Consider the following 41,024-nt stretch of genomic DNA (forward strand, 5'->3'; position numbering starts at 1 on the left):
AACAGGCAATATTATCGCGGGTCTGCCGGGTGCAGAAGAAGGCTATACACTGGATCAATTCCGTGCGCGCTTAGCTGAATATGATGGTATCGATAAAGCGCAACTACGTGAAAATATGGCGTATTTCCTGCGAGCGATTATACCGGTTGCTGAACAGGTCGGCCTGCGTATGGCGGTACATCCGGATGATCCGCCGCGACCAATTCTTGGCCTGCCGCGCATCGTTTCCACCATTGAAGATATGCAATGGCTGAAAGAGACCGTTGACAGTATTCATAATGGTTTCACTATGTGTACCGGCTCTTATGGTGTCCGAGCAGATAATGATTTGGTGAAAATGATCGAAACCTTTGGCGATCGTATTCACTTCACTCATTTGCGTTCGACTTGCCGTGAAGGGAACCCAAAAACCTTCCACGAAGGCGGTCACTTGCAAGGTGATGTCGATATGTACTCGGTGGTTAAAGCGATTTTAACTGAAGAGCAACGTCGTCAGGCGGCTGGCGATATGCGTCCGATCCCGATGCGACCAGACCACGGCCACCAAATGTTGGATGATTTACATAAGAAAACCAATCCGGGCTATTCCGCGATTGGTCGTTTGAAAGGGTTGGCAGAGGTTCGCGGAGTGGAGTTGGCCCTAAAACGCACATTCTTCCCAGAACTTAAATAGCCCTTCATCTTTCAAACTGCAGGTGTGTTGGCTGCTCTCAATAACCCGAATCACTTACTTATGTAAGCTCATCGGGATTATCTCGCTTGCCGCCTTCCTGCATCTTGAAATCTATAGGGCATAGTTTGGGTATAAAATAGTTAAGGGCCGGTTTTCCGGCCCTTAATAACTTGAAAGATGAAGAGTATTAGTCTGCACGCCCCATATAGCGGCGTTCCGCAATATGAATACGGATTTTCTCACCAGGGCTGATATATTCTGGTACTTGAATCGATAAGCCGGTACTCATTACTGCCGGTTTGTTGCGGGCACTGGCTGACGCACCTTTAATGCTCGGCGCGGTTTCAACAATTTCCATATCAACAGTTTGTGGCAATTCTAACGCCAGCAATTGACCGTCCATTGTCAGAACTTGCATCCCCGGCATTCCACCTTCAGGAATAAACAACAGTTCTTCTTCAATCTGCTCTTTTTTGAAGTTGTATGGGGTGAAATCTTCGTCATCCATAAAGACGTATTCGTCGCCATCGATATAAGAGAAATTCACACTGCGGCGCGTCAAAGTGATGGTGTCGAGGATCTCATCACCTTTAAAACGCTCTTCAACTTTTAAACCGGTACGCACATCAGAAAAACGCATTTTATATAAAGTGCTGGCACCACGGGCACTTGGGCTTTGTACGTCGATATCTTTCACCAGCAGTAATTTGCCGTTGAGGTTGACCGCCATACCGCGTTTTATTTCGTTAGCTCTTGCCATTTATTAACCGCCAATCAGGATTGAAGATAAGTTGCGACAAGTTACTCGCGCCGCTACTTTCAGGCAAGCGTATAGCGCAAAAAAGAGTAAGATTTTCGCGACAAAATTGCTCTTATGCATACACCGGTAACAGACCCAATAACGCTGCAATATGAGCCACAGCATTGACCAGGCCAAACAGAATAATAAAGCCAATCATAAAGCGCCCGCCCGGTGCGCGATAACTTGCTTGTGGGAAGCGTTTACGGCTGGCGCGCGCCATCAATGCAGGGACAATAACTGCCCAAATGGTGGCGGCTAAACCAGCAAAGCCAATGGCGTAGAGAAAGCCATTCGGGAACAACAGCGCCCCGACAGTGGGTGGAACAAAAGTGACGAGTGCTGATTTGGTGCGCCCGCCGCGGTCATCGGTGAATTTAAAGAAATCAGCAATAAAGTCGAACAAACCAAGGGATACCCCAAGGAATGAGCTGGCTAATGCCATATAAGAGAAGGCATTTAGCAGTTGGCTGGTGGCTTGACTGGCAGAGACGGTATCCATCTGTTTCAGCAGGCTACCAATGTTACCGCCATCAGCAATAACTTGTTTGAATGCATCCCGGGCAATATTGCCCTGAATGGCGTACTGCCACAGGATATAAATGACCAATGCTATCAATGTGCCAAATAGCAAGCTGCGTACCACTGCTTTACCGTCTTTATGGTAATACTTCACCAACCCCGGCACATTACCGTGGTAGCCAAAGGAGGTCAGTAAATAGGGCAGTGCAGCTAATGCATAAGGTAAATAACTGGCATTGCTATCAGTTTGATTGAACAGAACCGCGCTTTCCACATGGCTAAACATATCACCGACAGACATGACGAATGTAATTACCATTCCGCCGATCAATATGGTACTTAAGCGGTCAACGGCGCGGGTGGATAACCAGACAATAAATGCCACCAAAACGGCAAAGATAAAGCCCGCACTGGTCTGACCGATACCTGCGATGTTTTCCAGCGTATGAGTAATAATTGACCCGCCAGCCGAGATATAGGCGTAGGTCAGAATATAAAGAACAAAAGTGATAGATACGCCATTAATGGAGCTCCACACCTTACCCAGCAGGTCTTGCACCATGGTGTGGAAACTGGCCCCGCTCGGATAGTTCAGATTGGCTTCCAGAATCATCAAGCCGGAAATCAGCATGCACGCCCAAGTATAAATCAGCAGCATGACTGAGCCGCTGAACCAGACTCCCGCCGTCACGATGGGAATTGAGAACATCCCCGCACCTACAGCGGTACCGGCGACTATCATTGCGCCGCCGAGGACGGAGGGGCGCGAAAGGGGGTGGGATACTTCCATCGACATTTAATTCGGCTCCAAATATCCTTCATCCTTGACGCTACAGCAGCGTTAGCTGCACTTACTAACCCGAATCACTTACTTGTTGTAAGCTCATCGGGATTCGTTCGTTTGCCGCCTTGCTGTAACGCCAATGACTTTGGATATATATAATATGGTAATAGTTCTTTTGTACTAGCTTAATGGTACATGGTGGCGATGAAGCTGTAAACAGATGAATATGCTTATGTGGATAGTTTGGTCAGTGATTAGTCTTGGTTCGGTGTTCGGTTGCAATTGAATATCGCCCGAATAAGCATTTTTTAGGTTAAAAAGTGAGCTAAAAATGATGAGGTTAGAGGGGGAAGCTGTGTGCTGGATCGGCTATTGAGCTGTTGAGCAAGGATAGTGCTGGTAGTTAACGAGGGGGGTTGCTATTGTTCGCTGTTATTCCACCAGCCTACAGGAGCCTGCTGATGGACTGTCGCTCAGATTGCGGTGCCTGCTGTATTGCTCCTTCGATTTCCAGCCCGATCCCCGGTATGCCATTCGGCAAGCCTGCCAATACCCGTTGCCTGCATTTGGATAACAATATGCGCTGCGGTATTTTCCATTCGCCATCCCGCCCGGCGGTGTGTGCCAGCCTGCAAGCATTGCCGGAAATGTGTTTTGATACGCGCGAACAGGCGCTGGTGTATTTGATTAAATTGGAAGCGGATACTGCGCCTTAATCGATGGCTGGCTCGGCGAGAAAGAACGGTGAGCCAAGGGTTTACCGCACCTAGGGGCGCTCCGACGGCTTACGCCGTTACGACCCCAACGGCACGATTCCCCTTGGTTCAATTTGTCAGCAATATGAGGGCGATAATAATATTGCCCTCAGTTATTCAACCTAAAGACTAAGCCCCAGCCGGAACTGCATGAGCGGTATTTTTCAGCACTGGCCCGGTGTACTTTTCAATTTCAAGCTGTGCCATCTGCCCACAGTTACCTTGCGCTAAACTGGACGAGCCGATATCGAAAGTCAGGCAATTAATATTACCGTTCTTACAAATTGAACCCGGTACCGACGGCTCGGCGGGATCAAACCATGCCCCTTCGCTTATCCGTACCACCCCTGGCCGCACATCTTCCGTTACCACGGCCCCGACCAAAATCTGCCCTCGATCATTAAATGCCCGCACTAAATCGCCGTTCACAATCTGACGCGCGCTGGCATCTTGTGGGCTTATCAGAATGGCTTCGCGATCCGCTACCGCATACTTTTCGCGTAGTGGCGTGTTATCCAATTGCGAATGCAGGCGGTTGATTGGGTGTGCGGTGTTCAGCGACAGCGGATATTTTTTCGCTTCGGCTCCGCGATACCATTCATGAGGTGGCATCCAGGTTGGGATCCCCTGACAATCGGCATACTCCATTTTAGCGATGGTATCGGAGTAGATTTCAATTTTACCCGATGGCGTGCCAAGTGGGTTGAGTAATGGATTCTCACGATAATCGGCAAAACGTACCCACTGCTTGTTGGCCTCGGGAATGGGGAAGCGAATATAGTTATTTGACTCCCAGAACATATCGAAAGGCGGCAGGGCGACACGTGCTGTACGGGCCTGTGACTTCATATCGTCATACATTGATTTCAGCCACTGAGTTTCATCTTTACCTTCGGTAAAGGCATCAATGACCCCCAGTCGAGTCGCCATAGCAGCGAAAATATCAAAATCACTACGGGCTTCATGTTGTGGCGGGACGCACTGATGCATCGGGAAAACATAAAGCTGCGAATAGTCGCCGCCCATTTCCAAATCGTTGCGTTCATAACTGGTGGTGGCCGGTAACACGATATCGGCGTGTTTAGCGGTGGCAGTCCAGTAGGGTTCGTTAACCACGATGGTTTCAGGGTGTTGCCAGGCTTTCACCAAATTATTGGTATCCTGATGCTGATGGAAGGTATTCCCGCCAGCCACATAGACCATTTTGACATCGGGATAGGTCACTTTGCTGCCATTGAAATCAATGGTTTTACCCGGATTGGCCAGACACTCGGCAATGCGCGCTACCGGAATCGGTGATGGCGAGTTCTTCGGCGCATTCCCGGCAGAAATCCCCGGTAAAATACCGCCTTTCGCCGTTGGGCTGCCACCGGAAGAGTAGTGGTAGCTGAAACCAAAGCCGCCACCCGGCAAACCAATTTGGCCGAGCATCGAGGCAACCGTCACCAGCAGCCAGTGTTGTTGCTCACCGTGGTGCTGGCGCTGAATCCCCCAACCGCCCATGATCATGGTGCGCTGCTTCGCCATATCGCGTGCCAGTTGGCGTATCACGTCAGCATCGACGCCACTGATATCGGCCGCCCATTCAGCGGTCTTCGACTGACCGTCAGTTTCCCCGAGCAGATAGGCCTGGAATTTATCGAAGCCAATGGTATAGGTTTTGATAAAGTCCGGATTGTGTAGCTTTTCCGTCAGCAAGGTATGAGCAATCCCAATGAGCATCGCGCTGTCGGTATAAGGGCGCGGGGCAATCCATTGGGCATTAGTGAATTTGGCGCTGTCATTATGAACCGGGTCAATGCTAATGACTTTGGTGCCTTTCTTCTTCAGCGCTTCAAAGCCCGTTTGACCAACGTGATCCGGAACGTTCCAACTGTTTTTCAGCGTGATCATTGGGTTACACCCCCATAGGATCACCAGTTCGCTATTATCCACTACATTAGGCCAGGCAGTTTGTTGTTCGTAAACCTCCATTGACCCCATGACATGAGTCATGATCACCTGTGCTGCACCGGTTGAATAGTCACCGGCATAACCGAGGAACCCACCACTCAGGTTCATTAAGCGTTGCAGCAAAGTGCGGCTGTTGTGCAGCATACCGACACTTTTCCAGCCATAAGAACCGGCATACAGCGCTTGTGGGCCGTGGTCTTTCTGTACCCGCACGATTTCGTTACACACCAGCTCTGTGGCTTTGTCCCAACTGACGCGCACCCATTCATCGCGACCACGGAGTTCGGTATGGCTGCCGGGGCCACCTTCCAACCAGCTTTTGCGTACCATCGGGTATTTGATACGGTTCTCAGCATGCACTTGATAAGGTGCCATAGTGATCAGGTCATTCGGCCACGGATCATCTTTGACCGGTTGCACGCCAACCATACGCCCATTTTCGACGATAGCCTCAAAGGCTCCCCAATGCGCGCCGGTCAGAATGCCTTTCTGCGCCTGACGCAGTGCCAGAAACTGCGGTAATGCCTGACTGATCGCTTGCGCCAACGCTGATTTTGGCCACAGGCCACCTATCAAAGGCAATGCGGCCAGCGCACTGGTGCCCAATAAGAAGCGACGGCGGCTCATTTGCAAGGGTTGTTGTTCGTATTTAGTCATTTTCGCCTCTTATTTACAGCTTGGCCGGCATATCACTGGCATGCTTTTGTACATATTGTGTCATCACGCGTAACTGTTCCTGAGTCAGGGAGGTGCGTGGTGCCATGCCTTTGATTACCCCAATCCATTGGTTCGCATTGAAGCGGTCGAGCGCAGTTAAACCGTGGCAGCCGGTGCAGTTAGCCGACATCATATCAGCGGCATAGCGCCAGATTTTCTGTTGATCATCAACCAGTTGTTTCTTCGGTAACCACACCTGAAGCGCAACCTGATGCCAGACCAAATTAGTTTCCGGATCAGTTTGGGTATTTAATGTTTTCAGCGCTTTTTGCGCATCTTCGCCCAATAACACACTCAAAATGCGTTTCCCTTGAGCGGCATAGAACACTTCTGCCACGCCATCTTGCTGCCAGCCTTTCACATCCACCAACACCTGGTCACCTTGCTGTTTCACCACTTCAACTTCAGTCGATGGCATCAGGTTACCGGCATTATGGCTGTCACCTGCATTCATAAAGAACGGCTCAGTGGCGATGGTATACAAGGTGGTGGCGGTTGCTGGTGTTTGTGCTGCAGCGGTGGCCAATTCGGCGGCACCGGCCTGAGTCACTTCACTCATGTCGGGCAGGATATGGGCCACACCTTTATGGCAATCAATACAGGTTTCACCCTTGTTGATGGCGACAGGGTGCTGAATTCGTGCTTCAGCACTTTGCCCGGTGATATCCATTGCATCAAAGCTGTGGCACGAGCGGCAGGTTGCTGAGTCGTTTTCTTTCAGCGTTTTCCACACCGATTGGGCCATAGCGAGTTTATGGGCTTCATATTTCTCTGGCGTATTGATGGTGCCAACCATTTCACCGTAGATATCTTTCACTGCGCGGATTTTGGTCCACAGATAATCCAGCGGCTCATGAGGCACGTGGCAGTCAGCGCATTCAGCGCGGATACCTTTGGTGTTTTGGAAGTGGACGCTACCTTGATATTCAGCCAGTGGCTGCTGCATGGTATGGCAGGAGACGCAGAACGCGGTATCACTGGTTTTATGGAAGACAGTGGCAGTTCCTGCGAGGAGTGCGGCACCGATAATAATGCCGATCAGCAGAATCCATAACCATCCCCACCGGCGCCTTTTTACGAAGCCAGTTTGTTTGTTGCTCATAATTGCACCCACTGTTATTTATCTAATAATTATTGGTAAAACGGACGGATCAAATGCACGACTGGATAAAATGCCAGATAATCTGCCAACAGAGCCTTATTTATCAGCGATAAGTCTTTCCCATAAAATAAGTGGGTCTATTGTAGGGCGATTTTCTGTTGATGACTAACTCTATAGGGTTATTTAGCAATATTAGTTCAAATTGCTGAATATAAATGTGATGAATGGATAAATTTTTGTGAGATAGCACATATAACCAGCTGATTTTGCTGGTTATGTATTGGGTTATATAGCGCTATTTTTTAGTCGTAGGGGACGTAAAACTGCTGATTCAACCATAAATCGATAGCATGACGGCTGGCTTCAAAATGAGGTTCGGGTAATTCGCGCGGATTGCACCACAGCCATTGCTGACATTTATCCGGTTCTTTCAGCTCAGGTTGCCCGCCGGGGTGCTGTGCCAGCAAACAAACCGAAACCGTATGTTTACCTTCTTCACGCCAGGTCGCCAGGTTATTGCACAAACCAATAACTTTCATCTCATTGATATCTAATCCTGTTTCTTCAAATATCTCCCGTTGTGCCGCTTGTTCAAAAGCTTCGCCGGCCTCCATGTGACCACCAGGAATTGACCAGTAAGGCGCATGCTGACTGCTGCGTTTGCCGAACAGTACCTCACCTTGTTGATTGACAATAATAACGCCAACACCAACAACAACAGACATCGTTTAGCTCCTTTGATATGACTATCAGCAACTGTCAGCAAAGGGGGGGATTTTGCGGCTGACAGAAACCCGTTAAAGACGAAAATGTGCGGAGTGTCAAAAATCCATTAAGAATAAAAGCAGAAAACTTGCATATATTCTGAGTCGGAAACACACTCCTTGAAACGTTTCAGCGTTATCTCGTCACCAGATGATAAAGGGTAACGCTCCTTTTTCGCATTAAAGCTGAAACGATTCAATTTCAGCAAGAGAGGAGACATAATGTTCCAATTATCGACGAAAGATATCCATCTGGCTGCACAAGCAGACAGCAAAAACGAGGCCATCACCCAGGTGGCGGCTGCTCTGACTCAAGCTGGCAATGTGGCTGCTGGCTATCTTGATGGGATGCTAGCCCGCGAGCAGCAAACCTCGACCTATTTGGGGAATGGTATCGCCATTCCACATGGTACCACTGATACCCGCGACCTGGTGCTGAACACTGGCGTTCAGGTTTTCCAATTCCCGCAGGGTATTGCCTGGGGCGAAGATCAAATCGCCTATATTGTTATCGGTATTGCAGCACGTTCCGATGAACATCTGGCATTATTGCGCCAACTGACACACGTATTAAGTGACGATGCGGTTGCCGCGCAGCTAGCTAAAACCACCTCAGCTGAAGAACTGCGCAGCTTGCTGATGGGGGAGAAAAAAACCGCTGAATTCCATTTTGACACTTCACTCATCGCCCTCGATGTGGCGGCTGACAATTTGATCACGCTGCAAGCGCTGAATGCGGGTCGTTTACAGCAAATCGGGGCTGTTGATGCGCACTTTGTTAGTGATGTGATTACTCGTGAGCCGCTGAATCTGGGGCAGGGGATCTGGCTGAGTGACAGCACCGCAGGTAATTTGGTCAGTGCTGCAACCGTCAGCCGCCCGGCAACAGCGTTTGAACATAACGGGGAGAAAGTTGCCCTATTGCTGACATTATCTGTAGCTGATGATCAGCCGCTCTCGGTGCTGAACTACCTTAGTGACTTGCTGCTGGCGAAAAAAGCTGACCTATTGCTGAACGCCGATGCTGCCGCAATGCTGGCTTTGCTGACCAGTGAATATATTGAACAAAATGAAGTATTAAGCGCTGAGTTTGTTGTTCGTAACGAACATGGGTTACATGCGCGCCCAGGGACGATTTTAGTCAATACAATCAAACAGTTTACCAGTGAAATCACCGTAACCAATCTGGACGGTACCGGTAAACCCGCTAATGGACGTAGTTTAATGAAAGTTGTGGCTCTAGGGGTTAAAAAAGGGAATCGTCTGCGCTTTACCGCCAGCGGTGAAGATGCACAAGCTGCGCTGGATGCCATTGGTGAAGCTATCGCCGCCGGTCTGGGCGAGGGGGCAGCATGAGCAGAAGAGTTGCAACCATCACATTGAACCCGGCTTATGATCTGGTGGGTTTTTGCCCGGAGATTGAACGCGGTGAAGTGAATCTGGTAAAAACCGCCGGCCTGCATGCAGCAGGCAAAGGGATCAATGTTGCCAAAGTACTGAAAGATTTGGGCATTGATGTCACGGTCGGTGGTTTCCTCGGCAAAGATAACCAGGACGGCTTCCAGCTGTTATTCAGCGAATTGGGTATCGCTAACCGTTTTCAGGTGGTGCCGGGGCGTACCCGTATTAATGTCAAATTGACCGAAAAAGATGGCGAAGTCACTGACTTTAACTTCTCCGGTTTTGAAGTCACCAAACCGGATTGGGATCGTTTTGTAAACGACTCCTTGAGCTGGTTGGGGCAGTTCGACATGGTTGCGGTCAGTGGCAGCTTGCCTGCGGGGGTGAATCCTGATGACTTTACCGACTGGATGAAACGCCTGCGCTCCCAGTGCCCGTGCATTATTTTCGACAGCAGCCGTGAAGCTTTGGTTGCAGGTCTGAAAGCCTCACCGTGGTTGGTAAAACCCAATCGTCGTGAACTGGAAATCTGGGCTGGTCGCCCGTTACCTGAACTGAGTGATGTGGTGGAAGCCGCACACGCACTGCGTGATCAGGGGATTGCTCATGTGGTGATTTCTCTCGGGGCCGAAGGTGCGCTGTGGGTTAATGCCTCGGGTGCCTGGTTGGCAAAACCGCCTGCCTGTGACGTAGTTAGCACCGTCGGTGCCGGTGATTCAATGGTCGGTGGCCTGATTTATGGATTGTTAATGCGCGAGTCGAGCGAGCATACCTTGCGTCTGGCAACCGCAGTCGCTGCTTTGGCTGTCAGCCAGAGCAATGTGGGTATTACGGATCGCCCACAACTGGCAGCCATGATGGCGAAAGTGGACCTGAAACCCTTTAATTGATCTCCGGAGGCGAAATGAAAACGCTACTAATAATAGACAGTTCGCTCGGGCAGGCCAGAGGCCACCTTGCGTCACTGATGCTGGGTGCTGCGGCGGCAAAAGCAGGACTGAGCTGGGTTGAGAATGCGGCAGATGCAGAACTGGTGATTGTGGCTGGGCAAGCAATTCCGGCTGACAGTGCGTTAAACGGTAAAAACGTATATCGCGGTGATGTGGAAAAAGCGGTGCGTGACCCTGAAGGCTTTCTGGCCCAGGCCATCACACAGGCCAAACCTTATCATGCGGCTACGGTGGCAGCACCGGTTACGACCTCAGCGACTGGCCCGAAACGGATTGTGGCGATTACCGCCTGTCCAACAGGTGTAGCTCACACCTTTATGGCGGCTGAAGCCATTGAAAGCGAAGCGAAAAAACGTGGCTGGTGGGTGAAGGTTGAAACGCGCGGCTCTGTCGGTGCGGGCAATGCTATTACGCCGGAAGAAGTGGCTGCGGCCGATTTGGTGATTGTGGCGGCTGACATTGAAGTGGATTTGGATAAGTTTGCCGGCAAACCTATGTACCGCACCACAACTGGCCTGGCGCTGAAGAAAACCGCGCAGGAGCTGGACAAAGCACTGGTGGAAGCGGAAGTTTATCAGCCAAAAACCGGCAACAGCACTGGGGTGAAGAAAGCAGAGACCGGCGGCCCATATCGCCATCTGCTGACCGGTGTCTCTTACATGCTGCCAATGGTGGTTGCGGGTGGCCTGTGTATCGCGCTCTCATTTGTGTTTGGTATTAAAGCCTTTGAAGTGAAAGGCACACTGGCTGCGGCTTTGATGCAAATCGGTGGCGGTTCTGCCTTCGCCCTGATGGTGCCGGTATTGGCCGGTTTTATCGCCTTCTCCATCGCTGACCGTCCGGGCCTGACGCCGGGTCTGATTGGCGGTATGTTGGCGGTGAGTACCGGTGCGGGCTTCCTTGGCGGTATCATTGCTGGCTTCCTGGCCGGTTATGTTGCCAAAGCTATCAGTACCAAACTGCGCTTGCCACAGAGTATGGAAGCGCTCAAACCGATATTGATCATCCCGCTGGTCGCCAGCTTGATTGTCGGTTTGGTGATGATTTATGTGGTCGGTACGCCGGTGGCTAAAATCATGACGGGCCTGACTAACTGGCTGCAATCTATGGGTACAGCGAACGCGGTACTGCTGGGTGCTATCCTCGGTGCGATGATGTGTACCGATATGGGCGGGCCAGTGAACAAAGCGGCTTACGCCTTTGGGGTGGCGCTGTTGAGTTCTTCAGTTTATGCACCGATGGCAGCCATCATGGCGGCGGGTATGGTTCCACCGCTGGCGATGGGCCTGGCAACACTGCTGGCGCGGCATAAGTTCGACAAAGGTGAGCAGGAAGGGGGCAAAGCAGCGCTGGTTCTGGGCTTGTGCTTTATCTCTGAAGGGGCAATTCCGTTTGCGGCCCGTGACCCAATGCGTGTCTTGCCGTGCTGTATCGCGGGCGGTGCATTGACCGGTGCTCTGTCGATGGCCTTCGGCGCGCAACTGATGGCACCACATGGTGGCTTGTTCGTGCTGTTGATCCCAGGGGCCATCCATCCAGTGCTGTTATATCTGGTGGCTATTATTGCCGGTACTGTCCTGGCCGGTGGCCTGTACGCGATGTTGAAACGCCCTGATGCGGTGGTGGCAAAAGTCGCATAAGTATTATTAACCACAGATAAAGATAATTAATTAGTGCCAGTCAGTTAACGCTGACTGGCATTTTTTATGCTTTCTATCATTATTACAATGGGTTAATAAAGCAGGGTTAGGTGCATATTGCATTATTAATGAATAATAATGATGGCGAAAAATTAAACTTTGTTTAGGTTTTGTTTAAGCTCTCTGCGTAAAATCGCGATTCGCCAATAATCATCTGGTTAGTCATTCAGTAACTGCAAGATTAAAAGTGAAAAGGAGGATGGGGTGGGTAGCCCTGTTGTTTTAGATAAATTAAAAAATGTGCTTATGATTAATAATGAAGCACATGCTTTATCAAAGAATGAAGTGCTGCTGCTGGAGTTTCTCTATTTACGTGCTGGTGCAGTGATTCCTCGCGATGAATTAATCAGTAGCTGCTGGCCTGATCGGGTGGTTTCTGCGGTTTCACTGCCGGTGGCGATAAAACATATCCGTGATGTATTACGTAAAGCTACCTCAAATGAGGTCATAAAAACCCATAAAAGTGTCGGTTACAGTTTTCAGAAAGATAGTCTTGAATTGGTTATATGCAGCCCGGTATATGAGCAACCAGCAAATAACCTGGCATTAAATCACGTTGCCGCTGATGAGAATATTGATGACAAACCTCAGCCACAACTATCGACCAAAGTGCGGCAAAAGTCTTGCCATAATTATGTTGGCTACTTTATGGCTATCGCTGTTGTTATTGCTATGACACTTTTTATGATCGGTGAAGAAGATATTGTTTCTTTTACTGATAGTAATACCAATAACACTATTATCACTAATGCGCCACCGGCATTAGTTCATACTGCCACGGCATTACCTAAGGTTAAAAATAGCCTGATATTTAAAGACGATTTTGGTTCAGTTATTGTTTGTAATAAATCGGAATGTAAATTGCAATGAAAATCAAAACATGGGTTCTCATCACCGTTACCTCGATTATTACCTTATTATTAATCTATAGTTACAAGCACTTATGCTATTACGCCGAAGTCAAATATGGCCCCAACACTGAACATATAGATGTCAGAGTGAGCGGGCTAAAGTTTGAGGTTCTGCACTATATTCTTGATAAAGATTCGCACTTGATTCTGTCAGAAGAGATGTCTGGTGTGAGCCTAAGAAAGCCTTGGGGGGGATTTGTATTCTTCCCCTTGCACTCATATCAATCGGCACCCAGTGGGCAACCGAAAGGATCGCTAAAGTCACTAGGATCACCTTTATCAGTTTGTATTTATGCAGTCGATAACCAGAAAAAGAATATTGTCAGTTTCTTTCATGGGGATCGCGGGTTTATTGAAATCAATGGTGAAACTATTCACTTGTCTTCGCTATTGTTAGGCTTGCAAGGCAAACATATTCATGCGTCTTATCGTAGCCTGAGTGAATAACAGTGTTACTTTAGCCTCTCCTTAATAATCTCCCGAATAAAAGATAAAAAAGCAGGATATCTCGCTAAGGTATCTTGCTTTTTTATGCGCCAGTATTTATTAAAGATTAATAATCCATTAATAATTTAATCTTTCAAAAAAACCTTGCCAGTATATTCCTCGTTGGTGATGACACCGTTTGTATTATAGATTAGGTGCCGTTACCAACATTCATTATCGTTATTCATCTTCACACATCAATGTGAGGATTAATGTGAGAATGTGAGGTTGTTCTATAAAATGAATATGAAAAAATTTGTTAAAAAACCACTGGCAATTGCTGTATTAATGTTGGCTAGTAGTGGTGTGGTGAATATGGTACATGCAGATTCTGTCGTACGCGGCCAAGATCTTTCTACCAGCCTCATACACCAACAAGATGTTTCTGCATCGAAGGAAATTAAAGACGGTGATATCTTTAAAATTGAATTTACTGCTTCTCCTGATGAGATCATTGCAGGTAGGCAGGAAAAAGATGTGACAGCATTCATTTTGAAAGTATCAGACACAGCAGAGCATAATACTTGGAGTTTAGCTGGAACTGGCCAATCTCGCGGGGGATATATGTTTGATGGCAATGGTAATCGCGTTGAGTTGCATAGTTCAGACTGGACATGGGATGGTACAACCAATACGTGGCATAAAGAGGACTCAGGAAGTGCTGAACTGGAAGAGCGCCTTTATGTTGCTAAAGGTGATACGCTTCACCCCGGAAAATATACTTTCACTGGTTACGTTAGTGAACTTCTAATTTAGTGAACTTCTAACGTAATTAATTAAGCAGAGAATATGGCAGTTTATTACCGCCATATTCTCTATTTTATTCCTTTATGAAAATATACTTAATGAGATGTAAATGAAAAATAATATTAACAAGACTGTTTTCCTAATGTTATCATTATTAGCTTTTCTATCTTGTGGTCATGCTAAGGAGCCTAACCTGCATGTCATTCAACATGAATTCTCAGTAAAAGTGGGTGGAACACGAGCTATCTACCCATTATCTTCAGTGAAAGGGATTTCATTGTCTATGGTGAATCCGCAAGATTATCCGATATTAGTGCAAACGCAGATTAAGGGTGAAGATAAACACTCACCAGCCCCTTTTGTGGTGACTCCACCGTTATTCCGTCTGGATGCGGGTATGCAAGGGCGAGTACGCGTAATTCGCACTGGCGGCAACTTCCCCCAAGATCGCGAAAGTTTGCAATGGCTGTGCCTGACCGGTATACCACCGAAAGAGGGAGATATATGGGATAATGGCCATGATGATAAAAAGAAGGAGACACAAGATGTTAATCTGGATGTCAGGTTGTCTATCAGCACCTGCATGAAATTGCTGGTCAGACCGGATCAACTTAAACAAAAACCCGAAGATGTTGCTGGGGAATTAATCTGGCAGCGTAATGGGAAACAGTTACAAGTTAATAATCCAACCCCATTTTATATCAACTTTAAATCTGTAATGTTGGCGGGTAAAAATATCGATTTATCTTCTACTGGAAGTGATAGTTATGTTGCGCCTTTTGCAAAAAGAAGTTTTTCACTGCCGCTTGATATGGCAGGGTCTCCCGCAGAAGTTAATTGGAAAATCATTAATGATTTGGGGGGCGTGAGTCAAGTATTTAAAGCCAATGTTTAAAGCTATTACTGTTATCTGATATTTCCCCTGTATTTATGGGTGAAGTGATGTTTTTCTCTTTAAAAAATTCGGTGGTTAAACTTATCGCGTTTCTGGCGATGTGTTTGGTATTTCCGGTGTGGGCCGGTCATTATACCTTTGACCCTATATTGTTAGCGGATAATAATATTAATGCTAACACTAAAACGGATCTTTCTTTATTTGAACAAGGAGGGCAATTACCGGGCACTTATTTGGTGGATATATTCTTAGGTGATGAAAAGGTGGATTCTACTAATGTGACATTCCATGCAGTAAAATCACCGGCTGGAGAATATTCGTTGCAGTCGTGTTTAACTAAAGAGCAATTATCCCGCTATGGCGTGGATGTGGATAATTACCCTAATTTATTGCCGCCAGCAAAAAATACCCAGCAGGATGGGCAAACAAGCCAATGTGTTAATTTGGCGGCAATTCCACAGGCCAGCGAAGAGTTTGAGTTTTATACTATGCGGCTGGTGCTGAATATTCCACAAGTGGCATTACGGCCTAAGGATGAAATATCCATTGAGCGTTGGGATGACGGAATCACTGCTTTTTTGCTGAATTATATGGCTAATAGCAGTACCACAACCTATCGCCAAACGGGTAAGCAGCATCGCTCGCACTATGTTCAGTTGTATCCCGGCTTCAATATCGGGGCATGGCGTATTCGTAATGCCACCAGTTGGAACCAATCGGGTAATAGCGCTGGCAAATGGCAAAGCAGCTATATTTATGCCACGCGTGGGCTTTATCGCTTAAAAAGCCGCCTCACACTGGGGGAAAGCTATACCCCCGGTGATTTTTTTGACAGCGTACCATTCAGCGGTGTGATGTTGGGCGATGACGTCAATATGTTGCCCTCCAACCAGCGCGATTTTATGCCGGTAGTGCGTGGTATTGCCCGCAGTCAGGCGCGAGTCGAAGTGCGGCAAAATGACTATCTGATATACAGCACTGTGGTATCTCCGGGGCCGTTTGAGTTAACTGATGTCATGCCAAGTCGCTCCAGCAGCGACCTGCATGTGACGGTGCTGGAAAGTAATGGCACAACGCAGGAGTTTACCGTGCCTTATAGCGTTCCGGCGATTGCACTGCGCAAGGGGCGCTGGCGCTACAACCTGATGGCGGGGCGCTATCGCCCGGCTAATGTTGATGTGGAGACCACGCCTATCGCTCAGGCCACGGTGGCTTATGGTTTGCCGTGGAATCTGACTGTCTTTGCCGGTCAGCAGTGGTCGCCGCATTATCAGGCGACCACTGCCGGGCTTGGGGTGATGCTGGGGGATTATGGTGCGTTATCATCCAGTATTACCGACGCGACCAGCGAATATCGCCAGCAGTCGCCAGTGAAAGGGCAGGCGTGGGAAGTGCGCTATAACAAAACCTTGCAAGCCTCGGATACCTCGTTTTCATTGGTCAATAGCCAGTACAGCACCGCTGACTTTAGTAGTTTATCCGACGTGTTGCAGAGTTACCGGCGCAATGATAACAGTAGCAATGGTTGTCATTCGCCGCATTTGCGTAATCAAACTGCGGTGACGATTGGCCAGCCGTTAGGCCAGTTTGGCTATCTGAACGTGAATTGGTCACGACGGGGTTACCGGGATGCCCCGACAAGCAGTTCCTGGGGTGTGCAGTATAGCTTCAATACTGGCAACCTTTATTGGTCGCTGGATTGGACACAAAATCAATATCGCGCTAGCCATGATCGCCTGTTGAGTTTGTCGGTGAGTGTGCCGTTGGGTCGCGATCACAATACTTTTGCGGCTTATCGTATGACCTCATCCGATGAGAGCAAAGATCATGAGGTGAGTCTATACGGGCAGGCTTTCGATAATCGGTTGAACTGGAATGTGCGCCAGACAGAGCATTATGCTCAATCTCACTCCGGCGAGAACAGTGGCTCACTGAACCTGGATTGGCATGGCCGCTCCGGCGATATTGGCGGGGATTATTACTATAATCCGAATCTGCGCCAGATCAGTGCCAATGTCTCAGGTGGGGTAGTTATCCACCGGCATGGGCTGACACTCGGGCCGCAGATCAATGGCACTGCCGCACTGATTGAAGTGCCGGGGGTTAGCGGAGTAGCTACCAGCGAAGACCATCGGCTGAAAACGGATTTTCGTGGTTACAGTATCGTGCCGAGTCTTTTCCCTTATCAGGAGCATGATATCTCGCTGGAAACCACTGATTTACCACCGGATGCCGAGGTGACAAACACCGATGCCAAGGTGTTGCCGACCGAAGGGGCGATAGTGCGTGCCAGCTTTAGCCCACAAATTGGCGGACGGGCGCTGATGACCATCAAACGGGCTAATGGCGAAACCATTCCGTTTGGCGCGATGGCAAGTTTGGTTAATCAGCCCGCGAATGCAGCGATTGTCGACGAAGGCGGGAAAGCCTATCTGACTGGCTTGCCGGAAACCGGGCAGTTGTTGGTGCAGTGGGGTAAAGATGCCAGTCAGCAGTGCCGGGTTGATTACCAGCTTGCGACGGCGAAAAAAGGCGATGCCGGGCTGTATATGCTCAGTGGCGTGTGTCATTAAGCGGGATAAACCATAGTAAAATGCCCGTCAGGTTAGCTGGCGGGCATTTTGTGTTTACACGTCGGCTTGCGACTTCAACCAGGCTATTTCTTCAGCCCAGATATCTGGATTGACGGTTTCCAGAATCAGCGGAATATTATCGAAACGCGGATCGCGCATAATATAGCTGAATACGGTTTTGCCGATGTTTCCTTCACCCAAGCTGTGGTGGCGGTCAACACGGCTGTTAAATTCGCTTTTCGCATCATTAAGATGCATACCGCGCAGATATTCGAAACCGACAATATCCCCCAGTGCGCCGAATGTATGTTGGCAATCAGCTTCAGTTCGCAAATCATAACCGGCGGCGAAAGCATGGCAGGTATCGATACAAACGCCCACGCGACTCTTATCTTCCACCCCATCAATGATGGCGGCCAGATGTTCAAATTTGAAACCGAGATTACTGCCCTGACCCGCAGTGTTTTCAATCACGGCGGTCACGCCCTCAGTTGCATCCAACGCGATATTGATGGATTCTGCGATACGCGCCAGACACTTATCTTCATCGATTTGCAGTAAATGACTGCCGGGGTGGAAGTTCAGTAATGATAGCCCTAGTTGCTGGCAGCGCATCATTTCATCAATAAAGGCTTCACGAGATTTCTCCAGCGCCTCGGTAACCGGATGGCCGAGGTTAATCAGATAGCTATCGTGAGGTAATATCTGGGCTGAGGTGTAGCCGTATTGCTCGCAAGCTTGCTTAAACTTTTCAATCACATCTTCCGCCAGTGGGGCGGCGCGCCATTGACGTTGATTCTTGGTAAACAGAGCAAAGGCAGTGGCCTCAAGTTCGTGCGCCCGAATTACAGCCTGATCGACTCCACCTGCTGCGCTGACATGTGCACCGACAAATTTCATTCCATTCTCCTTTGATAACCGCTGCATTATGGCATTGATAGCGGTGTGATTGAATGGGATAAACTCGTCATACTTCAAGCTGCATGTGCGTTGGCTGCTTTCGTTACTCGGCCCGTCCATGGGCCTCGCCTCTACGAGGCCGCTGCAAGCAGCGTTCAAATCTACTCCTGGCAGATTTGTCACCCGAATCATTGACTGGAGTCAACTCATCGGGGTTAATGAGCCTCGTCCCTGAGGCTCACCCTACGGGCAGCATAAATGCTGTTCAAATCTGTTCCCGACCGATTTGTCACTCACTTGCCGCCCTCCTGTAACTCGAATTATTTAGAGTATAAACGGCGAGAAAAGAAAAGGGCCACCGCGGTAGCCCTTAAATAGTAATCAAATAGCGGGATACTGGCTTTACGCCGCAATATGCTGCACCAATAAGTTGATACCAGTACCGCCGATCAGCAACCAGGCAAATAGCATCAAAGCCAACAACAGCGGTTTGACCCCAGCCTGGCGGATAGAACCCACATGGGTGGTTAACCCCAGAGCTGCCATTGCCATCGCCAGCAAAATGGTGTCCAGTGTAATCAAGTGGCTAACCCAAGCTGCGGGCAGTAAATTCAGTGAGTTAAAACCGGCCATCAGGATAAATATCACCGCAAACCACGGAATAGTGATGGCACTTTTTTCACGTTTTTGACCACTGGTTTTCAGGCTGCTACGGCCCAGATAAGCTGACAGTAACAGCAAGAAGGGCGCGAGCATCATGACGCGGATCATTTTGGTAATGACGGCGGCATTTTCAGCATCTGGCCCAATGGCATGACCGGCTGCGACGACTTGTGCCACTTCATGAATAGTCGAACCGGCAAAGATACCAAAGGTTTCCTGATCAAAGGGCAGCCATTGGTAATGCAGATTCAACTGATATAGCCAAGGGTAAACAAAAATCGCCAGTGTCCCGAAAATCACCACTGTGGCGACGGCCACCGCCACTTTGCTGGCATCGGCTTTCAGCACTGGCTCGGTTGCCATAATGGCTGCTGCCCCACAGATACTGCTACCGGCACCAATTAACATCACGGTTTGCTGATCCAGACCAAATACGCGCTTACCCAGCCAGCAGGCCAATATAAAGGTTGAACTGAGGGTTAGCAGGTCAATAATCATCCCGGTCGCCCCGACATCAGCCACTTGCTGGAAGGTCAGGCGGAAGCCGTACAAAATAATCCCCAGCCGCAGTAAGTGCTGTTTGGCCAGCACCACCCCGTCAGAGCAGACCGGTTGCACCCAAGGGTACACCGTGTTGCCGACGACGATACCGAATAAAATAGCCAGAGTCAGCGCCCCCAGCCCCATGTCGATAAACCACGGCATGTCACCCACTTTGAGCGCTAACCCAGTAATCACACCGGTCAACACCAAGCCCGGAATATAGCGGGTCAGAGTAAACAGCTGTGGACGGGAGAGTTCAGTTGTATGTGAAGTCGCCATGTTTATGTCCTGTGTCCTGTAAAGATTGCGTACAGTTTAACGGGTTTGGGCATAATAGATAAATTCATTATATCTTTATAATCAATCGATATAACTGATAAGCGAGACGAGAAGCCTAAGCTCAGTGTGTTGGGAAAGACCCACGGTTTGTTGGCGTGAAGACATTTAGCGACATACTGATTATCTGATTGATTTTTAACATGGTTATAAATGGAGTCGTAACAATTATTTATTGTCAGTTCTTTCGGAAAAATAAGAATAAATAGCATTCTTCCTGCTGAAATTCATCCCGGATAACCTCCAGATTTTACTCAAAGGTGTTAGTCTTATACGGTAATTGAGGCTATATAATCCTTTCGACAGCAATTGCGTTAGTGACTAATATGCCCTTCTTACTTGAAGTTGCCACATGGGCTGTTCATCTGGGTCATTGACCTGAGCCAGCGTATTGGGCTAGCCGGTCGCAACTCCAATTACTTTGGGTAAATGTTAGCTCTTCTCATCCAACAACTGGCGAACAGAGTGATGATAGCGTCCTCCATTCTTTACTACAGAGACCGTTATGCACATAACCTTACGTCAACTTGAAGTCTTTACTGAGGTGCTAAAAAGCGGCTCGACGACCCAAGCTTCGGTTGTGCTCGCGCTTTCACAATCGGCAGTCAGCGCAGCATTGGCGGATTTGGAAGGGCAATTAGGAGTACAACTTTTTGATAGGGTCGGTAAGCGTTTAGTCACCAATGAACATGGGCGGTTGCTTTACCCAAAAGCACTCGCACTTATCGAGCAAGCAATTGAAATTGAACAGCTTTTCCAACAAGATTTAGGCGCGTTGCGCATTGCTGCCAGCAGCACCATTGGCAATTATATGTTGCCGGGCATGATTGCCAAATATCGGCACGATTTCCCCGGTACCCCACTGGAGCTGAATATTGGCAACAGTCAGGATGTGATTGAAGCCGTGGCTGATTTTCGCGGCGACCTTGGCCTGATTGAAGGGCCGTGCCATATGCCAGAGCTGATGACCCAAGCCTGGCTGCGTGACGAGTTGGTGGTGTTTGCCGCGCCGGATAACCCGTTATGCCATAAAATGCTGACGTTAGAAGAGCTTGCCGATGCCGCGTGGATCTTACGCGAGCGGGGTTCAGGCACGCGTGAAGTGCTCGACCACTTATTACTGGCAAAATTGCCACACTTTAAACTGGTGATGGAGCTTGGGAATTCTGAGGCCATCAAGCGGGCAGTGCGCTACGGCATGGGGATCAGTTGTTTGTCGCGCCGGGTGATTGCCGACCAACTTGCCAGCGGTGAGTTGATTGAACTTAACATTCCTTTGCCGCCACTTATCAGGACGTTATACCTGATTCATCACCGGCAAAAACATATCTCAAATGCTTTGCAGCGCTTCCTCAGTTATTGCCAGGAAGAGCCTTGAATCGGTGGTTTTCGCTAAAGCGCATTCACGCCATGAGGCATAAGATTTTAAGTGTTTTACACTAAGGGAAAGAGTGATCGCGGTAAGAATACCCCGCTGCCAGGGATTTATTCTGACAATTGAGCTTTTGCTAATAATTGAGCCGGGATCATGAAGGTATCTTATATCAGCGCATTGTTACTATCCGAGCCGGTGGGATTTGTTACAATCCCGCCTTATTTTTTAAGGGTGGATTAGGGTAAGAATGACTCAGCAAAATACTAAAATCCCAGTGCAACAGGGTGCACAGCGTTTGCGCCGTGAGCTTAAATCACGGCATTTAGCCATGATTGCTATCGGTGGCTCTATTGGTACCGGTTTGTTTGTCGCCTCAGGCGCGACCGTTTCTCAGGCCGGCCCGGGTGGAGCATTGCTCTCCTATGCATTGATTGGCTTGATGGTTTACTTCTTGATGACCAGTCTGGGTGAATTGGCGGCATTTATGCCGGTATCCGGTTCATTTTCGACTTACGGCTCAAAATATGTTGAGGAAGGCTTCGGCTTCGCCCTTGGCTGGAACTACTGGTACAACTGGGCGGTGACTATCGCTGTTGACCTGGTAGCGGCACAATTGGTCATGAATTACTGGTTCCCGGATGCGCCCGGTTGGATCTGGAGTGCGCTGTTCCTCGCCCTGATGTTTTTACTGAACTACATATCGGTGAAAGGCTTTGGTGAAGCGGAATACTGGTTCTCACTGATTAAAGTGGCCACAGTTATTATCTTCATCATTATTGGTGTGATGATGATTAGCGGCATCATGAAAGGCGGCGAGAGTGCAGGGTGGCACAACTGGACAATCGGTGATGCGCCGTTTGCCGGAGGGTTCTCGGCGATGATTGGTGTGGCGATGATTGTCGGTTTCTCCTTCCAGGGCACTGAGCTGATTGGTATTGCTGCTGGTGAATCAAAAGACCCAGGCAAAAACATCCCCCGTGCGGTGCGTAAGGTATTCTGGCGTATCTTGCTGTTCTATATCTTCGCTATCCTGATTATCAGCCTGATCATTCCGTATACCGACCCAAGTCTGTTACGTAATGATGTTAAAGATATCAGCGTCAGCCCGTTCACCTTGGTGTTCCAAAATGCAGGGCTGCTGTCTGCGGCAGCGGTGATGAATGCGGTTATTCTGACCGCGGTATTGTCAGCCGGTAACTCAGGGATGTACGCCTCTACCCGTATGCTGTTTACCCTGGCTTCAGAAGGTAAGGCGCCGCGTATTTTTGCCAAACTTTCTCGCGGTGGTGTACCCCGTAATGCGCTGTATGCCACGACTGTGGTCGCGGGCTTGTGCTTTCTAAGCTCAATGTTTGGCAATCAAACTGTCTATCTGTGGTTGCTGAATACTTCAGGCATGACCGGCTTTATCGCCTGGTTGGGTATTGCTATCAGTCATTATCGTTTCCGCCGTGGTTATATGATGCAGGGCCGCGATTTGAACGATTTGCCGTATCAGTCTGGTTTCTTCCCGCTGGGGCCAATCTTTGCCTTTGTGTTGTGTTTGATCATTACTTTGGGTCAGAACTATCAGGCATTCCTACAAGATCGCATTGATTGGTATGGCGTGACCGCTACTTATATCGGTATTCCATTATTCCTGGTGATTTGGTTCGGTTATAAACTGAGCCGTGGCACCAAGGTTATCAAATACAAAGATATGGAATTCCCGAAATGGCGTGATGAAAGTCATGACTCTCAGGAAGTTAAAAAAACAGCACTGATTGCTGACTAACAAAATGATGTAATACCTGAAAGGGCGATAATGTGATCGCCCTTTTTTGTTGCCAAAAAATGGTGATCATTTGAACGAAGTTAAGCAAATAATTTCGCTAACTTCGCTTTATCTCCCTCCTGATATCATGGATTAGATTAACCATATTGATTAAATAATATTATAAAATAAACATTTACGATTATTTATATCAAATCAGTTATAGCAATCTTATTGATAAGTATTATCGTTTGTTTTATTGTTAGCGGCATATTGATAGTCGGTAACCGAAATAAATGAGCCTATCCACTGAATCCATAACAGAAACCTCTCACCAGATTGATGCCAATGTTATGGGGCGTTATAAGAACATTGTGCGCCATCGCCTGCTCATTATGGGCGTATTGGTGTTAGCCATCATCGGCTGCTTGCTGCTGGATTTCACCATGGGGCCATCAGGTCTGACGTTGCACTCTCTGTGGCAGACGTTAATTGATCCAGCCAGTGCAGATGCAGGCACGCGGGTTATCGTTTGGGATATCCGTTTACCCTACGCCTTGATGGCGGTGGTGATTGGTTTGTCACTGGGTCTGGCGGGGGCGGAGATGCAAACCATCCTCAATAACCCGCTGGCCAGCCCCTTTACCCTTGGCGTCTCTTCTGCTGCGGCCTTTGGTGCGGCACTGGCGATTGTCTCAGGAATTGGTATTCCAGGGGTGCCCGATCAATGGTTTATTTCCGTTAATGCCTTTATTTTTGCGCTGTTTGCCGCATTAATGCTCGATGGTATTACCCGCTGGACGCGGGTGGCGACCTCCGGTGTGGTGCTATTTGGTATCGCGCTGGTGTTTACCTTTAATGCGCTGGTATCCATGATGCAGTTCATCGCCAGTGAAGATACGCTGCAAGGTTTGGTGTTCTGGACGATGGGCAGCCTGGCACGGGCGTCATGGGCCAAGCTGGGCATCATGCTGGCGGTGTTTGCCCTGATGCTGCCGTTGTCGATGATGAGCTCGTGGAAGCTGACGGCACTGCGCTTAGGTGAAGACCGGGCTATCAGTTTTGGTATTGATGTTCGCCGCTTGCGGTTGGGAACATTGCTGCGTATCAGTATGTTATCGGCGCTGGCGGTGGCTTTTGTCGGCCCGATTGGCTTTATCGGGTTAGTCGCCCCCCATATTGCGCGCATGATGTTTGGTGAAGATCACCGTTTCTATCTGCCAGCCAGCGCCCTGATTGGTGCGTTGGTGTTGTCCATGGCATCGATAGCCTCAAAAAACCTGATTCCTGGTGTCATCATTCCAGTTGGGATTGTTACTTCGCTGGTGGGCGTACCTTTCTTCCTCAGCATTATTTTGCGCCATAGGGGGAATGTATGACTTCTGGCTTACGTATTGAACATTTCAATGCGGGCTACCCGAAACGCCCGGTCATTCAGAATTTGACCGTGCCATTACTGCCGCGCGGTAAAATCACTGTACTGCTTGGGCCGAATGGCAGTGGGAAGTCAACATTGCTACGCTCGATGGCCGGTTTGAACCGCGCCCAAGGGCAGTTATGGCTTGATAATAATGATCTGATGCAGATGCCGTTTGCACAACGAGCTGAGAAAGTGGTGTATTTGCCGCAATCATTACCGGCCGGTGTGCATCTCCATGTATTGGAATCGATTATTGTGGCACAGCGTGCCTCCGGCGGACGCAGTAACGCCAGCAGCGAATCTGAAGTCATGGCTTTGCTGGAACAACTGGGGATAGCCCATCTGGCACTCAGTTATCTGGATCAACTCTCTGGCGGCCAGAAGCAGTTGGTGGGTTTGGCGCAATCACTTATTCGCCAGCCCTCTTTGTTATTACTGGATGAGCCACTCAGTGCGCTGGATCTTAATTATCAATTCCATGTGATGGATTTGGTGCGTAAGGAGACCCGCAAACGCAATATTATTACTGTGGTCGTGGTGCATGACATCAATATAGCCTTACGTCATGGTGACCATGTATTGATGCTGCAAAACGGTACCTTAATTGCCGATGGCTTACCGGAAGAGGTGATTACGCCGCAAAGTTTGGCCAAAGTTTATGGGGTGAAAGGGCGTATTGAGCGCTGTTCACAAGGCACCCCGCAGGTGCTAATTGATGGATTAGTCACGGAACCAACAATTTAATACCCTTAATACACTTGGGTATATTTATGCAGTAATAGGTTTTATAAAACAATAATTATGTATTAAGCAGAAATCGTTGGAAGCGCTATTTCTGCTTTGGTGAGCTATTGCCAATTTTTATAAAAATAATATTTATCACCTGCCCGTCAGGAGGCATTGCTACGCCAAAAGAACCTGATGGAAAAGGAACTGAATAAATTTATACCTCATGGAGAACGTGTAATGGCTAAGGCCTTTAGGAAATCTAATGCTGCGGCATTGGTAATAGCGACAATTATCTCATCTCAGGCATCTGCTGCTGAAACCACGGCAACAGATACGATGGTGGTAACGGCATCTGGCTTCCAACAACGTATTCAAGATTCGGCGGCGTCTATTTCTGTGGTGACCCGCGAACAAATCGAGGATAAAGCCTATACCGATATTACTGATGCGCTGAAAGATGTACCGGGTGTGGTTGTTACCGGCGGCGGGAGTCACAGTGATATCAGTATTCGCGGAATGTCGGCGAAATATACCTTGATTCTGGTCGATGGCAAACGGGTTGATACCCGTGGTACGCGGCCAAATAGCGATGGATCAGGGATCGAACAGGGCTGGTTACCCCCATTGGCGGCCATCGAGCGCATTGAAGTGGTGCGTGGCCCAATGTCATCTTTATATGGTTCGGATGCCATGGGCGGGGTAATTAACGTTATTACCCGTAAAGTGGGCAAAGAGTGGCACGGCACCGTGCGTGCTGATGCGACTTTGCAGGAAGACTCCAACTCTGGTGATATTTATCAAACCAACGCCTATGCCTCTGGCCCATTAATTGATGGCTTATTGGGATTAAAAGTCAGCGGTCTGCTTTCTCATCGTAGCGAAGATAAAATTATCGATGGTTATAATGAGCAGCGCCTCAGAAACGGCGCGGCTACATTTACACTCACACCGGATGATAAAAACGAATTTGATTTTGATATTGGCCATTATGTGCAAGATAGAAATACCACCGCAGGGCGTTCAGTGGCGTTAAACGGTAAAAGCAGTGATGTGCAATATGACCGCAATAATTATGCGATTACCCATCACGGTTATTATGATTTCGGCAATTCCACCAGTTATGTTCAGCGCGATGAAACCCGTAATCCATCGCGTGAAATGAAAAGTGTCGATAATATCTTTAATAGCCAAACTTCTTTCCTGTTTGATAGCCATACGTTAATTCTTGGCGGCCAATATCGTTATGAAGAGTTATATGATGAAGGTAACCAGTTAGCCTCGGCCAGTGATCTGACCAAACTGACGCGTTGGAGTTGGGCATTGTTTGCTGAAGATGAATGGCAAATGACCAATGATTTCGCGTTGACCGGCGGCATCCGTATGGATCAGGATGAAAACTATGGAACTCACTGGACGCCGCGTTTATACGGTGTTTGGCATTTGTCCGAGCAATGGACATTAAAAGGTGGAGTGTCCGGTGGTTATCGCTCACCTGATTTACGTCAGGCGACAGATAATTGGGGCCAAATCACTGGCGGGAAAGGTGATCCGGCAATTATTGTCGGTAATTCCAGTTTGAAACCGGAAAGAAGTATTAGTGAGGAAATCGGCATTCTCTGGGATAACCAGGAAGGTATGAATGCGGGTGTGACGCTATTTAATACTGATTTTAAAGATAAAATTACCGAGGTTCGCCGCTGCACCGATACTACCGGTAATGCATCCGGCCAGTGCATGATTAATGGCAACAGCTATAAGTTTATCAGTGACCGCACCAACGTAGATAAAGCCATGACGCGCGGTGTGGAAGCAACGTTTGGTTGGGATATCAGCAAAGATTGGTCACTGACCTCTAACTATACGTTTACTCAATCCGAGCAAAAAAGTGGTCAGTTCTCCGGTCAGCCATTGAATCAGATGCCAAAGCACATGTTGAACGGCACATTGAACTGGCAAGCCACTGAAGATCTGGCAACCTGGATTCGCGCCAACTACCGTGGCAAAACCTCCGAGTATCTTAATCGCACCAGTATGGGCACCACCACACCGTCTTATACGTTTGTGGACTTAGGCGCGAACTATCACTTAACAAAAGAGCTTCGTCTGATGGGCGGTATCTATAACCTACTGGATAAGCGAGTGGATATCGAAGTGAACGATAAAGTTCTGGATGGTCGCCGTTATATGGTGGGCGCCAGCTACGATTTCTAATCTCCTTCGCACTTGAAGCCGCAGGGGGATCTGTTCTGCTCCCCCTGTTTAATTAACTTAAACCAATAGCAATCACTTTCTGGAAGGCGGTTCTATGAGTCAGGCTTTGGTACCAGCGCTGTAAGTGCGGTAATTCCGGGCGCTCAATGGATAGATTGAACCAGGCATAAGCCAGACAACCTAATGGAATATCGCCGATACCGAATTTATCGCCAGAAAGATAAGTTTGTTTGCTCAGAGCTTCATCTGCAATTGCCATTAATACATTCAGTTGATCAATACCGTGAGCAATTTTGGCTTTATCCTGTAACTCCGGCGCAGTACGCACCAGCCCGATAAACACCGCTTTAAACGGCTCCACCACACTGGATGTCGCCCAATCCATCCATTTTTCAGCTGCCGCCCGCGGCTTTGCCTCCGGCAGATAAAGTGCATTATCGCCATATTGTGCCGCGAGATAGCGCACAATAGTGTTAGATTCCCACAGAATAAAATCGCCATCTTGCAGGCACGGGATCAGACCATTGGGGTTGAGTGAGCGATATAATGGCTCGTTCAATTTGCCATATTGCCCGCCCACATCGATGCGCTCATAACCGATACCCAACTCTTCCAGACACCACAGCACTTTTTTGACATTGGTCGAATTATTCCGACCCCAGACCGTCAGCATATCAAACTCCCGTCTTGTTTAACGCCGTTGCCAATGATGGATATCCCAGTCATGTAGAATCGCCAAATCCACCAATTCAGTACCCGGATTGATCACCGCAGCACGATCAACATACTCCAATAATGGTTTGTCATTGATAGAATCACTGTAACCATAGCTGCGCTGGAAATCTAACTGGGATGACTCGCTGAGCCACTGTTTTAGCCGCTCAACTTTCCCTTCGCGGTAAGTCAGCGTGCCATAAGTCTTGCCGGTATAGCGGCTATTTTCTACTTCTACGCCGATAGATAATGCTGCATTGGCTGAGAGTTGTTGTGCAATCGGCGTAACTAAATGCTCGCCGGTGGCTGAGATAATCACGATGTAATCACCACGATTACGGTGCCAGTTCATGAGCTTTCTGGCTTGTGGATACACGCGGGGTAAAATGTCGCGCTCAATAAAACGCTCAACCCAACCGGCAACTTCCACGGTGTGTTTGCCGATCAGCGGAGATAAGGTCGACTCCATATAACAAGACATCGACAGGCTCCCCTGATAATACTGCTTCATTAAATACTGCTCTTGCTCAGCCAGTTCCTGAGGGGCAAGCCCTTGATCAACCAGCCAGCGTAGCCACAGGCCTGAGCTGTCATCACTGATCAGCGTTTCATCGAGATCAAACAGAGCCAAATCCATTAAGCCACCTCCGGGTAGATAAAGCGGGTGAAGTGAAACTTAACCATGTGGGTGCTGGACATTGGCAATTCCTCACCGGAATAACGGCTATCAATAGTTAACCTAATACTTTCCACCCAAATAGCAAAGCAAATCAGCGTAGCGGCCAAATAAGACAAAATAATGAAAGAAATAACATAGAACGGATTGATATTGGTGTGCCGCTGAGTTTCGGTGTTAATTATTTATATCGTTTAGATATAAATTGTTAAGTATCTAGTCGAGAACGCTCTTAAAACTGCTTTTTATGGTTAAAAACCATATTGGTTTGCCGCTCAAGCCAAAGAGAGAGTGTTGTCGTCTGCCTACTTTCACCCCATAGCTCAGGAGCTAAATATGCTGATTATTCGTTTGTATGGTTGTCCAGTTTTCATTGGTTCTGAGCAAAAAAAGCAGCCCACTGAACATTCTGGAGTGAAAAATGAGTCACCAACACTTAAGCAGTCAATCGCCGGTTAATGCAAATACATTACCTTTATTGGATCTTTCATTGCTCAATGGCAGTGAAACTGAACGTCAGACATTCTTAGACGCTTTACGCCATGCCGCGCGAGATATTGGTTTCTTTTATCTGACCGGACATGGTATTGACCCCGCGTTATTACAGCAAATCCAAACCTTATCACGTGAATTCTTTGCTCTGCCTGATGAAGAGAAACTGGCGGTTGCGATGGTGCGCTCACCGCATTTTCGTGGCTACAACCGCGCGGCCTCTGAACTCACGCGCGGTCAGCCAGATTGGCGTGAACAATTTGATATCGGTGCTGAGCGTATACCATTACCCCAAACCCCCGGCACGCCAAGTTGGGCGCGATTGCAAGGCCCCAACCAGTGGCCTGAAACGCTGCCCGAATTAAAACCCACCTTATTGCAATGGCAGCGCGAAATGACGGGTATGGCATTGCGTCTACTGCGCGCCTTTGCTTTGTCATTGAATCTGGATGAAAACTCCTTCGATGAGTTGTATGGCGATAAGCCCAACGAACATATCAAACTGATCCGCTATCCGGGGCGAGAAACCACACAAAGCGGGCAGGGCGTCGGCGCGCATAAAGACTCAGGTTTCCTCAGCTTCTTATTGCAAGACCAGCAACGCGGTTTGCAGGTTGAAGTGGAAGAGGGGCGCTGGATTGATGCGGTGCCACGGCCAGATACCTTTGTGGTCAATATCGGTGAACTGCTGGAGTTGGCGAGTAATGGTTATTTGCGTGCCACGGTACATCGGGTCGAAACCCCACCGGCAGGGACTGACCGCTTATCCATTGCCTTTTTCCTCGGCGCCCGTCTGGATGCAGTGGTTCCGTTGTATCCATTAACCGCAGAACTGGCCGCTGAGGCCCGTGGCCCGGCGAGCGACCCCGATAATCCACTGTTCCGTGATGTGGGGTTTAATTATCTCAAAGGGCGTTTGCGCTCTCACCCGGATGTAGCAGCGAAATTTTATCCAGAAGTGGTCGCTCCATCAGTAGAAACTATCACAACCAATTGATATTAAATTATAAAAACTTATTTTTGGGGTAATTATTATGACTAAAACACGTATTTCTGGCTTGGTTCGCGCCGCAGTATTGACTGCACTGACCTCTACTTTTACTTTATCGGCCCAGGCCGCTGAGGCCTTGCGGGTGGCGGCCGATCCGGTTCCTCATGCAGAAATTCTGCAATTCGTGCAAAAGCTAGACCCGTCGTTGAACCTAAAAGTCATTGAAATCCCCAATGGCGTTAACTCGAATGAGCTGTTAGCCCATGGCGATGTGGACGCTAACTACTTCCAGCATGTCCCTTATTTGCACTCGCAGGAGCAAGCGCTGGGGCAGAAGTTTGCCGTTGCTGCCACGGTGCATATTGAACCCTTGGGTGTTTATTCTCATAAACATAAAACCTTTGCTGATGTGCCAGATAAGGGCACGGTTGCCGTACCGAATAACGTCACTAACCTCAGCCGTGCGCTCTATTTATTACAAGATCAGGGATTGATCACCTTAAAACCGGGTTTTACTGATCCGGCGAAAAACCAGGCCACACCGAAGGATATTGCCAGCAATCCCAAACATCTGAAAATTCTCGAAATTGAATCACCGCAGATCCCTCGCTCTCTGGATGATGTTGATTTGGCAGTGATCAATGGTAACTATGCACTGGAGGCGGGTTTGAACCCGGCCAAAGATGCCTTGGGGCTGGAGAAGGCTGCCGGCAACCCTTATGCCAATATTCTGGTAACCACACCTGCGCTGGAAAATGACCAACGTATCAAACAGTTGGCGAAAGATTTGCAGTCACCGGAGGTAGCGAAGTTTATCACTGAAAAATATGCCGGTTCTGTTATCCCAGTGGCAGGCATCAAATCATGATTAGCATCGAACGCCTGAGTAAAACCTACACACAAGGGGGGCTGCCAATGGTGGCCCTGGAGGAGGTCTCACTGGAGATCCCGACCGGCTCGGTGTTCGGCATTATTGGCCGCAGCGGGGCAGGTAAAAGTACCTTAATCCGCTGCCTGAATTTACTGGAACGGCCCACTTCGGGCCGTATTCAAGTGGATGGCCGCGAGTTAACCACACTTTCTGATCGGGAATTACGTCTGCAACGGCAGAATATCGGCATGATCTTCCAGAATTTCCACTTACTCCATTCACGTAATGTATGGGACAACATTGCCGTTGGGTTAGAAATTATTGGAATGCCGAAAGCACAACGCCAAACGCGCGTGGCGGAGCTATTGGATTTAGTCGGATTGGGCGATAAAGCCCATGCTTTTCCCTCGCAGCTATCCGGGGGGCAAAAGCAGCGGGTCGGTATTGCCAGAGCACTGGCAGCCAAGCCGTCCTATTTGTTATCTGATGAAGCCACCAGTGCGTTAGACCCTGAAACCACCGCCTCGATATTGGCGCTGCTCAGTGATATTAATCGCCAACTGGGGTTAACCATAGTGCTGATTACCCATGAATTGGATGTGGTGAAATCCATCTGTGATACTGCAGCGTTACTGGAGCGTGGGCGGGTGGTCGAAACCGGCGCGATAGCCGATTTACTCTCTTCACCAAACTCCCGTCTGGGGCGCGCATTGCTGCCTGCACGCGGCCCGGCATCACTCTCCGGCGCGCCGGTGGCGGAGCTGACTTTCTTTGATACCGTCTCGGCTTCGCCGGTACTCAGTGAATTGGCGCAACGTCATGCAGTCGGCGTCACTCTGCTCGGCGGCGGCGTCGAATCCATTGGTGGTCAACGGGTGGGGCGTTTACAAGTTGATTTCAGCCACCCAGACGGCGGGTTGAATTTAGCTGAAGTCTTACAATTTCTCAATGAGCGCGGTGTGAGGGCAGAATTGATATGAACAGTGGCATGAGTTGGCAGGATCTGCTGGAATTGGTCGCCAATGCGACCGGTGAAACCATCTATATGGTGGTGATCGCCACCTTTTTCACGATATTGATTGGCCTGCCACTGGGTGTCTTATTATTTGTTTCGCGCCCGAATGGGGTGCTACCTGCTCCCCGCGTGAATACATTGGTCGGCGCAATTGTGAATCTGGGGCGCTCAATGCCATTTGTGGTATTGCTGATTGCGCTTATTCCCATCACCCGTTGGATTATCGGCACCACATTAGGTAGCACAGCCGCCATTGTACCTATTACCCTTGGGGCGATTCCGTTTTTTGCCCGCGTTGTCGAAGCGGCGCTGGATGAAGTTGATAAGGGGCGTATTGAGGCCATTTTATCAATGGGCGGTTCCGCGCGGCATGTAGTCCAAAAAGTGCTATTACCAGAAGCCTTACCAGCTTTGTTAGCTGGGGTTACCTTAACCGTGGTGATGCTGGTGGGTTTCTCTTCCATGGCCGGTGTTATTGGCGGCGGTGGTTTGGGCGATTTAGCTATTCGCTATGGTTATCAGCGATTTAATAATGAAGTGATGGTCGCCACCTTGGTTATTTTGGTTATTTTGGTGCAGGGAGTACAAAGTCTGGGTGATCGGTGGGTTAGGTCATTGGCTCATCGGCGCTAAGCTATATCTGCATAGTTAGGTAGGAATGATCTCCATTCCTACCTTTCTCGTCTGATTCAACCTTAGCCGTTCAGCGCTTGGGCTAAGTCTGTAATCAAGTCTTCGGTATCTTCAATCCCCACGGATAAACGCAATAGTTGTGGAGTAATGCCATGTTTTAAGCGCGTTTCCAGTGGGATTGAGGCATGAGTCATGCTGTAGGGCTGGCTGATTAAGCTTTCAACCCCACCGAGGCTTTCGGCCAGCGTAAACAAATGTGAGCGTTTAATAACAGCGCGGGCGAACTCATCATCGCCTTTCAATCGCACTGAAATCATGCCGCCAAAACCGGCCATCTGTTTGGCTGCCAGCGCGTGTTGCGGGTGGCTTTTTAGCCCCGGATAATAGACATTTTCCACTTGCGGCTGCTGTTCAAGCCATTCGGCAATGCGCTGGGCGCTATCATTATGCCGCGCCATACGCAGAGCCAAAGTTCGTAAACCGCGCAATGTCAGGAAGCTACTGAACGGGTCTAAAATCCCGCCGACTGCATTGTGTAAAAAGCCTAATTGTTCGGCCAGTTCGGGGTGATTGCCGACCGCCGCGACACCCGCGACGACATCTGAGTGACCATTCAGGTATTTGGTGGCTGAATGCACCACAATATCAAATCCTAAATCCAGTGGGCGCTGAATATAAGGAGAGGCAAAGGTGTTGTCTGCCACACTAATTAATTGATGTTTCTTGGCAATCGCAGCAATCGCCGCCAGATCCGCCAATTTTAACAATGGGTTAGTGGGTGTCTCCACCCAGATCATTTTGGTGTCAGGTAAAATGGCCTGTTCCAAGGCAGCGGTATCCGCAGGTGAGACATAAGTGACGCGCAAACCGGCAGTGCGACTGCGTACTTTCTCCAGCAGACGGTAGGTTCCGCCGTATAAATCATCCACAGCAATGATATGGCTACCTTGATCCAGCAGTTCCAGAACGGTTGAACAGGCGGCTAAGCCAGAAGCAAAAGCATAACCACGAATGCCGCCTTCCAATTCTGCAATCGCTTTTTCCAGCGCGGTGCGTGTCGGGTTACCACTGCGGGAATATTCATACCCGGTGTGTTCGCCGGGGGCCGGTTGTGCGAAAGTGGATGTCGCGTAAATTGCGGGCATCACTGCACCGGTGCTGTCTGGGGTATAACCGGCATGGACGGTTAGGGTATCGAACTTTGCCATGATAAAAATCCTTAATAAGAGAAGATTAAGCCAGCTTTTGACGCCAGGTATTCAAAACATCGGTACGGGTAATCAGGCCGAGGAATCGCTCGCCATCCAGCACCACCGCCACATGACCATCATTAAAGGTCGCCAGTAAAGAGCGGTAATCGGCCTCTTTTTGTAAGGTCTTGACCTGACGAGTCATCGCGCTGCTGACAGGCTGTTTGAAATGAGAAGCATCGGCTTGCACCGCGTTCAGCAAGTCCCATTCGTCGATTAATCCAACCACCTTTTCGCCGTCTAATACCGGTAATTGGGAGATGTCGTACAGGCGCATGCGGGCATGAGCGACGGCTAAGGTATCTGCTGGCGAGACAGAAATAGTCGCACCATCCTCATGGCTATAAGTGATGTAATCACGCAAATCGCCCAGTTGAGGTTTGCTCAGTAGCCCCTGTTCCAGTAACCAGTAGTCATTGAACATTTTGGACAGATATTTATTGCCGCTGTCGCAGACAAAGGTCACTACTCGCTTGGTGGTAGTTTGTTCACGGCAATAGCGCAATGCGGCGGCCAGCAAGGTGCCGGTTGAGGAACCAGCCAATACACCTTCTTCGCGTAACAGGGTGCGCGCGGTGCTGAAAGCTTCAGCATCATCAATGCTGTAGGATTTTTTCACTTGCGAGAAGTTACTCAGCGGCGGGATAAAGTCCTCGCCAATCCCTTCTACCAGCCAACTACCTGCATCACCAATGCGGTCACTATCAACGAAATCCGCCAAAATGGAACCCGCTGGATCAGCCAGCACAAATTCAGTTGTTGGTGAAACGTCGGAGAAATAGTCACTCAGCCCACTCAGAGTGCCGCTGGAACCCACACCCACTACGATGGCATCGATTTGTTCGCCCATCTGCTGCCACAGTTCCGGGCCGGTTGAGGTGCGATGAGCAGCAGGGTTGGCCGGATTATTGAACTGATCAATATAGAAAGAACCCGGTGTTTCCTGTGCTAACCGCAGAGCATAGTCCTGATAATAAGCCGGATGGCCTTTACCCACATCAGAGCGGGTTAGCAGCACGTGCGCGCCCAATGCGCGCAGATGGAAAATCTTCTCCTGGCTCATTTTATCCGGTACCACCAGTATCAGCTTATAGCCTTTGAGTGCGGCAACCAGCGCCAACCCAAGGCCGGTATTCCCTGCGGTGGCTTCAATAATAGTGCCGCCGGGTTGCAGCAGACCGTCACTTTCTGCCTGTTCAATCATGGAGAGTGCAACACGGTCTTTAATCGAACCCCCAGGGTTTTGGTTTTCCAATTTCACAAATAATTGGCACGGGCCGGTATCAAAGCGGGTCAGTTCCAATAGGGGGGTGTGGCCGATAAGATCAAGCACCGAGCGTGGGATAGCCATTATTGACTCCAGTAAAAATTGAGTTAACTGAATGAGTTCGGTTAACTATCTACAACTGGATAGTAGCGCCAGCGGCTTAGGCACTAAAAAGAACAAATAACCCACACTTATTCCTTTTAGTAATATATTTGTGGTTTTTTAGACGTTTAGGTGCTTAGGTGTAAGGACGTTCAGACAGGCAGATGGTTAGCCGTATAGCCATCAATGCGGTGTGAAAACCGTCTCTTTACAAAACAAAATGTAAAACTATGCCCAATTGGTGCGGCAATGGGATAAATTTAGAAAGGTACTAATTTGTGGCTAAGCTAATATTTCAGTACCAGTGAAAAAACGTTACTTTTTCGCTAATTGGACAGTGGTTTTTTCTGGGAATACCACTTATTTCCGATTATTTGCAAGGATACTCTGGCGACCTCATGATGAAATTTATTTCCCCGTTTAAGCTAAAAAAGCTGACTTTCAGTGCTGGTTTATTGCTCTTGGCACTGCCTTATGCCCACGCGGCTGATTCTCCTGCGGCTCCTGCGATAGACGCCAAAGCCTATGTATTGATGGATTACAACAGTGGAAAAGTGCTGGCAGAAGGGAACAGTGACCAACGCCTTGACCCGGCCAGCCTGACAAAAATCATGTCCAGCTATGTGATTGGGCAGGCAATTAAAGCCGGTAAAGTGCATCCGGATGATTTAGTGACCGTGGGTAAAGATGCCTGGGCCACCGGTAACCCGGCACTGCGCGGCTCCTCATTGATGTTTTTGAAACCGGGCGATCAAGTGAAATTGTCCGACTTGAATAAAGGCATCGTGATCCAGTCTGGCAATGATGCCAGCATCGCGTTGGCGGATTATATTGCTGGCAGTCAGGACAGTTTTGTTGGCTTGATGAATAATTATGCCAAAGCGCTCGGCCTTAATAACACTAACTTCATGACGGTACATGGCCTTGACGCTCCAGGGCAGTACAGTACCGCGCGTGATATGGCCGTATTGGGGCAGGCGCTGATCCGTGATGTTCCAGATGAATATGCGTTGCATAAAGAGAAAGAATTTACCTTTAATAAAATCCGCCAGATTAACCGTAACCGATTGTTATGGAGCACTAATCTCAATGTGGATGGCATGAAAACCGGCTTTACCGCTGGCGCGGGGCATAATCTGGTGGCTTCTGCTACCGACGGGCCGATGCGTTTGATCTCTGTTGTGCTAGGCGCACCCAGTGACAGAGTTCGTTTCAGTGAAAGTGAGAAGCTGCTGACTTGGGGGTTCCGATTCTATGAAACGGTGGTGCCGATTAAGGCCACCAAGCCTTTTGTGACACAAAAAGTGTGGTTTGGTGATACAGGGCAAGCTGAACTGGGTGTGGCAGAGGATGCTGCTATTACTATCCCGAAAGGGCAAATGAAGAATTTGAAAGCCAGTTATAAGTTAAATGAGACTGAGTTACGTGCTCCGCTGGCGAAGCATCAGGTGGTCGGGACTATTGATTTTCAACTGAATGGACAAACTATTGATCAGCGGCCATTAGTGGTATTAAACGAAGTCAAAGAAGGCGGGTTCTTCAGCCGCATCTGGGACTTTTTAATGATGAAAATCAGCCAGTTATTTAGCTAATCTAAGGGGGCACGCAGTAGCTATTCAGATGGTTAACAAAGTCAAATGAAGGGGAAACGTGCCGCTGGGGTCGTAACGGCGTGAGCCGTCGGAGTGCCCCGAGGTGCGGTCAACCCTTCACTCACTAAGTTATAAATAGCGCTTTGCCATTGATCTCAAAAGGGCTACTTCACCGTAGCCCTTTGATCATCTGATTACTGAGAAAACTCAGTTACAGGCAACAATCTTGATTGCCAGACCACCACGGGAGGTTTCGCGATATTTTGAGTTCATATCTTTGCCGGTTTCGTACATCGTTTCGATGACTTTATCCAGACAGACACTTGGCTCGCTGGTACGACGCAATGCCATACGCGCCGAGTTGACCGCTTGCACCGCAGAAATGGCGTTACGCTCAATGCATGGCACCTGAACCTGGCCGGCTACCGGATCACAAGTCAGCCCCAGATTATGCTCCATGGCGATTTCAGCCGCGATACAAACCTGAGCAGGGCTACCGCCCATCAACTCCGCCAGACCGGCTGCGGCCATTGAACAAGCTACACCTACTTCCCCCTGGCAACCCACTTCAGCACCGGAAATAGATGCGTTCATTTTATACAGCGCACCAATAACACCTGCCACGAGGAAATAGCGACTATAGGAGTTCTCATTTACTGGGCGAATGAATTTGTCATAGTAAGCCAGTACCGCCGGGATGATACCGCAAGCCCCGTTGGTTGGTGCCGTGACCACGCGGCCACCCGCAGCGTTTTCTTCATTGACGGCCAGGGCATACATATTGATCCAATCGACAACCATCATCGGATCTGCATTATGCTTATCGGTAGTCACCAGCATACGGCGCAATGCAGCAGCGCGACGCGGAACTTTCATCGGGCCGGGCAACAAGCCTTCGGTATTAATGCCGCGCTCAATGCCAGAACGCATCACATCCCAAATCGCCGCAAAGTGGGCATTTATCTCGGCTTTACTGTGCAAAGCCAACTCATTTTGCATCACTAAACCCGATAAAGACAAACCGGTATCTTTACAGTGCTTTTGTAAGTCACGCGCAGAATTGAACGGATAGGGCACTGAAACCGCATGGCTATCCTGTTGATTAAACTGAGCTTCATCGACAATAAATCCGCCGCCGATGGAGTAATAAGTTTTGCTGAAAATACATTCATCACCCGCATGTGCGCTGATGGACATGCCATTTTCATGCAGCGGCAAGTTGGTTTCATGGAAATTCATCCCACCCTTTGCCAGAAAATCGACTTCATGGCTACCATTCGCCAGCAGCAAACGTTCCCGTGCGGCTACGTCATGGATAAAACCGGGGATAGCATCAATATCGACAGTATCAGGCAAATTCCCCGCCAGCCCCATAATGATGGCGATATCGGTATGGTGGCCTTTGCCGGTTAGAGACAAAGAACCGTAAACATCAACAGTGACTCGGGTGATGGCAGAAAGATGCCCCAGTGCGATTAAATCATCGGTAAACAGCTTGCCAGCCTTCATCGGGCCGACGGTGTGAGAGCTGGAAGGACCAATACCAATCTTGAAAATGTCAAAAACGCTGACCATATTATTCGCCTCCTTCATGTAAAGGCGTTAATTATTAAAATGCTCACACCCGTCATACTTCAGTTGCATGTGCGTTAGCTGCTTTCCTGCAACTCGAATTATTTAGGGTATATATTGCCGTGGGAGAAAGAGCCGGCGCGGACGCACCGGCTTTTGAAACGATTATCCGTTGATGCTAATGAGCTGGCCGTGGAGGTTAGCCAGCGTCAACATCATTTACCGAACAGGCTGAACAAGATTGCTGAGATAGCAATAAGACCCATGATGACCACGAATACGTTACTGATTTTGCCGCTGTATTTACGCATCGCCGGAACTTTGTGGATGGCGTACATTGGCATCAGGAACAGTAACATCGCGATGATTGGGCCACCCAGAGTTTCGATCATGCCCAGAATACTTGGGTTCATGGTTGCTACGATCCAGGTGGTAACCAGCATGAACAGTGCAGTAATGCGGTTCAGTTTGTCATGATTGATCTCTTTGCCTTTGCTGCGCAGAGATTTGATCATCATGCCATTGAAGCCTTCACGTGCGCCCAGATAGTGGCCCAGGAAAGATTTAGTGATAGCGATAAAGGCAATAACCGGTGCCATGTAGGCAATCATTGGGGTATTAAAGTGGTTAGCCAGGTAAGACAGAATGGAGATATTCTGGCTTTTCGCTTCTGCCAGATCCGCAGGGGACAGGCTCAGCACGCAGCTGAAGACGAAGAACATCACGGTAACAACCATCATGATGTGCGCGAAAGCTAAAATACGCGAGCATTTTTTCTCAGCATCAACACCATATTCTTCACGTTTTGCTACCGCAAAGGCAGAGATGATTGGGGAGTGGTTGAATGAGAACACCATCACCGGAATCACCAGCCACAGAGTCATCCACAGACCACTACCAGTACCATTGCCATCCATGGAAACGTGTTCGAAGATAGCACCTGACCAGTTAGGGATCAGGTAAACAGCTAGCAGCATCAATACCGCAACAAATGGGAATACCAGAATACTCATTGCTTTCACAATGGCATGTTCACCAAAACGCACGATAGTCATCAAGCCGATGATAAGGATCAGCGACAGGATAGCTCGTGGTGGAGATGGCAGATGCATCTGGTGAGTAATAAAGCTGTCTACGGTGTTGGTAATCGCCACACTGTAAACCAACAAAATTGGATAGATAGCGAAGAAGTAAAGCAGGGTAATCAGTTTACCTGCGCCTTTACCAAAATGCTCTTCAACCACTTCAGTGATATCTTCTCCCGGATTCTTACCTGACAGCACAAAACGGCACAGGCCACGGTGTGCATAAAAGGTCATCGGGAACGCAATAATAGCCATAACGATAAGAGGCAGAAGGCCGCCGATACCCGCATTGATTGGCAGGAACAATACACCTGCGCCGATTGCAGTACCGTACAGACCTAACATCCACATGGTGTCACTTTTACGCCATGTGCTTGATGAAATTTTTCCCGAGGAGGCAATAGTGCCCGTTTGAGTAGTGTCCATGAAAAATCTCCAATGTGAACACGTTAATTTAAAATTAAGAGCCGAAAGTTAAGTACCTGTAATGCTTATTTAGCGACGTTATCAGGTGAAAAATTCAGTCAAAACGATTTGTTTAAAATTGGTGCCCTGGTTATTACTTTGGTGTCGTGGTTGTGATTTATACCTAAACGTTAAAGTGCAAAATTTAACCGATACTAAGAGGGTGAATTCACTTTATCGGATATTTTTGTTGTTCAGTAAAGAACAGTAGTTTTTGCTGGCGGCAAGATAGCGATTTGTAGTGAAAACTACCGTGATCATGCTCCCAAATGCTCAATAAACTCGACTTTCATGACTTGTTGCGAATTTACAACTTATTGTTATGTGAATGTTTATAATCCATCAATAAGCACAATGAAAAATGCTCCTTTTTTACTGAGCAATAAATAAACAATTTATTTTTTATCCCTCACTCTCTCGGGGGCAATATATTTTAACCCGGCTTGCGAATCTAGTAGAAATCGAGTTTTTCACCGATTTGTTGATGAAAATCATTAATGTAAAAAAAATGATTTTAATTAACTTATTGATATGCATGCATTTTATATTTCCATCTCTAATAAGTAATTGTCTCTGATAATGGCGGTGATATAAGCAGTGAAATAAGGAAGTAACAATAAGATTGCTGATAAACAAG

At 48.5% G+C, this 41,024-nt stretch carries 33 protein-coding genes (1 of these 33 only partly in view); 20 read left to right on the top strand and 13 right to left on the bottom strand.

Annotation, left to right across the window (positions count from 1 at the left end; all coding sequences use genetic code 11):
- Window positions 1-673, top strand: partial view of a mannonate dehydratase gene (gene uxuA, locus HU019_RS06565; protein WP_174847004.1) — the 3' portion only. 518 nt of this gene lie to the left of the window's left edge; 673 of the gene's 1,191 nt are visible here — the last part of the coding sequence; its start codon lies off the left edge, out of view; it ends in the stop codon at window positions 671-673.
- A 187-nt stretch (window positions 674-860) separates the two neighbouring features.
- Here uxuA and yeiP read toward each other — a convergent pair whose 3' ends face one another.
- Both yeiP and mtr read right to left on the bottom strand, forming a co-directional pair.
- Window positions 861-1,433, bottom strand: a complete 573-nt coding sequence (gene yeiP / locus HU019_RS06570; RefSeq protein ID WP_004389501.1) for an elongation factor P-like protein YeiP — start codon at window positions 1,431-1,433, stop codon at window positions 861-863.
- A gap of 112 nt (window positions 1,434-1,545) precedes the next feature.
- Window positions 1,546-2,790 carry a tryptophan permease gene (gene mtr, locus HU019_RS06575; protein ID WP_174847005.1) on the bottom strand — a complete coding sequence of 415 codons (1,245 nt, stop codon included), beginning with the start codon at window positions 2,788-2,790 and terminating at the stop codon, window positions 1,546-1,548.
- Between the two features lie 449 nt (window positions 2,791-3,239).
- Here mtr and HU019_RS06580 point away from each other — a divergent pair, with 449 nt between their 5' ends.
- Window positions 3,240-3,494: a YkgJ family cysteine cluster protein gene (locus tag HU019_RS06580; protein ID WP_174847006.1), complete on the top strand. Its 255-nt coding sequence runs from the start codon at window positions 3,240-3,242 to the stop codon at window positions 3,492-3,494.
- Window positions 3,495-3,662: 168 nt separating this feature from the next.
- On the opposite strand, the gene torA is transcribed toward HU019_RS06580, so the two are convergent.
- The 3 genes from torA to HU019_RS06595 all read right to left on the bottom strand — a co-directional run bounded on the left by torA (window position 3,663) and on the right by HU019_RS06595 (window position 8,030).
- Window positions 3,663-6,143, bottom strand: a complete 2,481-nt coding sequence (torA, locus tag HU019_RS06585) for a trimethylamine-N-oxide reductase TorA (RefSeq protein WP_174847007.1) — start codon at window positions 6,141-6,143, stop codon at window positions 3,663-3,665.
- Between the two features lie 13 nt (window positions 6,144-6,156).
- Window positions 6,157-7,305 (bottom strand): NapC/NirT family cytochrome c, encoded by a 1,149-nt coding sequence (locus HU019_RS06590; RefSeq protein ID WP_050077863.1) that lies wholly within the window; start codon window positions 7,303-7,305, stop codon window positions 6,157-6,159.
- A 302-nt stretch (window positions 7,306-7,607) separates the two neighbouring features.
- A complete protein-coding gene (locus HU019_RS06595) occupies window positions 7,608-8,030 on the bottom strand; it encodes a nucleotide triphosphate diphosphatase NUDT15 (RefSeq protein ID WP_174847008.1) in 423 nt (140 codons plus the stop codon).
- A gap of 261 nt (window positions 8,031-8,291) precedes the next feature.
- Here HU019_RS06595 and fruB point away from each other — a divergent pair, with 261 nt between their 5' ends.
- The 8 genes from fruB (at window position 8,292) to myfC (ending at window position 17,732) form a co-directional block, all read left to right on the top strand.
- On the top strand, window positions 8,292-9,425 hold the full coding sequence (fruB, locus tag HU019_RS06600; RefSeq protein WP_174847009.1) for a fused PTS fructose transporter subunit IIA/HPr protein: 1,134 nt from the start codon (window positions 8,292-8,294) through the stop codon (window positions 9,423-9,425).
- On the top strand, window positions 9,422-10,360 hold the full coding sequence (gene fruK, locus HU019_RS06605) for a 1-phosphofructokinase (RefSeq protein ID WP_174847010.1): 939 nt from the start codon (window positions 9,422-9,424) through the stop codon (window positions 10,358-10,360). Before fruB ends, fruK begins: the two co-directional genes overlap by 4 nt.
- A 14-nt stretch (window positions 10,361-10,374) precedes the next feature.
- Entirely contained in the window at window positions 10,375-12,060 is a 1,686-nt protein-coding gene (gene fruA / locus HU019_RS06610) for a PTS fructose transporter subunit IIBC (protein ID WP_174847011.1), read from the top strand.
- A 264-nt stretch (window positions 12,061-12,324) separates the two neighbouring features.
- Complete coding sequence (locus HU019_RS06615; RefSeq protein ID WP_174847012.1) at window positions 12,325-12,990, top strand: winged helix-turn-helix domain-containing protein; 666 nt, start codon at window positions 12,325-12,327, stop codon at window positions 12,988-12,990.
- Window positions 12,987-13,478: a fimbrial polyadhesin regulatory protein MyfF gene (gene myfF, locus HU019_RS06620; protein WP_174847013.1), complete on the top strand. Its 492-nt coding sequence runs from the start codon at window positions 12,987-12,989 to the stop codon at window positions 13,476-13,478. Before HU019_RS06615 ends, myfF begins: the two co-directional genes overlap by 4 nt.
- 279 nt (window positions 13,479-13,757) lie before the next feature.
- Entirely contained in the window at window positions 13,758-14,273 is a 516-nt protein-coding gene (locus tag HU019_RS06625) for a MyfA/PsaA family fimbrial adhesin (RefSeq protein ID WP_174847014.1), read from the top strand.
- Window positions 14,274-14,373: 100 nt separating this feature from the next.
- Window positions 14,374-15,159 carry a fimbria/pilus periplasmic chaperone gene (locus HU019_RS06630; protein WP_174847015.1) on the top strand — a complete coding sequence of 262 codons (786 nt, stop codon included), beginning with the start codon at window positions 14,374-14,376 and terminating at the stop codon, window positions 15,157-15,159.
- A gap of 98 nt (window positions 15,160-15,257) precedes the next feature.
- The gene (myfC, locus tag HU019_RS06635; protein WP_174847135.1) at window positions 15,258-17,732 is read left to right on the top strand and encodes a fimbrial polyadhesin usher MyfC; all 2,475 of its coding nucleotides are present in this window, start codon (window positions 15,258-15,260) and stop codon (window positions 17,730-17,732) included.
- A gap of 54 nt (window positions 17,733-17,786) precedes the next feature.
- Here the strand turns inward: myfC and nfo are convergent, their stop codons facing one another.
- Window positions 17,787-18,632: a deoxyribonuclease IV gene (gene nfo / locus HU019_RS06640; protein WP_046694834.1), complete on the bottom strand. Its 846-nt coding sequence runs from the start codon at window positions 18,630-18,632 to the stop codon at window positions 17,787-17,789.
- A 402-nt stretch (window positions 18,633-19,034) separates the two neighbouring features.
- Window positions 19,035-20,117: a YeiH family protein gene (locus HU019_RS06645; protein WP_139344285.1), complete on the bottom strand. Its 1,083-nt coding sequence runs from the start codon at window positions 20,115-20,117 to the stop codon at window positions 19,035-19,037.
- Between the two features lie 562 nt (window positions 20,118-20,679).
- On the opposite strand from HU019_RS06645, the gene yieE reads away from it, so the two are divergent.
- The 5 genes from yieE to yuiR all read left to right on the top strand — a co-directional run bounded on the left by yieE (window position 20,680) and on the right by yuiR (window position 27,662).
- Window positions 20,680-21,552 carry a DNA-binding transcriptional regulator YeiE gene (gene yieE / locus HU019_RS06650; protein ID WP_174847016.1) on the top strand — a complete coding sequence of 291 codons (873 nt, stop codon included), beginning with the start codon at window positions 20,680-20,682 and terminating at the stop codon, window positions 21,550-21,552.
- A gap of 244 nt (window positions 21,553-21,796) precedes the next feature.
- Window positions 21,797-23,323, top strand: coding sequence for an amino acid permease (locus HU019_RS06655; RefSeq protein ID WP_174847017.1), 1,527 nt, complete (start codon window positions 21,797-21,799; stop codon window positions 23,321-23,323).
- Window positions 23,324-23,598: 275 nt separating this feature from the next.
- Window positions 23,599-24,681: a FecCD family ABC transporter permease gene (locus HU019_RS06660; protein WP_174847018.1), complete on the top strand. Its 1,083-nt coding sequence runs from the start codon at window positions 23,599-23,601 to the stop codon at window positions 24,679-24,681.
- On the top strand, window positions 24,678-25,466 hold the full coding sequence (locus HU019_RS06665) for an ABC transporter ATP-binding protein (RefSeq protein WP_174847019.1): 789 nt from the start codon (window positions 24,678-24,680) through the stop codon (window positions 25,464-25,466). Before HU019_RS06660 ends, HU019_RS06665 begins: the two co-directional genes overlap by 4 nt.
- Before the next feature lie 222 nt (window positions 25,467-25,688).
- Window positions 25,689-27,662: a colicin FY TonB-dependent receptor YuiR gene (gene yuiR, locus HU019_RS06670; protein ID WP_174847020.1), complete on the top strand. Its 1,974-nt coding sequence runs from the start codon at window positions 25,689-25,691 to the stop codon at window positions 27,660-27,662.
- A gap of 52 nt (window positions 27,663-27,714) precedes the next feature.
- On the opposite strand, the gene HU019_RS06675 is transcribed toward yuiR, so the two are convergent.
- On the bottom strand, window positions 27,715-28,335 hold the full coding sequence (locus tag HU019_RS06675) for a glutathione S-transferase (protein WP_174847021.1): 621 nt from the start codon (window positions 28,333-28,335) through the stop codon (window positions 27,715-27,717).
- 18 nt (window positions 28,336-28,353) lie between these two features.
- The gene (locus HU019_RS06680) at window positions 28,354-29,013 is read right to left on the bottom strand and encodes an HAD family hydrolase (protein WP_174847022.1); all 660 of its coding nucleotides are present in this window, start codon (window positions 29,011-29,013) and stop codon (window positions 28,354-28,356) included.
- 460 nt (window positions 29,014-29,473) lie between these two features.
- Between HU019_RS06680 and HU019_RS06685 the strand changes: the two genes are divergently transcribed.
- The 4 genes from HU019_RS06685 to HU019_RS06700 are packed head-to-tail and all read left to right on the top strand — an operon-like array spanning window position 29,474 to window position 33,054.
- Window positions 29,474-30,541 carry an isopenicillin N synthase family dioxygenase gene (locus HU019_RS06685; protein WP_174847023.1) on the top strand — a complete coding sequence of 356 codons (1,068 nt, stop codon included), beginning with the start codon at window positions 29,474-29,476 and terminating at the stop codon, window positions 30,539-30,541.
- Window positions 30,542-30,578: 37 nt separating this feature from the next.
- Window positions 30,579-31,403: a MetQ/NlpA family ABC transporter substrate-binding protein gene (locus HU019_RS06690; RefSeq protein WP_174847024.1), complete on the top strand. Its 825-nt coding sequence runs from the start codon at window positions 30,579-30,581 to the stop codon at window positions 31,401-31,403.
- Entirely contained in the window at window positions 31,400-32,386 is a 987-nt protein-coding gene (locus HU019_RS06695; RefSeq protein ID WP_174847025.1) for a methionine ABC transporter ATP-binding protein, read from the top strand. Before HU019_RS06690 ends, HU019_RS06695 begins: the two co-directional genes overlap by 4 nt.
- A complete protein-coding gene (locus tag HU019_RS06700) occupies window positions 32,383-33,054 on the top strand; it encodes a methionine ABC transporter permease (protein WP_019079923.1) in 672 nt (223 codons plus the stop codon). Before HU019_RS06695 ends, HU019_RS06700 begins: the two co-directional genes overlap by 4 nt.
- A 62-nt stretch (window positions 33,055-33,116) precedes the next feature.
- On the opposite strand, the gene HU019_RS06705 is transcribed toward HU019_RS06700, so the two are convergent.
- Both HU019_RS06705 and HU019_RS06710 read right to left on the bottom strand, forming a co-directional pair.
- Window positions 33,117-34,262, bottom strand: coding sequence for a trans-sulfuration enzyme family protein (locus tag HU019_RS06705; RefSeq protein WP_174847026.1), 1,146 nt, complete (start codon window positions 34,260-34,262; stop codon window positions 33,117-33,119).
- A 25-nt stretch (window positions 34,263-34,287) separates the two neighbouring features.
- Window positions 34,288-35,655: a pyridoxal-phosphate dependent enzyme gene (locus tag HU019_RS06710; RefSeq protein ID WP_174847027.1), complete on the bottom strand. Its 1,368-nt coding sequence runs from the start codon at window positions 35,653-35,655 to the stop codon at window positions 34,288-34,290.
- 416 nt (window positions 35,656-36,071) lie between these two features.
- Between HU019_RS06710 and HU019_RS06715 the strand changes: the two genes are divergently transcribed.
- Window positions 36,072-37,265, top strand: a complete 1,194-nt coding sequence (locus HU019_RS06715) for a serine hydrolase (protein WP_174847028.1) — start codon at window positions 36,072-36,074, stop codon at window positions 37,263-37,265.
- A gap of 207 nt (window positions 37,266-37,472) precedes the next feature.
- Here the strand turns inward: HU019_RS06715 and HU019_RS06720 are convergent, their stop codons facing one another.
- Both HU019_RS06720 and HU019_RS06725 read right to left on the bottom strand, forming a co-directional pair.
- A complete protein-coding gene (locus HU019_RS06720) occupies window positions 37,473-38,840 on the bottom strand; it encodes an L-serine ammonia-lyase (RefSeq protein WP_174847029.1) in 1,368 nt (455 codons plus the stop codon).
- 212 nt (window positions 38,841-39,052) lie between these two features.
- Window positions 39,053-40,348: an HAAAP family serine/threonine permease gene (locus HU019_RS06725; protein ID WP_174847030.1), complete on the bottom strand. Its 1,296-nt coding sequence runs from the start codon at window positions 40,346-40,348 to the stop codon at window positions 39,053-39,055.
- Between the last annotated feature and the right edge of the window lie 676 nt (window positions 40,349-41,024).

This window comes from Yersinia artesiana, assembly GCF_902726545.1.
GTDB classification, from domain to species: Bacteria; Pseudomonadota; Gammaproteobacteria; order Enterobacterales; family Enterobacteriaceae; genus Yersinia; species Yersinia artesiana.

Coding starts and splice junctions, on each gene's coding strand:
- yeiP (WP_004389501.1), bottom strand. CDS start 1,433: ATGGCAAGAGCTAACGAAATAAAACGCGGTATGGCGGTCAACCTCAAC.
- mtr (WP_174847005.1), bottom strand. CDS start 2,790: ATGTCGATGGAAGTATCCCACCCCCTTTCGCGCCCCTCCGTCCTCGGC.
- HU019_RS06580 (WP_174847006.1), top strand. CDS start 3,240: ATGGACTGTCGCTCAGATTGCGGTGCCTGCTGTATTGCTCCTTCGATT.
- torA (WP_174847007.1), bottom strand. CDS start 6,143: ATGACTAAATACGAACAACAACCCTTGCAAATGAGCCGCCGTCGCTTC.
- HU019_RS06590 (WP_050077863.1), bottom strand. CDS start 7,305: ATGAGCAACAAACAAACTGGCTTCGTAAAAAGGCGCCGGTGGGGATGG.
- HU019_RS06595 (WP_174847008.1), bottom strand. CDS start 8,030: ATGTCTGTTGTTGTTGGTGTTGGCGTTATTATTGTCAATCAACAAGGT.
- fruB (WP_174847009.1), top strand. CDS start 8,292: ATGTTCCAATTATCGACGAAAGATATCCATCTGGCTGCACAAGCAGAC.
- fruK (WP_174847010.1), top strand. CDS start 9,422: ATGAGCAGAAGAGTTGCAACCATCACATTGAACCCGGCTTATGATCTG.
- fruA (WP_174847011.1), top strand. CDS start 10,375: ATGAAAACGCTACTAATAATAGACAGTTCGCTCGGGCAGGCCAGAGGC.
- myfF (WP_174847013.1), top strand. CDS start 12,987: ATGAAAATCAAAACATGGGTTCTCATCACCGTTACCTCGATTATTACC.
- HU019_RS06625 (WP_174847014.1), top strand. CDS start 13,758: ATGAATATGAAAAAATTTGTTAAAAAACCACTGGCAATTGCTGTATTA.
- HU019_RS06630 (WP_174847015.1), top strand. CDS start 14,374: ATGAAAAATAATATTAACAAGACTGTTTTCCTAATGTTATCATTATTA.
- myfC (WP_174847135.1), top strand. CDS start 15,258: ATGTGTTTGGTATTTCCGGTGTGGGCCGGTCATTATACCTTTGACCCT.
- nfo (WP_046694834.1), bottom strand. CDS start 18,632: ATGAAATTTGTCGGTGCACATGTCAGCGCAGCAGGTGGAGTCGATCAG.
- HU019_RS06645 (WP_139344285.1), bottom strand. CDS start 20,117: ATGGCGACTTCACATACAACTGAACTCTCCCGTCCACAGCTGTTTACT.
- yieE (WP_174847016.1), top strand. CDS start 20,680: ATGCACATAACCTTACGTCAACTTGAAGTCTTTACTGAGGTGCTAAAA.
- HU019_RS06655 (WP_174847017.1), top strand. CDS start 21,797: ATGACTCAGCAAAATACTAAAATCCCAGTGCAACAGGGTGCACAGCGT.
- HU019_RS06660 (WP_174847018.1), top strand. CDS start 23,599: ATGAGCCTATCCACTGAATCCATAACAGAAACCTCTCACCAGATTGAT.
- HU019_RS06665 (WP_174847019.1), top strand. CDS start 24,678: ATGACTTCTGGCTTACGTATTGAACATTTCAATGCGGGCTACCCGAAA.
- yuiR (WP_174847020.1), top strand. CDS start 25,689: ATGGCTAAGGCCTTTAGGAAATCTAATGCTGCGGCATTGGTAATAGCG.
- HU019_RS06675 (WP_174847021.1), bottom strand. CDS start 28,335: ATGCTGACGGTCTGGGGTCGGAATAATTCGACCAATGTCAAAAAAGTG.
- HU019_RS06680 (WP_174847022.1), bottom strand. CDS start 29,013: ATGGATTTGGCTCTGTTTGATCTCGATGAAACGCTGATCAGTGATGAC.
- HU019_RS06685 (WP_174847023.1), top strand. CDS start 29,474: ATGAGTCACCAACACTTAAGCAGTCAATCGCCGGTTAATGCAAATACA.
- HU019_RS06690 (WP_174847024.1), top strand. CDS start 30,579: ATGACTAAAACACGTATTTCTGGCTTGGTTCGCGCCGCAGTATTGACT.
- HU019_RS06695 (WP_174847025.1), top strand. CDS start 31,400: ATGATTAGCATCGAACGCCTGAGTAAAACCTACACACAAGGGGGGCTG.
- HU019_RS06700 (WP_019079923.1), top strand. CDS start 32,383: ATGAACAGTGGCATGAGTTGGCAGGATCTGCTGGAATTGGTCGCCAAT.
- HU019_RS06705 (WP_174847026.1), bottom strand. CDS start 34,262: ATGGCAAAGTTCGATACCCTAACCGTCCATGCCGGTTATACCCCAGAC.
- HU019_RS06710 (WP_174847027.1), bottom strand. CDS start 35,655: ATGGCTATCCCACGCTCGGTGCTTGATCTTATCGGCCACACCCCCCTA.
- HU019_RS06715 (WP_174847028.1), top strand. CDS start 36,072: ATGATGAAATTTATTTCCCCGTTTAAGCTAAAAAAGCTGACTTTCAGT.
- HU019_RS06720 (WP_174847029.1), bottom strand. CDS start 38,840: ATGGTCAGCGTTTTTGACATTTTCAAGATTGGTATTGGTCCTTCCAGC.
- HU019_RS06725 (WP_174847030.1), bottom strand. CDS start 40,348: ATGGACACTACTCAAACGGGCACTATTGCCTCCTCGGGAAAAATTTCA.